54 protein-coding genes, 1 tRNA gene and 1 pseudogene (1 of these 56 only partly in view) are annotated in these 55,860 nt (G+C 68.7%); 33 read left to right on the top strand and 23 right to left on the bottom strand.

Annotated features, from left to right (window positions below):
• Window positions 1-75: 75 nt before the first annotated feature.
• Entirely contained in the window at window positions 76-258 is a 183-nt protein-coding gene (locus ACF07N_RS17265; RefSeq protein ID WP_078602692.1) for a hypothetical protein, read from the top strand.
• A gap of 62 nt (window positions 259-320) precedes the next feature.
• On the opposite strand, the gene ACF07N_RS17260 is transcribed toward ACF07N_RS17265, so the two are convergent.
• From ACF07N_RS17260 to nth, 3 genes are all read right to left on the bottom strand, one after another.
• Complete coding sequence (locus tag ACF07N_RS17260) at window positions 321-1,520, bottom strand: MarP family serine protease (protein WP_383334552.1); 1,200 nt, start codon at window positions 1,518-1,520, stop codon at window positions 321-323.
• A 13-nt stretch (window positions 1,521-1,533) separates the two neighbouring features.
• On the bottom strand, window positions 1,534-2,229 hold the full coding sequence (locus ACF07N_RS17255; RefSeq protein ID WP_392113408.1) for an NUDIX hydrolase: 696 nt from the start codon (window positions 2,227-2,229) through the stop codon (window positions 1,534-1,536).
• Between the two features lie 262 nt (window positions 2,230-2,491).
• Entirely contained in the window at window positions 2,492-3,481 is a 990-nt protein-coding gene (gene nth / locus ACF07N_RS17250; protein WP_392113405.1) for an endonuclease III, read from the bottom strand.
• Between the two features lie 374 nt (window positions 3,482-3,855).
• Here nth and ACF07N_RS17245 point away from each other — a divergent pair, with 374 nt between their 5' ends.
• Complete coding sequence (locus ACF07N_RS17245) at window positions 3,856-4,530, top strand: Crp/Fnr family transcriptional regulator (RefSeq protein ID WP_031115987.1); 675 nt, start codon at window positions 3,856-3,858, stop codon at window positions 4,528-4,530.
• 104 nt (window positions 4,531-4,634) lie between these two features.
• Here the strand turns inward: ACF07N_RS17245 and ACF07N_RS17240 are convergent, their stop codons facing one another.
• The 4 genes from ACF07N_RS17240 to ACF07N_RS17225 form a co-directional block, all read right to left on the bottom strand.
• Window positions 4,635-5,465, bottom strand: coding sequence for an MBL fold metallo-hydrolase (locus ACF07N_RS17240; RefSeq protein ID WP_383341062.1), 831 nt, complete (start codon window positions 5,463-5,465; stop codon window positions 4,635-4,637).
• Complete coding sequence (locus tag ACF07N_RS17235; RefSeq protein WP_392113401.1) at window positions 5,462-6,349, bottom strand: NUDIX hydrolase; 888 nt, start codon at window positions 6,347-6,349, stop codon at window positions 5,462-5,464. Before ACF07N_RS17235 ends, ACF07N_RS17240 begins: the two co-directional genes overlap by 4 nt.
• Before the next feature lie 81 nt (window positions 6,350-6,430).
• Entirely contained in the window at window positions 6,431-6,892 is a 462-nt protein-coding gene (locus ACF07N_RS17230) for a RidA family protein (protein WP_383334562.1), read from the bottom strand.
• On the bottom strand, window positions 6,892-7,050 hold the full coding sequence (locus ACF07N_RS17225) for a DUF4177 domain-containing protein (RefSeq protein WP_003991873.1): 159 nt from the start codon (window positions 7,048-7,050) through the stop codon (window positions 6,892-6,894). The genes ACF07N_RS17230 and ACF07N_RS17225 overlap by 1 nt, the downstream gene beginning before the upstream one ends.
• 117 nt (window positions 7,051-7,167) lie before the next feature.
• On the opposite strand from ACF07N_RS17225, the gene ACF07N_RS17220 reads away from it, so the two are divergent.
• Together ACF07N_RS17220 and ACF07N_RS17215 are read left to right on the top strand one after the other, a co-directional pair.
• Window positions 7,168-8,145, top strand: coding sequence for an ArsA family ATPase (locus tag ACF07N_RS17220; protein ID WP_383334564.1), 978 nt, complete (start codon window positions 7,168-7,170; stop codon window positions 8,143-8,145).
• Between the two features lie 49 nt (window positions 8,146-8,194).
• The gene (locus ACF07N_RS17215) at window positions 8,195-9,613 is read left to right on the top strand and encodes an ArsA family ATPase (RefSeq protein WP_392113396.1); all 1,419 of its coding nucleotides are present in this window, start codon (window positions 8,195-8,197) and stop codon (window positions 9,611-9,613) included.
• A 167-nt stretch (window positions 9,614-9,780) separates the two neighbouring features.
• Here the strand turns inward: ACF07N_RS17215 and wblA are convergent, their stop codons facing one another.
• Window positions 9,781-10,119: a transcriptional regulator WblA gene (gene wblA / locus ACF07N_RS17210; RefSeq protein ID WP_179272479.1), complete on the bottom strand. Its 339-nt coding sequence runs from the start codon at window positions 10,117-10,119 to the stop codon at window positions 9,781-9,783.
• Between the two features lie 409 nt (window positions 10,120-10,528).
• On the opposite strand from wblA, the gene ACF07N_RS17205 reads away from it, so the two are divergent.
• Window positions 10,529-12,844, top strand: a complete 2,316-nt coding sequence (locus ACF07N_RS17205) for a transglycosylase domain-containing protein (RefSeq protein ID WP_392113393.1) — start codon at window positions 10,529-10,531, stop codon at window positions 12,842-12,844.
• A 150-nt stretch (window positions 12,845-12,994) separates the two neighbouring features.
• On the opposite strand, the gene ACF07N_RS17200 is transcribed toward ACF07N_RS17205, so the two are convergent.
• Complete coding sequence (locus ACF07N_RS17200) at window positions 12,995-13,459, bottom strand: GatB/YqeY domain-containing protein (RefSeq protein ID WP_383335548.1); 465 nt, start codon at window positions 13,457-13,459, stop codon at window positions 12,995-12,997.
• A 197-nt stretch (window positions 13,460-13,656) separates the two neighbouring features.
• Here ACF07N_RS17200 and ACF07N_RS17195 point away from each other — a divergent pair, with 197 nt between their 5' ends.
• The 5 genes from ACF07N_RS17195 (at window position 13,657) to ACF07N_RS17175 (ending at window position 17,444) form a co-directional block, all read left to right on the top strand.
• Entirely contained in the window at window positions 13,657-14,583 is a 927-nt protein-coding gene (locus ACF07N_RS17195; protein WP_383335549.1) for a metallophosphoesterase, read from the top strand.
• 134 nt (window positions 14,584-14,717) lie between these two features.
• A complete protein-coding gene (locus ACF07N_RS17190; protein ID WP_383341071.1) occupies window positions 14,718-15,488 on the top strand; it encodes a Pr6Pr family membrane protein in 771 nt (256 codons plus the stop codon).
• Between the two features lie 47 nt (window positions 15,489-15,535).
• Window positions 15,536-15,609 (top strand) — tRNA-Pro (locus tag ACF07N_RS17185).
• Between the two features lie 243 nt (window positions 15,610-15,852).
• Window positions 15,853-16,533, top strand: a complete 681-nt coding sequence (locus ACF07N_RS17180) for a DUF488 family protein (protein ID WP_392113389.1) — start codon at window positions 15,853-15,855, stop codon at window positions 16,531-16,533.
• 119 nt (window positions 16,534-16,652) lie between these two features.
• Entirely contained in the window at window positions 16,653-17,444 is a 792-nt protein-coding gene (locus ACF07N_RS17175) for a hypothetical protein (protein WP_392113662.1), read from the top strand.
• Window positions 17,445-17,590: 146 nt separating this feature from the next.
• On the opposite strand, the pseudogene ACF07N_RS17170 reads toward ACF07N_RS17175, so the two are convergent.
• A pseudogene (locus tag ACF07N_RS17170) lies at window positions 17,591-17,962 on the bottom strand (transposase); the annotation flags it as partial.
• A gap of 233 nt (window positions 17,963-18,195) precedes the next feature.
• Here ACF07N_RS17170 and ACF07N_RS17165 point away from each other — a divergent pair.
• The 4 genes from ACF07N_RS17165 (at window position 18,196) to ACF07N_RS17150 (ending at window position 22,694) form a co-directional block, all read left to right on the top strand.
• Window positions 18,196-19,125, top strand: coding sequence for a PIN domain-containing protein (locus ACF07N_RS17165; protein ID WP_392113386.1), 930 nt, complete (start codon window positions 18,196-18,198; stop codon window positions 19,123-19,125).
• Window positions 19,126-19,404: 279 nt separating this feature from the next.
• On the top strand, window positions 19,405-20,601 hold the full coding sequence (locus ACF07N_RS17160; protein WP_392113383.1) for a HEPN-associated N-terminal domain-containing protein: 1,197 nt from the start codon (window positions 19,405-19,407) through the stop codon (window positions 20,599-20,601).
• Between the two features lie 6 nt (window positions 20,602-20,607).
• The gene (locus ACF07N_RS17155; RefSeq protein WP_392113380.1) at window positions 20,608-21,219 is read left to right on the top strand and encodes a hypothetical protein; all 612 of its coding nucleotides are present in this window, start codon (window positions 20,608-20,610) and stop codon (window positions 21,217-21,219) included.
• Window positions 21,220-21,575: 356 nt separating this feature from the next.
• Window positions 21,576-22,694, top strand: a complete 1,119-nt coding sequence (locus ACF07N_RS17150; protein ID WP_392113377.1) for a DUF4062 domain-containing protein — start codon at window positions 21,576-21,578, stop codon at window positions 22,692-22,694.
• A 399-nt stretch (window positions 22,695-23,093) separates the two neighbouring features.
• Here the strand turns inward: ACF07N_RS17150 and ACF07N_RS17145 are convergent, their stop codons facing one another.
• The 3 genes from ACF07N_RS17145 to ACF07N_RS17135 form a co-directional block, all read right to left on the bottom strand.
• Window positions 23,094-24,611, bottom strand: coding sequence for a LacI family DNA-binding transcriptional regulator (locus ACF07N_RS17145; protein WP_392113374.1), 1,518 nt, complete (start codon window positions 24,609-24,611; stop codon window positions 23,094-23,096).
• Between the two features lie 32 nt (window positions 24,612-24,643).
• Window positions 24,644-25,018 (bottom strand): DNA-binding protein, encoded by a 375-nt coding sequence (locus tag ACF07N_RS17140; protein WP_392113371.1) that lies wholly within the window; start codon window positions 25,016-25,018, stop codon window positions 24,644-24,646.
• 126 nt (window positions 25,019-25,144) lie between these two features.
• Window positions 25,145-25,660 (bottom strand): helix-turn-helix domain-containing protein, encoded by a 516-nt coding sequence (locus ACF07N_RS17135; RefSeq protein WP_392113368.1) that lies wholly within the window; start codon window positions 25,658-25,660, stop codon window positions 25,145-25,147.
• A gap of 294 nt (window positions 25,661-25,954) precedes the next feature.
• Here ACF07N_RS17135 and ACF07N_RS17130 point away from each other — a divergent pair, with 294 nt between their 5' ends.
• The 4 genes from ACF07N_RS17130 (at window position 25,955) to ACF07N_RS17115 (ending at window position 31,321) form a co-directional block, all read left to right on the top strand.
• Window positions 25,955-27,478 (top strand): DnaB-like helicase N-terminal domain-containing protein, encoded by a 1,524-nt coding sequence (locus tag ACF07N_RS17130; protein WP_392113365.1) that lies wholly within the window; start codon window positions 25,955-25,957, stop codon window positions 27,476-27,478.
• Window positions 27,479-27,864: 386 nt separating this feature from the next.
• Window positions 27,865-28,845 (top strand): DUF2637 domain-containing protein, encoded by a 981-nt coding sequence (locus ACF07N_RS17125; protein WP_392113362.1) that lies wholly within the window; start codon window positions 27,865-27,867, stop codon window positions 28,843-28,845.
• A 128-nt stretch (window positions 28,846-28,973) separates the two neighbouring features.
• A complete protein-coding gene (locus ACF07N_RS17120) occupies window positions 28,974-29,630 on the top strand; it encodes a MobC family plasmid mobilization relaxosome protein (RefSeq protein ID WP_392113359.1) in 657 nt (218 codons plus the stop codon).
• Window positions 29,627-31,321, top strand: coding sequence for a relaxase/mobilization nuclease domain-containing protein (locus tag ACF07N_RS17115; protein WP_392113356.1), 1,695 nt, complete (start codon window positions 29,627-29,629; stop codon window positions 31,319-31,321). The genes ACF07N_RS17120 and ACF07N_RS17115 overlap by 4 nt, the downstream gene beginning before the upstream one ends.
• On the opposite strand, the gene ACF07N_RS17110 is transcribed toward ACF07N_RS17115, so the two are convergent.
• Together ACF07N_RS17110 and ACF07N_RS17105 are read right to left on the bottom strand one after the other, a co-directional pair.
• On the bottom strand, window positions 31,322-31,867 hold the full coding sequence (locus tag ACF07N_RS17110) for a flavoprotein (RefSeq protein ID WP_392113353.1): 546 nt from the start codon (window positions 31,865-31,867) through the stop codon (window positions 31,322-31,324).
• Window positions 31,864-33,135, bottom strand: coding sequence for a helix-turn-helix domain-containing protein (locus ACF07N_RS17105; protein WP_392113659.1), 1,272 nt, complete (start codon window positions 33,133-33,135; stop codon window positions 31,864-31,866). The genes ACF07N_RS17110 and ACF07N_RS17105 overlap by 4 nt, the downstream gene beginning before the upstream one ends.
• Window positions 33,136-33,311: 176 nt before the next feature.
• On the opposite strand from ACF07N_RS17105, the gene ACF07N_RS17100 reads away from it, so the two are divergent.
• The 7 genes from ACF07N_RS17100 to ACF07N_RS17070 all read left to right on the top strand — a co-directional run bounded on the left by ACF07N_RS17100 (window position 33,312) and on the right by ACF07N_RS17070 (window position 39,633).
• Entirely contained in the window at window positions 33,312-33,752 is a 441-nt protein-coding gene (locus ACF07N_RS17100) for an ATP-binding protein (protein ID WP_392113351.1), read from the top strand.
• A 41-nt stretch (window positions 33,753-33,793) separates the two neighbouring features.
• The gene (locus ACF07N_RS17095; protein ID WP_392113656.1) at window positions 33,794-35,074 is read left to right on the top strand and encodes a UDP-N-acetylglucosamine 1-carboxyvinyltransferase; all 1,281 of its coding nucleotides are present in this window, start codon (window positions 33,794-33,796) and stop codon (window positions 35,072-35,074) included.
• Window positions 35,071-36,309: a metallophosphoesterase gene (locus ACF07N_RS17090; RefSeq protein WP_392113348.1), complete on the top strand. Its 1,239-nt coding sequence runs from the start codon at window positions 35,071-35,073 to the stop codon at window positions 36,307-36,309. The genes ACF07N_RS17095 and ACF07N_RS17090 overlap by 4 nt, the downstream gene beginning before the upstream one ends.
• Window positions 36,306-36,845, top strand: coding sequence for a dCTP deaminase (gene dcd, locus ACF07N_RS17085; protein WP_392113345.1), 540 nt, complete (start codon window positions 36,306-36,308; stop codon window positions 36,843-36,845). Before ACF07N_RS17090 ends, dcd begins: the two co-directional genes overlap by 4 nt.
• Window positions 36,842-37,378 (top strand): deoxycytidine triphosphate deaminase, encoded by a 537-nt coding sequence (locus ACF07N_RS17080; RefSeq protein ID WP_392113342.1) that lies wholly within the window; start codon window positions 36,842-36,844, stop codon window positions 37,376-37,378. Before dcd ends, ACF07N_RS17080 begins: the two co-directional genes overlap by 4 nt.
• Window positions 37,375-38,496: a glycosyltransferase family 4 protein gene (locus tag ACF07N_RS17075; protein WP_392113339.1), complete on the top strand. Its 1,122-nt coding sequence runs from the start codon at window positions 37,375-37,377 to the stop codon at window positions 38,494-38,496. Before ACF07N_RS17080 ends, ACF07N_RS17075 begins: the two co-directional genes overlap by 4 nt.
• Before the next feature lie 93 nt (window positions 38,497-38,589).
• A complete protein-coding gene (locus ACF07N_RS17070; protein ID WP_392113337.1) occupies window positions 38,590-39,633 on the top strand; it encodes a serine hydrolase domain-containing protein in 1,044 nt (347 codons plus the stop codon).
• Window positions 39,634-39,750: 117 nt separating this feature from the next.
• Here ACF07N_RS17070 and ACF07N_RS17065 read toward each other — a convergent pair whose 3' ends face one another.
• Together ACF07N_RS17065 and ACF07N_RS17060 are read right to left on the bottom strand one after the other, a co-directional pair.
• On the bottom strand, window positions 39,751-41,817 hold the full coding sequence (locus ACF07N_RS17065) for a protein kinase (protein WP_392113334.1): 2,067 nt from the start codon (window positions 41,815-41,817) through the stop codon (window positions 39,751-39,753).
• 213 nt (window positions 41,818-42,030) lie between these two features.
• On the bottom strand, window positions 42,031-42,267 hold the full coding sequence (locus tag ACF07N_RS17060; RefSeq protein WP_392113654.1) for a MerR family DNA-binding transcriptional regulator: 237 nt from the start codon (window positions 42,265-42,267) through the stop codon (window positions 42,031-42,033).
• A gap of 301 nt (window positions 42,268-42,568) precedes the next feature.
• Here ACF07N_RS17060 and ACF07N_RS17055 point away from each other — a divergent pair, with 301 nt between their 5' ends.
• The 3 genes from ACF07N_RS17055 (at window position 42,569) to ACF07N_RS17045 (ending at window position 44,416) form a co-directional block, all read left to right on the top strand.
• Window positions 42,569-43,072, top strand: a complete 504-nt coding sequence (locus ACF07N_RS17055; protein ID WP_392113331.1) for a hypothetical protein — start codon at window positions 42,569-42,571, stop codon at window positions 43,070-43,072.
• 289 nt (window positions 43,073-43,361) lie between these two features.
• A complete protein-coding gene (locus ACF07N_RS17050) occupies window positions 43,362-43,778 on the top strand; it encodes a hypothetical protein (RefSeq protein WP_392113328.1) in 417 nt (138 codons plus the stop codon).
• 20 nt (window positions 43,779-43,798) lie between these two features.
• Window positions 43,799-44,416, top strand: a complete 618-nt coding sequence (locus tag ACF07N_RS17045) for a hypothetical protein (RefSeq protein ID WP_392113325.1) — start codon at window positions 43,799-43,801, stop codon at window positions 44,414-44,416.
• Between the two features lie 318 nt (window positions 44,417-44,734).
• Here the strand turns inward: ACF07N_RS17045 and xerC are convergent, their stop codons facing one another.
• Window positions 44,735-45,760, bottom strand: coding sequence for a tyrosine recombinase XerC (gene xerC / locus ACF07N_RS17040; protein ID WP_392113322.1), 1,026 nt, complete (start codon window positions 45,758-45,760; stop codon window positions 44,735-44,737).
• Between the two features lie 42 nt (window positions 45,761-45,802).
• Between xerC and ACF07N_RS17035 the strand changes: the two genes are divergently transcribed.
• The 3 genes from ACF07N_RS17035 to ACF07N_RS17025 all read left to right on the top strand — a co-directional run bounded on the left by ACF07N_RS17035 (window position 45,803) and on the right by ACF07N_RS17025 (window position 48,241).
• Window positions 45,803-46,153, top strand: a complete 351-nt coding sequence (locus ACF07N_RS17035; protein ID WP_392113319.1) for a hypothetical protein — start codon at window positions 45,803-45,805, stop codon at window positions 46,151-46,153.
• Window positions 46,154-46,295: 142 nt separating this feature from the next.
• Complete coding sequence (locus tag ACF07N_RS17030) at window positions 46,296-47,129, top strand: type II restriction endonuclease (RefSeq protein WP_392113317.1); 834 nt, start codon at window positions 46,296-46,298, stop codon at window positions 47,127-47,129.
• Window positions 47,130-47,179: 50 nt separating this feature from the next.
• Entirely contained in the window at window positions 47,180-48,241 is a 1,062-nt protein-coding gene (locus tag ACF07N_RS17025) for a DNA cytosine methyltransferase (protein WP_392113314.1), read from the top strand.
• A gap of 481 nt (window positions 48,242-48,722) precedes the next feature.
• On the opposite strand, the gene ACF07N_RS17020 is transcribed toward ACF07N_RS17025, so the two are convergent.
• The gene (locus ACF07N_RS17020; RefSeq protein WP_392113311.1) at window positions 48,723-49,712 is read right to left on the bottom strand and encodes an HNH endonuclease; all 990 of its coding nucleotides are present in this window, start codon (window positions 49,710-49,712) and stop codon (window positions 48,723-48,725) included.
• A gap of 39 nt (window positions 49,713-49,751) precedes the next feature.
• Between ACF07N_RS17020 and ACF07N_RS17015 the strand changes: the two genes are divergently transcribed.
• Window positions 49,752-50,348 carry a hypothetical protein gene (locus ACF07N_RS17015; RefSeq protein WP_392113308.1) on the top strand — a complete coding sequence of 199 codons (597 nt, stop codon included), beginning with the start codon at window positions 49,752-49,754 and terminating at the stop codon, window positions 50,346-50,348.
• Entirely contained in the window at window positions 50,345-52,201 is a 1,857-nt protein-coding gene (locus ACF07N_RS17010) for a PQQ-binding-like beta-propeller repeat protein (protein ID WP_392113305.1), read from the top strand. The genes ACF07N_RS17015 and ACF07N_RS17010 overlap by 4 nt, the downstream gene beginning before the upstream one ends.
• A gap of 16 nt (window positions 52,202-52,217) precedes the next feature.
• Here ACF07N_RS17010 and ACF07N_RS17005 read toward each other — a convergent pair whose 3' ends face one another.
• The 4 genes from ACF07N_RS17005 to ACF07N_RS16990 form a co-directional block, all read right to left on the bottom strand.
• Window positions 52,218-54,578: an FdhF/YdeP family oxidoreductase gene (locus tag ACF07N_RS17005; protein WP_392113302.1), complete on the bottom strand. Its 2,361-nt coding sequence runs from the start codon at window positions 54,576-54,578 to the stop codon at window positions 52,218-52,220.
• Window positions 54,579-54,620: 42 nt separating this feature from the next.
• A complete protein-coding gene (locus tag ACF07N_RS17000; RefSeq protein ID WP_392113299.1) occupies window positions 54,621-55,139 on the bottom strand; it encodes an SRPBCC family protein in 519 nt (172 codons plus the stop codon).
• A gap of 153 nt (window positions 55,140-55,292) precedes the next feature.
• Window positions 55,293-55,700, bottom strand: a complete 408-nt coding sequence (locus ACF07N_RS16995) for a hypothetical protein (RefSeq protein WP_383335556.1) — start codon at window positions 55,698-55,700, stop codon at window positions 55,293-55,295.
• 61 nt (window positions 55,701-55,761) lie between these two features.
• Window positions 55,762-55,860, bottom strand: the end of a protein-coding gene (locus ACF07N_RS16990) for a TIGR03943 family putative permease subunit (protein WP_392113296.1). It continues 663 nt past the right edge of the window; 99 of the gene's 762 nt are visible here — the last part of the coding sequence; the start codon falls outside the window, past its right edge — the gene reads right to left on this strand; the stop codon is at window positions 55,762-55,764.

The following is a 55,860-nucleotide window of genomic DNA, read 5'->3' as shown; positions in this document are numbered from 1 at the left end:
ACTTGCCCGCCGCATAGGCCAATTGGACGCGCCGGAGGCGGTTATCGACCATGAGGCGGGGGCACACGTCGGGGTATGGGCTGGACGCACGACTACAGTGACGCAAGCCGCAATCGCCGCTCGGCGGGCGGAGCGAACCCCCACCAACGCAGCGGCGCACCGCAGATGGCGACCGCCGACCCCCGGGTCGGGATCCCGCGCATCCTCCGCCGCCGGGCCCGCTGGGTCTCCGTACGACTGCGCCACACACGCGACTGACGCGTCACCCCCACGAGTGACACGCGCGTGACGCGCCGGCCCGCCCGGCTCCAGGACCGCCCCTAGAGCGCGCAGCTGTCGCTGCCCACCTGCTGGTCGGCGGTGCGCCCCTTGGTGATGTCGTCCTGGATCTCGTCCACGGTGAGCGCGTACCCCGTCTCGGCGTCGTCGAGGGACTTGGCGAAGACCACGCCGTAGACCTTGCCGTCGGGCGTGAGGAGCGGGCCGCCGGAGTTGCCCTGGCGGACGGTCGCGTAGAGCGAGTAGACGTCGCGGCGGACCGTGCCGCGGTGGTAGATGTCCGGGCCGTTGGCCGTGATGCGTCCCCGCACGCGCGCGGCCCGCACGTCGTACGCCCCGTTCTCCGGGAAGCCCGCGACGATCGCGCTGTCACCGCTGCTCGCGTCCCCGGTGGTGAAGCGCAGCGCGGGCGCCTTGAGGTCCGGCACGTCCAGGACGGCGATGTCGCGCCGCCAATCGTAGAGCACGACCGTGGCGTCGTACTTCTTGCCCTCGCCGCCTATCTGCACGGTGGGCTCGTCGACGCCGCCCACCACGTGCGCGTTGGTCATGACCCGGCGGTCGGCGAAGACGAAACCGGTGCCCTCCAGGACCTTGCCGCAGCTCGGGGCCGTGCCCATCACCTTGACGATGGAACGCTGGGCGCGGGTCGCGACCGGGCTGTTCGCCAGGGCCGGGTCGGGCGGCCGGACGTCGGTGATCGGCTCGTTCGAGAACGGGCTGAAGACCTGCGGGAAGCCGTTCTGCGCGAGGACGGAGGAGAAGTCCGCGAACCAGGTGGCGGCCTGGTCCGGCAGCGCCTGGGAGACGCCGAGCAGCACCTTGGAGTTGCGGACCTCCTTGCCGAGCGTCGGCAGGGTCGTGCCCGCGAGGGCCGAGCCGATCAGCCAGGCGACCAGGAGCATCGCCACGACGTTGACCAGGGCGCCACCCGTGGCGTCCAGGGCCCGGGCCGGGGACCAGACGATGTGCCGGCGCAGCTTGTTGCCGAGGTGCGTGGTGAGGGCCTGCCCCACGGAGGCGCAGACGATGACGACGACGACCGCGACGACCGCCGCGGTCGTGCTCACCTCCGCGTTGTCCGTCAGCGCGTCCCAGATGACGGGCAGCAGGTAGACCGCGACGAGGCCACCGCCCAGGAAGCCGATCACCGACAGGATGCCGACGACGAACCCCTGGCGGTACCCGACGACCGCGAACCACACGGCGGCGACCAGCAACAAGATGTCCAGCACGTTCACGAAGGCCACCCTGTCATGCGCGCCAGTCGAGCGGGACCTGCTTCTCCCGGTCCCAGGGCCGCTCCCAGCCCGCGTAGTGCAGCAACCGGTCGATGATCCCGGCCGTGAAACCCCAGACAAGGGCTGATTCGACCAGAAATGCCGGACCTCGATGGCCGCTGGGGTGGACCGTGGTCGCCCTGTTCGCCGGATCCGTGAGATCCACCACGGGGACGGTGAAGACCCGGGCGGTCTCGTTCGGATCGACGACGCCGACCGGGCTCGGCTCGCGCCACCAGCCCAGCACCGGCGTCACGACGAAACCGCTGACCGGGATGTAGAGGCGGGGCAGGACGCCGAACAGCTGGACGCCGGCCGGGTCGAGGCCCGTCTCCTCCTCCGCCTCGCGCAGGGCGGCGCGCAGCGGACCGTCACCGTGCGGGTCGCCGTCCTCCGGGTCGAGGGCGCCGCCCGGGAACGACGGCTGCCCGGCGTGCGCGCGCAGGGAGCTGGCGCGCTCCATGAGCAGCAGCTCGGGACCGCGCTCGCCCTCCCCGAAGAGGATCAGCACGGCGGACTGCCGGCCGGCGCCGTCCTCCGGCGGCAGGAAGCGGCTGAGCTGCGTCGGCCGGACCGTGTCCACGACGCGCACCACCGGGTCCAGCCAGGCGGGCAGGCCCTGCTTGCTCACCGCCACCGCCCCGCCCTGTGTGTCGCTCGCCCGCGTCATCCCCACCCCCGTCGTCCTGCCGCATCCAACGCCCGGCACCCCCGCGATCGTTCCGGAACGGCCCGCGATCCACCGTCCGGGGGGCGCGTGGCCTGGCCCGGAGGGCGCGTGGCGGGGCCGGGAGGGCGGATGGCGCGGCCGGGAGGGGGCGGGGCGGCGCAGGCGCCGGCGTGCGCGGCCGTGGCGCTGACCCGGGCTGCCGGACCACTGACCCGGGCAGTCGTGCCGTCGGCGCGGGCGGTGCTGTCCTCGGTGGGGCGCCTCATCCGGCCCCCAGGGGCGGGGCCGGTTTGCCGCCCGCGTCCAGGTAGGCCTGCGGAGGCCGCAGGCGCTGGCCCGGGAAGCCGCCCTTCTCGTACTTGAGCAGTTTCTTCGCCTTCTCCGGATCCGTCTCGCCCTCCCCGTACGCGGGGCACAGCGGGGCGATCGGGCAGGCGCCGCACGCGGGCTTGCGGGCGTGGCAGATGCGGCGGCCGTGCCAGATGACATGGTGCGAGAGGTCCGTCCAGTCACTCTTCGGGAAGAGCGCGCCGACCGCGGCCTCGATCTTGTCCGGGTCGGTCTCGGCGGTCCACCGCCAGCGGCGCACCAGGCGCTGGAAGTGCGTGTCCACGGTGATGCCGGGGCGTCCGAAGGCGTTGCCGAGCACGACGAACGCGGTCTTGCGGCCGACGCCGGGCAGTTTGACCAGGTCCTCGAGCCGGCCGGGCACCTCCCCGCCGAAGTCCTCCACCAGTGCCTTCGACAGCCCTATGACCGACTTGGTCTTGGCCCGGAAGAAGCCGCACGGGCGGAGGATCTCCTCCACCTCCTCCGGGTCGGCGGCTGCGAGGTCCTCGGGGGTGGGGTACTTGGCGAAGAGCGAGGGGGTCGTCTGGTTGACGCGCAGGTCTGTGGTCTGCGCGGACAGCACCGTGGCGACGACGAGCTGGAACGGGTTGTCGAAGTCCAGCTCGGGGTGCGCGTAGGGGTAGACCTCGGCGAGCTCGCGGTTGATGCGGCGGGCCCGGCGCACCAGCGCCGTGGGGGACTCGTCGCCCGGCGGGTGGACGACGGCCTTGGCGGGGGCCGTGCCCTTGACCTTCGCGGCGGCCTTCTTGGGCGCGACGGTGACCTTCTTGGCGGCGGGGGCCTTCTTCACGGCGGAGGTCTTCTTCACGGCGGGGGTCTTCTTCACGGCGGAGGCCCCGGAGGCGGTCTTCTTCGCCGCAGCCTTCTTCGCCGCAGTCTTCTTCGCCGCAGTCTTCTTCACCGCCGCCTTCTCAGAGGCACGCGCCGGCCCGCTGGGAGCCGTCGCCTCCCCTGTCGCTTTCGCCGTTTTCCTACCGCCATCGGGGCTCTGTTCGCCCACAGCGGAATCGCGACGTACACCCACCCGCGCAGCCCCCTCGGCCTGTGCTCTCACCGGCGATTTGGACACCCGGCCAGCCTAAGGCCAGGCACGGACATCCGCCCCGGCCCCTGAAGATCGGCGCCCAATTGGACCCCTGCCGCGTACCCCGGGACACCTGTGCGGCATCCTTGTGACAGATCACACTGTTTGGACCGTCCGGCAAAATGGGCACCACGGTCCCCTGGTACGCGGGGGAACAAGATCCCCTGAGCAGGTCGAAAGGGAGAGAACTCGTGGACGACGTTCTGCGGCGCAATCCGCTCTTCGCGGCGCTCGATGACGAGCAGGCCGCGGAGCTCCGCGCCTCCATGAGTGAGGTGACCCTCGCCCGCGGTGACTCGCTGTTCCATGAGGGCGACCCCGGTGACCGGCTGTACGTGGTCACCGAGGGCAAGGTCAAGCTCCACCGGACGTCCCCCGACGGCCGCGAGAACATGCTGGCCGTGGTCGGCCCCGGCGAGCTCATCGGTGAGCTGTCGCTGTTCGACCCGGGTCCGCGCACGGCGACGGCCACCGCGCTGACCGAGGTCAAGCTGCTCGGCCTCGGCCACGGCGACCTCCAGCCCTGGCTGAACGCCCGCCCCGAGGTGGCCTCGGCGCTCCTGCGCGCCGTCGCACGCCGGCTGCGCAAGACCAACGACGCGATGTCCGACCTCGTCTTCTCGGACGTCCCGGGCCGTGTCGCCCGCGCCCTGCTCGACCTGTCGCGCCGGTTCGGCGTGCAGTCCGAGGAAGGCATCCACGTCGTCCACGACCTCACGCAGGAGGAGCTGGCCCAGCTGGTCGGCGCGTCCCGCGAGACGGTGAACAAGGCCCTGGCGGACTTCGCCCAGCGCGGCTGGCTCCGCCTGGAGGCCCGCGCGGTGATCCTGCTGGACGTGGAGCGCCTCGCCAAGCGCTCGCGCTGACGCGAGCACCGGCCGGCCGCCCGGCCGTACGTCATCGGGCCCTGTCTCCCCCGGAGACGGGGCCCGACGTCGTGCACGCTCCCGGGGAACCAGCGGCGCGGGCCCTAGATGAGCCCGTGCTCCTCCAGGTAGTCCAGCTGTGCCCGGACCGACAGCTCCGCCGCCGGCCACAGGGAGCGGTCCACGTCGGCGTAGACGTGGGCGACGACCTCGTCCGGGGTGCGGTGGCCGTCCTCGACGGCGGTCTCGACCTGGGCGAGGCGGGTGGCGCGGTGCGCGAGGTAGTACTCGACGGCGCCCTGGGCGTCCTCCAGGACCGGCCCGTGGCCCGGCAGGACCGTGTGGACGCCGTCGTCGACCGTGAGGGACCGCAGGCGGCGCAGGGAGTCCAGGTAGTCGCCGAGACGCCCGTCCGGGTGGGCCACGACCGTGGTGCCGCGGCCCAGGACCGTGTCGCCGGTCAGCACCGCCCGGTCGGCCGGGAGGTGGAAGCAGAGCGAGTCCGAGGTGTGGCCGGGGGTGGGCACGACCCGCAGTTCCAGGCCTCCGGTGGTGATCACGTCCCCGGCGGCCAGGCCCTCGTCGCCCAGCCGCAGTGCCGGATCGAGCGCACGCACGCGCGTGCCGGTCAGTTCGGCGAACAGCGCCGCGCCCTCGGCGTGGTCGGGGTGGCCGTGGGTCAGCAGGGTCAGGGCGACCCGCTTGCCGGCCTGCTCGGCCGTGGCGACGACCCGCCGCAGATGCCCCTCGTCCAGCGGGCCCGGGTCGACCACGACGGCGAGCGGTGAGTCCGGCTCGGACAGGATCCAGGTGTTCGTGCCGTCGAGGGTCATCGCCGACGGGTTGGGGGCCAGCACGTTGACCGCCCGCGCGGTGGCGGGGCCCGACAGGACCCCGCCGCGGGGCCGTCCGGGAAGGGCTGCTGCGTCCGTCATGCGGGGGCTCCACCGGTCGGGGCGGTCGGGGCGGTCGGGATGTGCTTGGTGAACTCGTCGTGGCCGGGCCAGGAGAGCAGGATCTCGCCGTCCACCAGCCGGGCGGTGGCCAGCACGGGCGTCAGGTCGCGGTCCGGGGCCGCCGCGAGGGCCTCGGCGGCCGTCCCGTACGGCGTCAGCTGGCGCAGCGTCGCGATGGTCGGCGGCATCATCAGCAGCTCGCCCCGGTCGTACCCGGCGGCCGCCTCGCGCGGGGCGATCCACACCGTGCGGTCGGCCTCCGTGGAGGCGTTGCGGGTGCGCTGCCCCGCGGGGAGGGCGGCCACGAAGAAGAAGGTGTCGTAGCGGCGGGCCTCGAACTCGGGGGTGATCCAGCGGGTCCACGCGCCGAGCAGGTCCGAGCGCAGCACGAGCCCGCGGCGGTCCAGGAACTCCGCGAAGGACAGGTCCCGCGCGACCAGGGCGGCACGGTCGGCCTCCCAGCCGGCGCCGGTGGTGTCCCCGACGACCGCGTCGGGTGCCGGGCCGGCGAGCAGCACACCCGCCTCCTCGTACGTCTCCCGCACGGCCGCGCAGACGATCGCCTGGGCGGCCGTCTCGTCGACGCCGAGCCGGTCCGCCCACCACGCGCGCGTGGGGCCCGCCCAGCGGACGTGGTGGTCGTCGTCGCGCGGGTCGACACCGCCGCCCGGATACGCGTACGCGCCTCCGGCGAAGGCCATGGAGGCGCGTCGGCGCAGCATGTGGACAGCCGGGCCGTCTGCGGTGTCCTTCAGGAGCATGACGGTGGCCGCGCGCCTGGGGGTCACCGGGGTGAGCTCGCCGGCCGCGAGAGCGCGGATCCGCTCCGGCCACTCCGGGGGGTACCACTGACCGTTCGCCATGGGCGCGAGGCTATCCCGTGACGGGCGGATGTTCGAGGGGCCTCCGGGGCGGATCGCGCAGCTGGGACCGCCGGAAAGGGGTTACGCGAGCTCCACCTGGATCTCGACCTCCACCGGCGCGTCCAGCGGCAGCACCGCCACGCCGACCGCGCTGCGCGCGTGTACGCCCTTGTCCCCGAGGACCTCGCCGAGCAGCTCGCTCGCGCCGTTCAGCACGCCGGGCTGGCCGGTGAAGTCAGAGGCGGAGGCGACGAAGCCGACGACCTTCACCACGCGCGCGATGCGGTCCAGGTCACCGGCGACGGACTTCACGGCGGCCAGGGCGTTCAGCGCGCAGGTGCGCGCCAGCTCCTTGGCCTCCTCCGGGGTGACCTCCGCGCCGACCTTGCCGGTGACCGGGAGCTTGCCCTCCACCATCGGGAGCTGCCCGGCGGTGTAGACGTACGGACCGGACTGCACGGCCGGCTGGTACGCGGCGAGCGGCGGCACCACGTCGGGCAGGGTCAGGCCGAGCTCGGCCAGCCTCGCCTCGACGGCGCCCACTACTGCTTCTCCCGCTTCAGGTAGGCGACGAGCTGCTCGGGGTTGTTCGGCCCGGGCACGACCTGGACGAGCTCCCAGCCGTCCTCGCCCCAGGTGTCCAGAATCTGCTTCGTGGCGTGGACGAGCAGCGGCACGGTTGCGTATTCCCACTTGGTCATGCGGCGACTTTAGCCCCTGTCCGAACGGGGTCGCGGACGCGGTCGGGGCCCGACCCCGGCACGGGTTGTCCACAGCCTCCCGCGTAGCCCGGGCACGGACTGGTTAGGCTCGAATACGTGAGCAGGCTCCAGGTCGTCAGCGGCAAGGGCGGTACCGGCAAGACCACGGTGGCCGCGGCCCTAGCGCTGGCCCTGGCCACGGAGGGGAAGCGGACGCTTCTCGTCGAGGTCGAGGGCCGTCAGGGCATCGCGCAGCTCTTCGAGACCGAAGCGCTGCCTTATGAGGAGCGGAAGATCGCCGTCGCTCCCGGGGGCGGGGAGGTGTACGCACTCGCCATCGACCCCGAACTAGCCCTTCTGGACTACCTCCAGATGTTCTACAAGCTGGGCAGCGCCGGGCGGGCCCTGAAGAAGCTCGGCGCGATCGACTTCGCCACCACCATCGCGCCCGGCCTGAGGGACGTCCTCCTGACCGGCAAGGCCTGCGAGGCGGTGCGGCGCAAGGAGCGCAGCGGCCGGTTCGTGTACGACTACGTCGTCATGGACGCCCCGCCCACCGGGCGCATCACCCGCTTCCTGAACGTCAACGACGAGGTGGCGGGGCTGGCCAAGATCGGCCCGATACACAATCAGGCGCAGGCCGTGATGCGGGTGCTGAAGTCGCCCGGGACGGCCGTGCACCTGGTCACGCTGCTGGAGGAGATGCCCGTCCAGGAGACCGCGGACGGCATCGCCGAGCTGCGGTCGGCGCGGCTGCCCGTCGGGCGGATCATCGTGAACATGGTGCGCCCGGAGGTGCTGGACGCGGCCGACCTGGAACTCGTACGGACGGTTCCGCGTTCCTCGGTGGCGCGGTCGCTGTCGTCCGCCGGGCTCGGCGGGGCGCGGCGCGGCGGGCACGCGGAGCGGCTGGTGGACCCGCTGCTCGCACAGGCCGAGGAGTACGCCGAGCGGTACACGCTGGAGCACGAGCAGCGTGCGGTCCTGACCGAGCTGGGCCTGCCGCTGCACGAACTGCCGCTGTTCGCCGAGGGCATGGACCTGGCGGGGCTGTACGAGCTGGCCCGTGAGCTGCGCGAGCAGGGCGTGTCATGAGCCGGGGTGCACAGGCAAGGCCCGTCACGAGTCGGAAGCAGGGGATGTCATGAGCCGTCCGGACCCGGCCCACCCGCACGAGGCGGCCCGGCCCCACCTCGCCCCCGCGCGCGTGCTCGCCCTCGATCCACTGCTGGAGGACCCGAAGACCCGGATCGTGGTGTGCTGCGGCTCGGGCGGCGTCGGCAAGACCACGACGGCCGCCGCCCTCGGCCTGCGCGCGGCCGAGCGGGGCCGCAAGGTCGTCGTGCTGACCATCGACCCGGCCCGCCGGCTCGCCCAGTCCATGGGCATCGACTCCCTGGACAACACCCCGCGCCGGGTGAAGGGCATCGACGACTCCGCGGGCGGCGAGCTGCACGCGATGATGCTCGACATGAAGCGCACCTTCGACGAGATCGTCGAGGCGCACGCGGACCGCGAGCGGGCGGCCGCGATCCTGGCCAACCCCTTCTACCAGTCGCTGTCGGCGGGCTTCGCGGGCACGCAGGAGTACATGGCGATGGAGAAGCTCGGGCAGCTGCGCGCCCGGGACGAGTGGGACCTGATCGTCGTCGACACCCCGCCCTCCCGCTCGGCGCTGGACTTCCTGGACGCGCCCAAGCGGCTCGGGTCGTTCCTGGACGGGCGGCTGATCCGGCTGCTGACGGCCCCGGCGAAGCTGGGCGGCCGTGCCGGGATGAAGTTCCTGAACGTCGGGATGTCGATGATGACCGGCACCCTCGGCAAGCTGCTGGGCGGTCAGCTCCTGAAGGACGTCCAGACGTTCGTCTCCGCGATGGACAGCACCTTCGGCGGCTTCCGCACGCGCGCGGACGCGACGTACAAGCTCCTCCAGGCGCCCGGGACGGCGTTCCTCGTGGTCGCGGCCCCGGAGCGGGACGCGCTGCGTGAGGCCGCCTACTTCGTGGAACGCCTGGCCGCGGAGCACATGCCGCTCGCGGGTCTGGTGCTCAACCGGGTGCACGGCAGCGGCGCCGACGGGCTGTCGGCCGAGCGGGCGCTCGCCGCCGCGGAAAATCTTGAAGAGCCCGGCATTGTGGATCAGGAGGACGGGAAAGCACTACTTCGTAACTCCCCCGACGCACAGGACAGTTCAGACTCTCCCACGCCCGGGACCCCAGCTCGGACCCCGGCATCGACTCCCGAGGGTGGCTCCCCCACCGAAGACGCCGGGCACGCCGAGGACACTGAGGTCACCGAGGCCTCCGAGGACACCGAGCGGTCCGTGGAGCAGCTCACGGCCGGACTGCTGAGGCTGCACGCCGACCGGATGCAGCTGCTCGCCCGTGAGCAGCGCACGCGTGACCGCTTCACCGCGCTCCACCCCGAGGTGGCCGTGACGGAAGTGGCCGCGCTGCCCGGCGATGTGCACGACCTCGCGGGACTGCGCGCCATCGGCGACCGTCTGGCGGCTGGCGAGCGCGAGCTGCCCGACCCGGCCGAGCCGCCCGAGGCGAGCGCCTGAACACCGTCCGGTGGCATCGAGCGCCCGAACCCCGTCCCCTGCAAGGGACGGTGACAGGATCTCTGACAGGTCCGGTGCCGGTGCTGGCGACGTGATGGCGACGTGATGGCGACTGATGGCGAAGGGCCCGTGACGGGCCCTCGGACCTGCGGGGCTCCCGGAGGAGCTCAGCTCACCGCCGCGTAGTTCTCGTAGATCTCGTCGTCGTCGAGGGGCACGACACCCGTGCCGCGCTCGTACTCCGTGCGCGCCGTCTCCAGCAGCCGGCGCCAGGAGGTCACTGTGGGCCGCCTGCGCAGCAACGCGCGGCGTTCCCGCTCCGTCATGCCTCCCCACACGCCGAACTCGACGCGGTTGTCCAGCGCGTCGGCCAGGCACTCCGTGCGCACCGGGCATCCGGTGCACACCGCCTTGGCCCTGTTCTGCGCTGCTCCTTGAACGAACAGTTCATCCGGATCGGTAGTGCGGCAGGCCGCCTGCGCACTCCAGTCGGTTACCCAGCCCATACCGGCGCCGTCCTCTCCCGAATCGAGGCTCCCCCACGGCGGCAGCGGCATATTCACCGCCGCCAGTTGAGGACGTTACGGAAGGCGGGCACAGCGCAACACCCCCAGCGGGCCCAATCTTGAATGGCCCGAACGGACTATGGGTAAGCGGCAGATCACCCGGGGGAGTGAGCTGGTGACATACATGACTATCCCGTCGAAACCGGGACAGTTCAGTTGCGTCACAACGGACGCGGTATGACACACGAGGCGGATTCGGACACGACCCCACCAAAAAAGTCGGGGAACATCCGGAACGATTCGGGGTCGCCGGACGTATTGATACGTGGCCTCACTGCTGTGACAGTTGGGAGCAGCTTAGGCCAAGGCATTCATGCCTGTCCGGCGAATGAGAACGTAGGCTGCCCTCATGCCAAAGAAGCGCTCGGGCGGTGGTCTGTCTCCCACGCAGCAGGCCGCCAAGTTCCTCGGTGTCAGTGTCCTCGCGGGAGCCGTGCTGGCCGGCATCGCGCTGCCCGCGGTGGGTGCGCTGGGGCTGGCGGCGAAGGGATCGGTCGAGAGCTTCGACGAGCTCCCGGCGAACCTCAAGACGCCGCCGCTGAGTCAGCGCACCACCATCCTCGACGCCGACGGCGGCCCCATCGCCACCGTCTACTCGCGCGACCGCACGGTGGTCCCGCTCAAGAACGTGTCGCCGTACATGCAGAAGGCGATCGTCGCGATCGAGGACTCGCGCTTCTACCAGCACGGCGCGGTCGACCTGAAGGGCGTGCTGCGCGCCCTCAACAAGAACGCGCGCAGCGGTGAGGTCGCCCAAGGCGCCTCGACGCTGACCCAGCAATACGTGAAGAACGTCTTCGTCGAGGAGGCGGGCGACGACCCGACGAAGGTCGCGCAGGCCACCCAGCAGACCATCGGCCGCAAGATCCGCGAGCTCAAGTACGCGATCCAGGTCGAGGAGGAGCTGGGCAAGAAGACGATCCTCGAGAACTACCTGAACATCACGTTCTTCGGTCAGCAGGCCTACGGCGTCGAGGCCGCGGCCCGCCGCTACTTCTCCAAGTCGGCCAAGGACCTGAACGTGCAGGAGGCGGCCCTCCTCGCCGGAATCGTCCAGTCGCCCAGCCGCTACGACCCGGTCAACGACGAGGCGGAGGCCACCAAGCGCCGCAACATCGTGCTGCGCCGCATGGCCGAGGTCGGCGACATCTCCCGGGCGCAGGCCGCCGAGGCGATGAAGGCCCCGCTGGGCCTGAAGGTCAGCAAGCCCAGGAACGGCTGCATCACGGCGGTCAAGGGCGCGGGCTTCTTCTGCGACTACGTGCGCGAGGTCTTCCTGACCGACCCGGTCTTCGGCAAGTCCCGCGAGGCCCGGGCGAAGATCTGGAACCAGGGCGGGCTCACCATCCGCACGACGATGGACCCGCAGGCCCAGGACGCGGCCCAGCGGTCCATCAAGGAGCACGTCTACAAGAGCGACGACGTGGCCACCGCCGCCACCGTCGTCCAGCCCGGCACCGGCAAGATCCTCGCCATGGGCCAGTCGCGTCCGTACGGCTTCAAGAAGAACGAGACGCAGATCAACCTCTCCGTCGACCAGGGCATGGGCGGCGGCATGGGCTACCAGCCCGGTTCGACGTTCAAGCCGATCGTGGCGGCGGCCGCCATCGAGGACGGCATGCCCGCGAACAAGGTGTACTCGTCGCCGTACCAGATGGCCTACCCCTCGCCGGTGCAGGCCTGCGACGGCAAGACCTGGCAGAACGACCGGGACAACCCGGCCCGGCTGGAGAACGAGAACGAGTCCGAGGTCGGCCCGTACGACATGAAGGAAGCGACCGCCAAGTCGGTCAACACCTACTACGTGCAGATGATCAGCGACATCGGCATCTGCCCGGTGACGACCATGGCGAAGAAGATGGGCGTCGTGCGGGCCGACGGCGACAAGATGCCGCAGGTGCCCTCCATCGCCCTCGGCACGCAGGAGATGTCCCCGCTGACCATGGCGAACGCGTACGCGACCTTCGCCTCGCGCGGCATGTACTGCACGCCGGTCGCCATCGAGTCCGTCAGCCAGCGGGTCGGCGACACCTCCAGGAAGCTGGAGGTCCCGAAGTCGACGTGCTCGCGTGCCATGTCGGAGAACACCGCCGACACGATCAACGAGCTGCTGAAGGGCGTCGTCGAGGACGGCACGGGTTCGAAGGCGGGCCTGAGCGGCCGCCCCAGTGCGGGCAAGACGGGTACCACGGACGAGCGCTACGCGGCCTGGTTCGTGGGCTACACGCCGAACATGGCCGGCGCGGTCTGGGTCGGCGACCCCGCGCACAAGCGGAAGATGGTCAACATCACCATCGGCGGCCGCTCGCACGCGAAGGTCTTCGGTGGTGAGGTGCCCGGCCCGATCTGGCAGGACATGATGACGGGCGCGCTGGAGGGCAAGCCCGTGGAGCAGTTCAACGAGGTCCACATCCCCGACGGCATCGACCGCGACCGCGGTGACGGCGACGGGGGCGACGACGGCGGCGGTGACGACGGGAACAACGGCGACAACGGGGGGAACGGCGGCGGCGACGGGTTCGTCGGCGGCCTGGTCGGCGGCAACAACAACGGCGGCGGAGGCGGCGGCGAGACCTTCCCGGCCCCGTCGTTCTCCATCCCGGAGGGCTTCTTCCGGGGCGGGGACAACGGTGGCGGCAACGGCAACGGAGGGCGCTTCGGCTGACCTCGCCGGATGACGAAACGGGAGCGGCCTCCTCCGACCGTACGGTCGGAGGAGGCCGCTCCCGTTCTCCCGCTGTACCGGGGTACCGGGAGGCCGGGGTACCGGGAGGCCGGGGTTCCGGGAGGCCGGGGTTCCGGGAGGCCGGGGGGGTCAGCCCGCCAGCAGCTTCTTCACCGCGGCGGCGACACGGCCGCCCTCGGCCTGCCCCGCCACCTTCGGGTTCACGATCTTCATGACCGCGCCCATGGCCCGCGGCCCCTCCGCACCGGCGGCCTTCGCCTCCTCGACGGCCTGGGCCACGATCTGCTGGAGTTCCTCGTCCGACAGCTGCTTGGGCAGGTAGCCGGCGAGCACCTCGCCCTCGGCCTTCTCCCGCTCGGCCTGCTCGGCACGACCGCCCTGCGCGAAGGCCTCAGCCGCCTCGCGCCGCTTCTTCGCCTCGCGGGTGATCACCTTCTGCACCTCGTCGTCGGAGAGCTCGCGCTTCTCCTTGCCCGCGACCTCCTCCTTGGTGATCGCGGCGAGCGTCAGCCGGAGCGTCGAGGAGCGGAGCTCGTCGCGCTCCTTGATCGCGGCGTTGAGGTCAGCCTGCAGCTTCGACTTGAGCGTGGTCATGGGGTCGATTGTCGCAGGTGCGGCGGAAAGCACGCCCCTGGATTTACGGGACGCCGGCGCAAGGGCGGCTGCGCCGGCGGCCCACGCCCGCACCCGTGCCGCCGGACCGGCCCCGGGGCACGCAAACCCCCGCACCCCCGGGCCATTTCACGCCCCGCCCGGCACGGGTGACCGGCGCGGTCTGACACGATGGTCGTATGCGTGCGCGATACGGAGTGCCCCTGGGAATCGCGGCGGCTGGTGCCGCCGGTGTGTTGTACGCGGCGGGCTTCGAGGCCCGCTCCTTCCGCCTGCGCCGGGTCACGGTGCCGGTGCTGCCCTCGGGGATGCGCCCCCTGCGCGTGCTCCAGGTCTCGGACATCCACATGGTCGGGGGCCAGCGCAAGAAGCAGCGCTGGCTGCGGTCCCTGGCCGGCCTGCGCCCGGACTTCGTGATCAACACGGGCGACAACCTCTCCGACCCGGAGGGCGTCCCGGAGGTCCTCGACGCGCTCGGCCCGCTGATGGAGTTCCCGGGCGCGTACGTCTTCGGCTCGAACGACTACTACGGGCCCAAGCTGCGCAACCCCGCCCGCTACCTGCTGGAGAAGGCCCAGGGCCGGCACGGCCTGAACGGCAACCCGCCGGCCGTCGGCGCGGTGCACAACCCGTGGGAGGACCTGCGGGACGGCTTCGACGCGGCGGGCTGGCTCAACCTCACGAACACGCGCGGCACGCTCAAGATCGACGGCCTGTCGCTGGAGCTGACGGGCCTGGACGACCCGCACATCAAGAAGGACCGCTACGACCAGGTGGCCGGCGGCCCGTCGGAGTCCGCCGACTTCTCGATGGGCGTCGTCCACGCCCCGTACCTGCGCACCCTGGACGCCTTCACGGCCGACGCCTACCCCCTGATCCTGGCCGGCCACACCCACGGCGGCCAGCTCTGCATCCCCTTCTACGGCGCCCTGGTCACCAACTGCGACCTGGACACGGACCGGGTGAAGGGCCTGTCCACGCACACGGCCGAGGGCCGCACCTCGTACCTCCACGTCTCGGCGGGCTGCGGCACGAACCGCTACACGCCGGTACGGTTCGCGTGCCCGCCGGAGGCGACGCTGCTGACGCTGGTGGGACGGGAGTAACGGGGGCACGTGAGGCGCGGGAGTAACGGGGGTACGTGAAGCGATGGGGTAACGAGGGCACGTGAGGCGAGGGCGATAACCCACACAGCGGCGCCCGAATAGCCCCCTTTGCCCGGCTCTGTCAGCTTGAGAGCATGACAGCCCCGATACCCAGGGAGATCCCGGACCTCCCCGCGATACCGCGCAAGCCGGCGCTCCTGCCCTCCCCCGTCCCGGCCACGGCCGTCGTCACGCCGGTCCGCCGCCCCGCGGCGGCGGCCTACCGCCTGCTGATCGCCCTCGCGGCTGCGGCCGGCGTGACCCTCGAACTGCTCCTCGGCGACCCGTCCCGGGTCGCGGGCTACTTCGCGGTCCAGGCGAACGCCCTGCTGGCCGTGGTCATGGTCTTCTCGGCCCGCCGGGCCTGGACGGCAGCCCGCCCGCTGCCCGCCTCCCTCCTCGGCGCGACCCTGCTCTACGTCGTCGTCGCGGCCCTGGTGCACCACCTGCTGCTGGCGAACCAGGACAGCCCGTTCTCCCTCACGGGCGAGGCCGCCGCCCCGACCGGCTGGCAGGCCCTGGCCCACCACACGCTCCACACGGTGACGCCCATCGCGGCCGTACTGGACTGGCTCCTGCTCACCAGCCCGGGCCGCCTCCGCCTGCGCCACGCCCCGGCCTGGCTGCTCTATCCCCTGGCCTACCTGGCCTTCTCCCTCATCCGGGGCGAGCTGCTCCTGCCGGGCACCACCGACCGCTACCTCTACCCGTTCCTGGACGTCGGCCAGGACGGCTACAAGCACGTCCTCGGCAACGCCCTCCTCCTGGGCCTGTCCATCTACGCCCTGGCACTCCTGCTCGTGGCCCTGGACCACGCCCGCCCGGCCCTGATGCGCCACCGCGGCAAAACCGGATTTCGTCTCTAGCCACCGGTGGGCTAAAGTAAACGACGTCGCCGCGACAGCAGCGACATCGGGGTGTAGCGCAGCTTGGCAGCGCGCTTCGTTCGGGACGAAGAGGTCGTGGGTTCAAATCCCGCCACCCCGACAGTGAAGTACCAGGTCAGGGGCCTGATCCAGTGAGTGGATCAGGCCCCTGAGTGGTTCCTGGAGATCGTTTGGGAGAAATCTGGGAGAAGATCTTGGTCGGGTTCTCCCAGGGAGTGACTGGTGAGGCCGTCCGAAGTGCGGCAGCTGAGGACAGTCGGACCTGCACTTTCGCGAATCCAGTCCCGTGGTCGGCCGGGAACACCATGCCCGCCCGCCTCAACCGCCCTTAGGATCACGACACATGGCAAGCCATCACTCAGCGCGTCTCCACGACCACGCCCGAGCACTCGCCCAGCGCGTGCGAGCGATGCGGGAGGGTCGAGGGTGGTCGCGGGAGCGGCTCGCCAAGGAAGCCGGCATCGCCGTAGGAACGCTGGCCCGTCTGGAGAGCGAGGGAGCGATCCAGCCAGGTTTCTTCACCGTCGGAGCAGTCGCCGAGGCACTTGAGATCTCCCTCGATGAGCTCTTCCGGGAGACCAAGGTCGCTCCCGGCCTCTGGTCCGCTGGGTACGAAGGCCGGGACATCGACTCCTTCGTCGCCTCGCTCCTCGACAGCCGCATCGATGTCGTGGCGGACGTACGGCTCACGCCGATCAGTCGCAAGAAGGGCTTCAGCAAGACCCGCCTCGGGGAGGCACTTGCCGAGGCCGGCATCGAGTACACCCACCTGCGTGGCCTGGGCAATCCCAAGGACAACCGGGCACCGTTCTGGGACGGCCGCCTCGACGTGGGTCGGGCCCGGTTCCGTGGGGTGCTGCGGTCCGAGGAGGCGCAGACCGATCTTGAGCGCCTCGCGGAGCATGCCCGGCAGTCTCGGGTCGCGGTCCTGTGCTTCGAGAAAGACGAGAGCCGCTGCCACCGGCAGGTCGTCCTGGAGACGGTCCGTAAACGGGCCGCCGTGCCCGTAATTCCCTTGGCCTGACTTCATCCCTCGCCCTGGCAGGCGCTCTTGTCGGTGGCGCATACCTCTCCTCCAATCGGATCGGGAGATCAGTGGAGGGGGCAACCATGGGATCGCGAAATCGGCAGCGCGCAACGATCATGATCACCGTCAAGACGTATCCGGAGCTGTCCAACAAGTACCGCGAAACCAGTTGTGTGGCCGGCATACGCCTGGACCAGGGCGCGCCACAGCACGTACGGCTCTTCCCGGTCCCCTTCCGGCTCCTGAGCGAGGAAGCCCAGTTCTCCAAGTACTCGATCATCAAGGTCGACGTCGAACCTCACCGTCCGGAGCGAGACTCACGCCCGGAGAGTCTCCGGCCCGACCTCGACACCTTGGAGATCGCAGGTGAGGTGCCGTCCGACGGCGGCTGGAAGAAGCGATACCGGTATGTCGAACCGCTGATCGCCCCGTCGCTCTGCGCCATCAAGCGGGATCAGGAGAAGCGGGGAACTTCTCTGGGGGTCTTCCGGCCCGCGGAGATCACCCGCTTCCGGCTCGAGCCCGCCGAGCCCTGGTCCGTGTCCAAGGCCGCGCTGGCCGACCAACTCGACCTGTTCGAGCAGGAGCTGAACCCGCTGGAGTGGGTGCCGCTCGACCTCCGCTACAGCTTCCGCTGTGCCGACGACGGCTGCCCGACCCACGACATGGGGCTGAAGGACTGGGAGGCCGGCCAGTCGTACCGCAAGTTCCTGCGTAAGTACGGCGAGCGCGGGGTCCGTGATGCGCTGCGCGAGCGCTGGTACGACCGGATGTGCGCTCCGAACCGGGCCGTCCACTTCTTTGTCGGGAACATCGCGGCCCATCCCAAGACGTTTATGCTGCTGGCCGTCTTCTACCCGGAGCGGAAGGTCGTCGAGTACGTGCAGGACAGTCTGTTCGGTGAGTGACGCGCCCCAGCCGGAGATTCAGGCGGACTTGCCGTGCTGCTGCGCGTCGTCCGCTTCCGGTGCTCCCGGCTGCTTCGGAAAGGGGATCACCCTCTTCATCCGGGGCTCCCTGCCGAAGAACACGCGGTACTTCTCGACGGTGCCGATCTCCAGGTCGCGGCCGCATCCTGTTCTCGGAGTGCGCGATGACCAGCACCCCGTCCAGGTCCACGACCACCTCCCTGGCCGCTGCCGGCGCCGCGTCGCCAGCCGTCCGTATACCTGCGTGGACTTGAGCGCGTGCCTGCCGCAGTTCGGTCAGGCGCCCAACGCGACCGCGAGCGCCACATCCAGCAGGATCTTGCCCGGATCATGCACCGCCGCAGCTTGCGCCACGGCGCCAACGCCGCCGATATCGCCTGGTCCAGGCAGGTCTTGCGGACCGTCTCCACCAGCAGCAACCCGCCGGCCTGGGAAACCACCCCACGACCACTGCCTTCGGTACGAACACGCGGGTAAGACCCGATACGCTTCTTCACCTGGAGAGTGCTTCTGTCTTGCGACGACCTGGACCCTAGACAAGTCCCATCGTTGCAGGTCGGGAGCACTCTTGCGTTTCTGATCACCCACCGGACCCTCATGCAAGATCGAGAGGCTAGTGGTCGGCTGAATCGACGTGCGACGGCCGTCGTCGAGGTGCCACAGTATGGATATGCTCCTAAGCCCACTGCCCGGCGTCGACCGAAAACACCTACACCAGACCCTCGTCGCCGTGCGGGAGAACGTCTCAAACCTCTTCACCAGCGGCCCGCATGAGTACTACGAGCGGCTCTTGGCGTACCTCGACTGGGCGGCCGACGCCGTTGGTCGGCTGGACACGCTCATCAGCAGCGCCGACCTTGACCGGCTCGTCCTTACGAAACGGCACGACCAGTTGCTTGCCGGGTTGGACAACTTCACAATCGGGACGACCCAGCGGCTCGTGAACCAACTGGTGTACACCGAACTACGGCAGCGGACAGAAGCGTTCGGGGCCGCCGTCGAAACGCTCGCGCAGGAGTTGCAGCTCTGGCAACTGCGCGGGGAGCCGGTAGTGGCCGACAGCAGTTTCTACATCAAGCACCCCGAGAAGTTGGAACAGGTCGACTTCGGCACGCTGCTGGATGTCACACAGCACCCCGTTCATCTTGTGGTGCCGATGGTCGTGGTGGACGAACTCGACCAGCTCAAGGAGAGCAAGGACAGGCACGTGCGTTGGCGGGCGGGTTACACGCTGGCCGTGCTCGACCGGTTGTTCCAGAAGAACACCGAGCACGCAGTACTGCGCGAGGCGAACGCCCTGGTGCAGCGACACACCGGCGTACGACGCGGTGAAGTAACCGTTCAGCTCATGTTCGACCCACCCAGGCACGTGCGGCTGCCGATCAACGATGACGAGATCGTCGACAGGGCGCTTGCGCTCAAGCCACTGTCGGGGCGCGAGGTTACCGTACTCACCTACGACACCGGCCAGGCGACGCGTGCGCGCGTCGCGGGCCTGCGTGATGTCAAGCTGAGCATCCCGGTGGGCGACGAGCCGGAGGAGCAGACGACCACCACGAAGAAGCCCCCGGCGAAAGACCGAGGAGTTCAGGTGCCAGCCGGCCGTAAGGATGGGCAGGCGGATTCAAGCGCGAACGGTTCGGGGCGCAGAACGCGCTAACCTCGCCCGATAGTCTTCTTCTCCTGGAAAGTGCCTCTGGAGCGGGCGGGAACAGGAACCTAGACAACCCTCATTCTCGCTGGTCAGAAGCAGTTTCTGCTGTCTGACCGCCTGTCGGACAAGCCGCTTCATGAAAAGCGCGAAGTTAGCAGTGCTGACAGCAAGGTGCCAAGCACTCCAACCACGGCGGTCCCGAGCGCCACCATCGTTCCTGCGCTCAACTGCTGTACGTACCCTTCCGGTGTGTGGTCTGCCCGAGCATCACACGACAATGGCTTGGTGACCGATACCGAGGAGAAGCCGATGCCACCGCCCACCGGGGACAGTGTGTGCAGCCGTTGCGTGAGTGATGAAGCGCTGCAGGCCCAACTGGACGATGCCGCAGAGCAAGATCTCGTATGCAGCTTCTGTGGTAGCGGCCGAGCAGCAGACTTCGACGTCCTGCTCGATGCCTTCATGCGGGGACTTCGGCACGAGTTCAACAACGTCGATGACGAAGGAGTCCCCTATGACTCCCGCGAAGGTGGATATCAATGGGGTGACATATGGGACACCTGGGACCTGATCAGCTATGAGTTCAGTGATGTCCTAACCGGTGAGGGTCTACTCGAAGCGATGCAGGGGGCAGTAGAACCCGGCCTTTGGGCCCGGGCCAGATTCATTGAACCACGCAGCGACGAAGCATTGATGGACAGCTGGCAGGACTTCTGCGAGGCGATCCAGCACAGAACGCGATATGTCTTCTGGCAGCGCCCGCGGTCACGCGATGACGATCTTCGAGGAGCAGGCGAGATTCCGCCGCAACAGATCCTGGAGAGGATTGGCGACCTGATCACCGAGCTCGGTCTCGTTCGTCGCCTCGATACCAGCGAACAGTTGTGGCGCGCTCGTGTGCACGCGGCAGGAGAAGAGGTCAGTTCCGCTGTCGACCTCGGCACTATCCCTCAGGCTCTTTGCCGACAGTCGAACCGCATGAGCCCCGCTGGCATCCCGATGTTCTACGGCGCGTCAACAGCGGAGACGGCGCTTAAGGAAGCGCTTGTCCGGCCGGCAACCGAAGTGGAGGTCGCCTCTGTCGGCGCGTTCACCTGCTCTCGTGAAGTTACCGTCGTCGACTTCACGAAGCTCCCCGCCGTCCCTTCACTCTTCGACCCGGAACTTGGGGGCATGCGGCGGCAAGTCCGGTTCCTGCACGCCTTCGTGGAGGAACTCGCCAAGGAGGTGCGTCCAACCTACGAAGAGATCGACTATGTACCGACCCAAGTCGTCACCGAGTACTTGCTCCACGCCTGGGATGCCGACACCACCATCGCAGGACTCACGTACCGATCTGCCCGCACCAACGCGCCCTGCACGGTGCTGAACGTACGGTCTGAGAGATGCTTCGATCACGGCTCAGCCATCCCCGATGAGGGCGAACTCCATCTCATGCTTCACCGCGACACGGTTCGGACAGGCTCCGCACCACAACAGTGAACACCCATGACGGCAACGACCCACCTGGACGCCCCCGACGAAGTCCTCCACGAGGCCCTGTACCGTCTACCCGGCGAGGCCGTCGAGCGCATCGACCGAGCCGCGATCGTCCTCGACTACCTCGCCGAGCGCCTCTCCCGCCGACGCATCGACGCGCTCGACGGCGCGGACCTGGCAGCCACCAGGCATGAGCGCCACCCGCTTCGTACGGCTGCTACCCATCAAGATCGTGGAACAGTGCGCACCGCCCGAAACTCAACCAGCGAGGTTAATCGCAGTCAGCACTTAGACGTCATCTCATTTGGTGAGTCTGCGGTGTCAGATGACGGTGCAGGCGATGCTGGTGAAGGCGACAAAATGCCCGGCTTTTCACTCTGGCGGCGGTGCGGTCGGCGGCATCATGGGCAGGCGGGGCTCAGCCGACTGCCCTCCAGACGAACATCAGGCCACGGCCACACACACGCTGAAGAGGCACAGTCCGTACAGAGCGATGGCAAGGTGCAGAATTACCCACAGGCGATGAAGGCGAATACGATGCAGCCGAGGAAAACGACGGTAATGGTCGGTTCTCGCACGTACCAGTCCTTCGTCGGAGCCCAGCACACCCAGCTCCACTAGGTCCTTGGTCAAGGCCCGCGCCTGAGAGAGGTGGTAGGAAGCCCGTTCGAAGTACTTGGAGACTGCCACCGCCCCATACCCTCCGGTCATCGCCACGAAAAGACACAGAGGCATGACGTACGTCGAGAATCTCTGCTGGACAATGAGAGCACTCAAGGCAGCCGTGATCACGAGTAGGAGGTTGGTCAGTGCCGAGCGTTGGGTCTCACACTGTCGTAGCTGCTCCCGGTGCTCCTTCCAGTAGGCGCGTATCGCCTCTTCCGAGACTTCAGCCATGAAGCAACCCCCGCATCCCAGGCACTCGCCGGTCATCCGGTTCGCTTCGACGAACCCCTCAGTAGTGGAGACACCGTAGCGTGAGAATCTTCATCAGCAGCGTCCGCAAGGGACTGGAAGAGGAGCGCGACGCGCTGCCTGGCCTCATTCGCGCGCTGGGGCACACCCCGGTCCTGTTCGAGGACTTCTCCGCGCAGACCACGCCGAGCCGGCAGGCGTGTCTGGCAGCTCTCGACTCTGCGGATGTCTGCGTCTTCCTACTCGGACCGTCCTACGGTCACGTATTCCGCGAGACCGGGCAGTCGGCAACACACGATGAGTGGGTCGCGGCCAAAACAGCGGGCAAGCCGCGCTGGGTCTATCGCAAGCTGGGCGTCACGTTCGAGGACACCCAGCAGGATTTCGCCCGAACCGTGGAGGCTTACGCCACGGGCGTGTTCCGTGACTCGTTCCACGACACAGCCGAGCTGATGACCAAAGTGGTGCGCAAGGTCAAGGAACTGGAGTCAGGCCCGTCCCCGCTGTCCTTCGCGCCCCTGGCACAGCCGGTTCCACTGCGTTGGAGCCTGGACGAGGCTGGCGTCGAAGGCGGCGTCGGCCTCCCTCTGCTGGAACTACATGTCTTTCCGGTGGGGTTCGCCGGCTACTCGGCAAGGGAACTGGAGGAGGTCGGCACATCGCTGGCGGACCGAATCCGCCGGACCGGGACAGTCGAGAACGACGTCGCCCTGATGTCGTCCGGTTCCCAGGAGCATGCAGTCGTCAGCATCCCCGCCAGCCGGCGCCGTACGTGGGATGCCCCTCGGCCTGGGGAACTGGTGGAAGTTCGCTTGCACAAGTCGGGCCAGGTCTCCCTGCGGGCCACACTCCCCCGAGACAGCATGGGCTCCATCCTCGATCACGATGCGCTGCCCCAGCAGGTCACCTCCCTGCTGAGGTTCAACGGCGCACTGGGTCTGATCCGGACTGAACGCATCGTCGTGGCGATCGGTGTGTCTGACCCCAAGCTGACCCAAGTCGACAGATTCAACCCCCATCAGTCACGTACGCGTGCCGAACTCAGCGCTTACATGCACTCATTCACGCTGCGAACCGAGCCGGATGAGTCCACCAGCCTGGCCGCGCTGGACACGGGTGCCGAGGAAGTCGCTGGCATCCTGTCACGCGCCCTGATCAAACAGCACCCCTCAGCCTCCTAAGAATCGATCTCATTTAGATCGGTAGGCTTTCGGTCGTGGTCTCGATCGTTGAGCGGCTGGTGCCGGATGAGTGGCGTCCAGAGGACCGTCAACCTCATCTTCGGCTGACCGACCGGCCGTGGGTATAACTGAACGAGGCTTGCTGGTGATCACTGGGACGGATCCGAAGGCCCACGGTTAGGGGTAGACGTCGGCGCACTCTGCAGGACGGCGCACGCGCCTCATCACGGCCACCACCTCTTCGAGCTGTTTCCTCAAACAACTGGCCCGACCGTGACTCGCGTAAAGTCCCTCGGCTCCGGCACTGGACGCTGTAGGCCGGAAACATAAGCATTCGATTACCGTCCTCGTACGGGAAAACGGCGGTGCCCCACAACAGTGTTGGGGGGCACTTTGGGGCTACCGGAGAGCGACCGCGCGTGCTCGCAGGAGGTCGTTGAGCACGCGCACCGGTGACCTCGGGCACAGGGCCAGGCGGGCGTCGAGTGCTGCCTCCCACTGCTGGGTCAGGCCGAGCTTGAGGCGCTCTCGCATGCCGGGGGTGACGTGGGCGTAGCGCGCGGAGACCGAACCGTCGAGGTGGCCCATGCGTTGGTCCATGAGGACCTTCTCGGTGCCCAGGTCCTCCATCATCGTCCGGTGGGTGTGACGGAGGCCGTGCGGGGTGAGGCCCTTGGCGATCGGGAGCCAGCAGGCATCGGCGCGATCGGTGGCGCCCCGCCCTCGTGCAGGAACGCCGGGCCACGGCTCGCCGAGGATGGGCACGGGGCGGGCCTCCTGTGGTGCCTTCTTCGGGTACCAGCCGGAGGCCGCCGGAGTGAACAGCCAGGTGGCGAAGCCGTTCCTGCGCCAGTGGGCTGCGTGCTCCGACACCGTGCCGCCCCGCACGAACCCGAGATCGGCTATGGCCTTCTCGACCCGCACTCGGGTGGCCTCGGCAACACGGTCGGGCCGGTTGAGGACGTTGGAGACCGTCCCCGAGGAGACGCCCGCCAGCCGCGCGACGTCGACGAGCTTCGCGCCCTGGTGCCCACCAGTACGCGCTGCCCCCTGGCCCCGGAAGACGTACGTCCTCCCGTGGCAGGGGCAGGGCGTCGGCTTCGTACGGGCGATGTGGTCGAAGACCAGGGACGACAGCCAGCCCATCGCGTCGATGGTCCGGTAACTGTCGTCCTTCGGCGGACAGCGCACCAGCTCACCGGTGTCCAGCTCGTACAGCTGCCACTCGACACGGAACGCACCGGGCCGGACGAACTCCGTTTCGAAGCCGACGATTTCGCCCCAGCGCTTGCCGGTGTAGCCCTTGAGGACAACGGCGACGAACTCGTCGTCACGGCCGGACAGCAGGGCCGCTCGCTCGGCGGTCAACAGGATGCCGAGCGCGTCGGTGACCACCTTCTCCGGACCACGGTCCCGCGAGCGGCCGGCGCGCTTGCCACGCCCCCGGCGCCGGGCGGCCGGGTTGGACGCGATCAGGCCCTCGTCGATCGCGTCCTCGAAGATCAGGTGGAGGGTCGAGCGCCAGGTCTTGACGCTGGAGGCCGCGTACACGGCCTTCTCCTTCTTCTCCCAGGCGTCGACGTCCGTTCGCAGGATGCCGGCGAGCGCCTTGTCCTCGAACTCGGGGAGCAGGTGCTCCTCGATGTGGCGCCGGTAGTTCTGCATGGTCGAGGCGGCCAGGTCCTGGGCCTCGTACCAGCGGTTCGCGTACTCGCCGAAGGTCTCCTGGCCAAGGCCCGGGTCGCGCCACTGGCCACGCCGGACAGCCACCTCTTCGGCGTCCGCGGCCTGCTTGGCCTCGCGCTTGGTGGCGAACTTGACCACGGCACCTGTGGCATCGGCGACCGTGCCGTACTTACCGTCCTCGATCTTGTATCGGCCGCGCCAGTAGTCGCCGCGCTTCTCCGCGTACCCCACGGAGTTCCCTCCCTTCTGTCGTGTGGGGTGCCTTAAGCGGCGGTGCCGTACTGGGACTTGAGCATGCGGCTCGGTGGCCGGGCCTTGAGGCGGCGCGCGGGCACAGGACCCTCGATCTGCCGGCGCGCCCGAGGCTGCGGAGCGGACGCAGCCACGCTGCTGGGGCGCTGCGGATTCCGGGCCGGGCGCTCTTCGTGCATGCGGATGATCTCGGTGAGGTGATCATCCGAGAAGCGGTAGGCGCGGCCGACGCGAGTGAACGGGATGAGCCGTCGGCGGGCGCGGTCCTTCACCCACCAGGCGGAGCAGCCGAGGACGGCGGCGACTTCCTCGGGGAGGTAGAGGCGCGGGAAGGCGGCCTCGGCGTGCGTCGGTGCGGAGGCAGGGGGTATTGCGGGTTGGGGCAAGGGGTGAGTCCTCTTCTGGCAGGCGCGGGTGCGGCAACACTGGCCTGCCGGTCGATCGCTAGGGATGAGGGTGAGATGCCCGCACTGGGGGTTTGCGGGTCCAGGACGGGGAATAGGAGCCGGCGGCTACACCTCGTCGTCGGCATCGGGATCGCGATGCTCGCCGGGCGGCGGTCCGTACGTCTTCAGCAGATGCTTGGTGGACGCCTCGGCCATGGCGTTGGAGACCATCACGTCTGCCTCCTCGCGGATGTCGGGATGCTCGGCGAGGTATGCGTCCAGGGCATCGCGCGCCTTGGTGTAGGCGGCGTTAGCCCGCTGGGTCTCGCGGAACGAGTCCACGACAGCGTCGATGAGTTCCATGGCACGGGCCTGAGCGGCGAGCTGCGGAGGTCCTACTAGGTTGCGCAGGTCGATGCCGAAGACCTCGGCGAAGCCGATGGCCTCGTCGAGGTTGATGCGGCGTTTGCCGTTCTCGATGCGCCAGACCGCGGATGGGTTCATCTCGAAGCCGGCCTCGTTCAGGCGGTCAGACAGGGCGTTGGTGCTCCAGCCGCGCGCCTCGCGCTCCAGCTTGATGCGCACCGCGACGTTGCCCTCGCCGCTGAGCAGGACGCCCTTCTGCTGGTTTTCATCGGCCATGAACACCTCCTTCCGTTCGTAGCAGTCTCCTGCCAATCGCAGTGACCCCATAACTGTAGCATGCGTTCTGCGAGACGCAGAATACTTCTGCGATCTGCAATTTATGTGGCATACTGGTGGTACCCACACCCGCCAACCCGAGGAGTCCGCGCGACCGCACGGCACATGAACGAAGCCCCCGGCGATGCCGGGGGCTCAAGCGCAAACCTCTCAACCGCCATCCCTAGCGATCGACCCGCGGAGTCCGGGATTGCCGTCCCATATGGCCCGCGAGCAGAGGAGCTGATGCCTAGTATGACCGATCCCCAACCGAATACGCCATCCCGCTTCCGGGAAGGCCCCGAGCCGAGTCTGGGCGTCGCGGAGCCTCCGTACAACGTGGACGCCGAGCGCGCGGTGCTCGGCGCCTGCATGCACAACGGCGACGTCATCGACGCGGTCCGGCCGATTCTGGGCGAGGGCGCCTTCTACCGGCCCGCGCACGAGACGATCTGGCGTGCGCTGCTTGCCCAGCGTCGTGAGGATAAGCCGACCGACCCGATCGTCCTGACCGAGCTGCTCCAGCAGCAGGGGGACCTTGAGCGCGTCGGTGGCCGTCCCTACCTGCACCAGCTCGCCGACGTGCACTACGGCACCGGCAGCGCGGAGTACCACGCGGAGATCATCCGTGAGAAGGCCAACCTCCGCCGCCTGCTCGCCTCCGCGGTACGCACCGTCCAGCGCGCCCAGGAGCCGGGCGCCGACCCCGAGGCGATACGCAGCGAGGTCGAAGCGGAGATGCGGGCCGAGCGCGAGCGTGCCCTCGCCTCGGGCCAGGGCAGGCTGAACCGCTTCGCCACCGACGGGTGGTCCTTCGTCAAGGAGACCGGCGCGGACGCCGAGCCTTTGTGGGGCACCCGGGAGAAGACCGTCTGGGCGCCGGGCGAGAGCCTGATGATCGTCGGCGCACCGGGGGTCGGCAAGACCACGCTGGCCCACCAGGTGGTCTTCGCCCGCCTCGGGCTCCAGGAGACGGTTCTGGAGATGCCGGTCGCCCCCAGCAGGCGGGTGCTCTACCTGGCCATGGACCGGCCCCGGCAGATCGCCAGGGCCATGGCCCGCCGCGTCTTCCGCACCGACGAGAAGATCCTGCGCGAGCGGCTCGTGGTGTGGGAGGGCCCGCTGCCCGCCACCCTCGACAAGGAGCCCGACCTCCTCGCCGACCTCGCCGCAGCCCACCGGGCCGACACCATCGTGATCGACAGTCTGAAGGACGCGGTGAGCACGATGGTCGACGACAGCCTCGCGGTCGCCTTCCACAACGCCCGCATGCGCGCCCTCAGGGGCGGCGTGGAGATCATGGAGCTGCACCACCAGCGCAAGGCCACCGCCGACGCCCCGCGCGGCCAGCGCCCCGCGCTGGACCAGGTCTACGGCTCCACCTGGATCACCGCTGGCGCGGGAAGCGTCCTGTTCGTCACCGGCAGGCCGGGTGATCCCACCGTGACCCTGCATCACCTCAAGACCCCCACGGGTGAGATCGGCCCGCTGGATGTCACCCACGACCACGTGCGCGGCACCACCACGGTCGACCCCAGCAAGGACCCCGCCGTCCTGCTGCGCAACACCCCCAGCGGGCTGACCGCCCGCGACCTGGCGGCCATCCTGATCGGCGGCGGCGACCCCGAACGCGCCGACGTGGAGAAGGCACGACGCCACCTCGCCCGCCTCGTCGACAGCGGCCTGGCCACCAAGGCCGACGGGATCGCCGGAGGAGCCGGAGGCGGACAGCAGACCCGCTACTACGCCTCCGCACGCCACCTCACCGCCGTCGGCTGACCCCCACCGCTACCTGCGGAAAGCGATCACGCGACCGTACACGCGGCCCTCACGCGAACACCCCGCCGTGAACCGCTCACGGCGTCCACGCTCACCGCAAAACCGCAGGTCAAGCGATCACGCGAGCGTCCACGCCGTACACGCGGCCAAGCGATCACGCGCGGGGCCCCCTTTAGAAGGGGGCCCCGCGTGAACGCCCCCTCCGTGAACGCCGCTCACCCCCGCACCATCAGCCCCACCGCACCGCCCTGGAGCCTTCCGCCTTGCACTCCCCCACCCCCGATGACCCCGGCAGCCGTACGCGGCGGCCGCAGCCTTCGCTCCGGCAGCGCCCTGCTCCCGGTACCCCGGGCCGTCGAGCACTCACACCCGCTCGGGGTCGTCGCATGCACCGCAACGGACGCATCACCCTCGTCATCGGCCTGGTGGCCGTCGTCCTCATGGCCTTCCGGGTCTCGTGGAACGCGCTGTCCGACGTGGCCCGCGCCATCGGCGCCGACCTCACCGCCGCCCTGCTCTACCCGATCGTTGTCGACGGGCTGATGGCCCTCGCGCTCGTCGCCACGCTCGCGCTAACCGGTAACGACCGGAAGTTCGCGCTTCGGGTCCTGGCGACCTACACGATCGCCAGCCTCCTGCTGAACTACGTGCACGGCCTCATTCCGGCCCTGCACACCACCTCGCAGTGGGGCCGACTGGCCGACTGGGCCCCCGCGAACTGGGCCCTCGTACTGCTGGCGACCTCGCTCCCGGTCGGGTCGATCTACTTCGGGTCGGAACTCGTAGCGAAGGTGCTGCACCACAACCCCGAGTCGGCTGACTCTGCCGAAGCAGCATCAGCCCAGTCGGGGGGTCAGCAAGCTGACGAGCAGGCCGCACGGTCGAGGTCTGACCAGGCCGAATCGGCCCCCCAGCAGCCGACCGAGTCGACCCCCGTGAAGACCGCCGAGGCACCCGTGACGCGGCCGACCGAGGCCGCCGAGTCGGCCCCCGCTACCCGACCGCCCCGGCCGGCCGCCCCGGTGGAGTCGACCAGAGCCGCCCCGCGTCGGGCGACCGGTCGGGTCCACGCCACCGCCAAGTCGACCGCCAACCGCACCCGCACCGACGCCGAAGTCCTCGACGAAGCCCGACGCCTGACCGCCGACTGGAGCGACGAGCGGCTGAGTGCCGAGCGTCTGCGCAACGCACTACGGATCGGCCAGAAACGCGCCCGCGCCCTGCGCGACCAGCTGCAAGCAGAGCGCACCGGCCAGGCCGAGCCCGTCGCGTACGACGGCTTCGAGGCCGAGCCTCTCGACGACCTCGACGAAGCCGCCTCCCAGCGGCAAAGGGAACTCGGCACAGCCCCCGTCGGCACCGCCTGACCCGCGCAAACGCACCGATCGCCCCACGTTTCCGGCTCACCCCCGAGCCTCCGTGCCGACAAGCGCAGGGGCACGGGGGTCGCGCACAGCGACGCACCCGGCACCAGCACCCAACGGAGAACCGATCCATGCACGACCCGCACCGTGAACTCCCCGCTGCTCAGCAGGCGATACCCACCGCGTCAGCCCCAGACAGCGCAGCAAGGTATGCCGCTGGACCGTCCAAGGACGGCGCCAATGCGGAAGCCTCCGCCCCGGGGGTGGCGGAGGCTATCGGGCACCAGGGGGTGCCCGAAGGGGAACAGCCCGCCGACACCGCCGCGCGCCCGCCGCTGCCTCGTGCTGCCGAAGCCGCCGCGCTGCACCGTGTCGCCCGACGCCGCAGGCCCGACCCGAACGGCCAGCGCAAGGAGCGAGTCGACGCCCGCTACAGCGTGGACGAGAAGAAGGACATCCTGCGCATGGCGCGGTCGCTGAACATCGCCGGCGCACACTACGTCGGCGCCGTCGTCATGGCCCACGTCCACGGCGACCTTGCCCTGCCCGGCCAGCGCACACCGCTCGACGACTACATCGACGAGCTGACCGCCCTGCGTCAGCAGGTCGCCAAGATCGGCCACAACATCAACCAGATCGCCAAGAAGCTCAACTCCGGCGGTCATGCGCACCCTGGGGATACCGCCGTTCTGGCCCAGGCCGAGCAGACGCTGACCGCAGTCGGCGCCACCGTCCGTCACATCGCCACGGCCGCGAACGAGGCCGTTACCAAGAAGGTGGCCCGGTGATCGCGAAGATCAGCAGCGGCAAGGACACCGCCGGCCTGATCCGCTACGTCTTCGACACGAAGAAGGCCAAGGACCACACCGACCCGCACCTGGTCGCCTCCTGGGACGACTTCGCCCCCGACCCCGGCCGCAGCGACGACTTCCACGCCGCCAGGAAGCTCCTCGTCGCCGACCTCGACCTGCACGTCAAGCAGGCCCGGCGGCTCGGCCGCGCACCCGAAAAACACGTGTGGCACTGCTCGATCCGCGTCGCCCCCGAAGACCGCATCCTCAGCGACGAGGAATGGGCCGACATCGCCCGCCGCGTCGTCGCCGCCACCGGCATCGCGCCCGACGGCGACCCGGACGGCTGCCGCTGGGTCGCCGTCCGCCACGCCCCCGAACACATCCACATCGCCGCCACCAAGGTCCGCGCGGACCTGCGCACCGCCCGCCACTGGAACGACTACCTCACCGCCGACCGCGAACTCGCCGCCATCGAGAAGGAATACGGCCTGCTCCAAGTCGTACGCGGGGACCGCACCGCCGCCAAGCGGCCCACCCGCGCCGAGCAGGAGAAGGCCCGCCGCGCCGGCCAGGACAAGACCCCTCGCGAACGCCTGCGCACCACTGTGCGCACCGCTGTGGCCGCCGCCTCCAGCATCGAGGAGTTCGTCCACCTGCTCAGCCACATCGATGGTGTGGTTTTCGAGGTCGTGTACTTCCCCTCCGGCGACGTACGTGGCTACAAGGTCGCTCTCGAAGACGAGGTGAACGGCCCTGTCTGGTACTCGGGCTCCAAACTCGCTCCTGACCTGTCCTTCCACAAGATCCAGGAACGCCTGAAGGCCGTCGACCCGCAGCCCACCGGCAAACCGGGCCTGCGCCGGCCCAACCCCTGGCACCAGGCCACCGCTGCCACCGATCGCATCCCCCACCGCCTCGACCAGGGCGACGACGAAGCCTCCCAGGCCCACCTCGCCGCCTTCGGCGAAGCCCTCAACGCCCTGCCCCTCCTCGCGCCAGCCCCCATCCACTCCCAGCTCCGCGAGGCAGCGACCGCGTTCGAGCGCGCCACCCGTTCCCGCATCCAGGCCGAACACCACCACGCCCGCGCCCTGCGCAACGCCGTTCGGGCCATGGTCCGCGAGCCCGCCCCCAAGGACAGCGCCGTCCTGGCGATGTTCCTCGACGCCGCGATCTTCGTCGTCATGGCCGCGGCCCGCTGGCACCAGCTCCGCCACCACGACCAGCAGGTCGCCGCCGCCCACCAGACCCTGGTACACCTTCAAGCCGCATATGAGCAGGCAGCAGCCGCGCCGCTGGCCGCCCTGACCCAGCGCCGACCGCCCCAGCAGACAGTGGACCGGCACATCCGCCGCATACGTGAGGTAGTACGCGACCATGCGCAGCAGGTCCTGGACGACCCGTCCTTCGACGCACTCGCCACCGTGCTCACCGACGCCGAGGCCGCCGGCCACGACCCCGAGCGGCTCCTCGAACAGGCCGCCCACCAGCGCCCCCTGGACGATGCCCGCCGCCCCGCACGGGTGCTGACCTGGCGCATCCAGCGCCTGAGCGCGAGGGCGGCGGTCAGCGAAGATGCCCGTGCAGCGCAGACTCGGAGCGCGGCGCAACGGCCCAACGCGCCGGTGCCTGCGGAAACGGCTGCCCCAGCGGCCCCGCAACCACCGCAAGCACGGCGGCGTTGATCACGGCCGCGCAGTGAGCCTGGGCGCAAGCAGCTCCAGCGCTTCTTCCCAGCGGTAGCGGTCGGCGCCGCCGCCGGCCTTCGGCCGGTGAGGTTCGTACGAGCCGACCAGGACGCCCATCTCGCGCAACCGGTCCAGGCTCTGGCGGTATGCGGGGTGGGCGGCCTGGGCGGAGTTAAGGTACGGCAGCACGGCGACCGGGATGCCCATGGCGGGTGCCTCGCACAGGATGCCCAGGGCGAGGTTGTCGGAGATGCCGGCGGCCCACTTGTTGACGGTGTTGAAGCTGGCCGGGGCGACCGCGATCGCATCCGCAGGCCGGGTCGGGCGCGGCTCACCCGGTGATCGCCAGGCCGAGCGGATGGGGCGGCCGGTCTGGGCCTCGACCGCGTCCACGTCAAGGAAGCCGAGGCCCTGTGGGGTCGCGATGACGCCGACCTCCCAGTGCCGCTCCTGTGCTGCGGTGATCAGCCGACCGACGTCGGCGGCGACCCCGGCCGCACAGACCACGATCTGGAGGAACGGCTTGTCGGGCTGATCACTCACGCGGGAACTCCCAGTTGGCGGCTGAAATGGTGCAGCTCGGGCAGTGCCCGGCGGTGGTCGCGGGCTGCCATGTCGGCGACCAGTTCGCGTACGGCCGGGCGGCGGATGTCCTGTGCCGCGCAGCTCTCGGCGATGCGCAGGGCCTGGTAGCCGTCGGCGAGCCTGCCCTGCTGACTGTAGGCGCGGGCGGTATCCACCCAGAGCGCGGCCCGGCGCTCTGGGACGGGGATGTGTCGCCGCATGAGGGGCCGTGCGGTGTGCAGGGCGATGCCGGCATCGCCGAAGGAGACGGCCGCGCTGACCTCATGCAAGGCGACGTTGGTGGGGCTAAAGTTCGCCCATGCGTCCGGCCGGTCAAAGGCGACATGGCGAGCTACCTCCTTGGCCTCGGTGAGGAAGTCCTGGGTGGTGTCGCGGTCGCCGTTTCTGCTGGCTGCGGTCGCCCCGCGGAGCAACAACAGTCCGACTGCTGCCAGGTATCGGGGCGGGCGCTGGTCATAGGAGCCGGTGAGCTGGTCGGCGGTGTGGCGGATGATGTTCACAGCCTGGGCGGTGTGCTTCTCCCGTACGAGGACGTGGGCGTGCACGCGGACACTCGCGGCGAGGACGACAGGGTCCCCGGACCGTTCCGCCTCGGCCATGGCCCGACCGGCCGCAAGCCAGGCGTTGCCCTGATCGGCTCGCTTCAGCAGCAGGCTCACGGACGTCTGGTAGGCGGTCGCGAGCAGCCCGGATGCCTCCGCCGAGCCGGATGGGCCGCCGGCGGCCTGGCGCAGGTCGGCGATCAGGCCCGGCAGGGTCTGTTCCAGTTCCGCGTAGTTGCACATGTGGAACATCCGGCGTACAGCCCGTGTCCGGTCCCGTAGCTCGTCGATGCCCAGGGCTTGGCCGGTGGCCCCAGGACTCGTGCCGGGCAGCAGGACCCGGACCAGCTCGTGGTGTGCTGCGGTGGACGACGGCGGGACCGTGAGCGCGGCAGCGCTCACGGCGAGGAAAGTACGGCGGTGCATGTCCTCTGTTCCGGGCTCGGCTGGGCTGGCATCAGAAGGGGCGGCGAGGCCGAGACGTCGCAGCGGAATCTCCAGCACCTCCGCGATTTCGCGCAGCACGCGAACGTCCTCCGTGCCCCTGCCGCTCTCCAGGCGGCTCACTTTCGACTGGTGATACCCCAGTGCGGCGGCAACGTCCTTCTGCGAGCGCCGCTGTAACACGCGTGCCTGACGGATCACTTCGCCGATCCGTCTCGCTTCACTCTGTGCATCGGCCATCTGTGCCACGGCCCCTCCTGCCGTCGCCGATCCTGCCTGCCCAACCGAGCGTAACCGAGCAGTGATTGGCCGCGATGCAGCTCCTGCATAAGTGATGCAGCCCCAGCACACGGCGTGGCCCTGCTTGCCCCTGGAGCGGTTGCGTGGAGTAGCCGCACCGATCCAGGAGGCCGCTCATGGAAGCGCACCAGCTCACTCTCTCGCTGCCCGCCACACCTGCTGCGGTCTCCGCCGCCCGGCACGAGGCCGCAGACGCGATGGCGGGCTGGAAGGCGGAGGAGCTGAACAGCGATGTGCTGCACACCGCCGGACTGGTGATCAGCGAGCTGCTGGCCAACGCCGTCCAGCACGCAGACACCGACCACGTTTCGATGGCTGTGCGACTCATCGATGCCGCTCTGCGCATCGAGGTCTGGGACTCCAGCCCGGTGCTGCCGCGGCCCCGCCTCCCGGACGACCACAGCGAGGACGGCCGCGGCCTGTTCCTCGTCACCGCTCTGACCGACCGATACGGCGCCAAGCCGACACCCACGGGCAAACGGTGCTGGGCCGAGATCGACCTGACCATCCGCCCAGATCGGGAAACCGCAGTCTCCCTTCCCCTCCAGAGGAGTTGATCGTGGCAGACACCGTCTCCACCCCGCTCAGGGCCGCCGAGGTGATCGCCGTACGACCGGGACCACCACTCACCGGCATCGTCACTGTCGATGGGTCCAAGAACGCCGCCCTCCCGCTGCTGGCCGCCGCGGCGGCCTTTGGCCGCCCTGTGCGGCTGGGCAATGTGCCGGCCAACACGGACGTCCAGATCATGCTCGCGCTGCTGCAGCAGGCCGGCTGGCACGTCGCGCAGCCCGTCGGAGAGCCGAGCACTGCGGTGATCCTTCCGACGGAAAGCCGGTGCACGGTTCCCGTACTGGCCCAGGCCGCCCAGATCCGCGCCTCCTACTACCTGGTGCCGGCCCTGCTCGCACGGCACGGGGAAGCGCGGCTGCCGTGGCCGGGAGGTTGCCGGATCGGTGCGCGCGGGATGGAACTGCACTTCAAGGTGTACCAGGCATTCGGGGACCGGACCGCCGTGGACGATTCCGGGTACCGCGTCGAGGCAGTCGCTCCCGATACGGCCACCGTCTCCCTGATGCTGCCGTTCCGCTCGCGAGGGGCGACCGTGGCGGCCGTGCTCCGGGCCGTCACGGCCGGACGAACGCTACGGCTGGGCGAACCCAACCTCTCGCCGGAAGTTCTGTGCGTACTCGACGCCCTGAGCGCAGTGGGCTGGGAAGCCCGGACGAGCGAGCACCTCCTGAATCTGTCACCACCGTCCTCGGAGTCGGCCGACGCCGTCTGGGCGGTGCCTGGAGACAAGGTCGAAGCGGGGACACTGGCCTGCGCGGTTGCCGCCACCGGGGGTGACGCACGTATCGAGGGAGTCCGAAGCAAGGACATGGGGCCGCTGGTCGGGGCCCTGCGACGGCTGGGGATCCCCGTCAGCAGCGAGACCGAAGCCCTCGCCATCCGCGCCCAGGATGCGAGGATGACCGGTCGTCCTCTGCGGGCCATCGCCTCCCTCAGCCCCGGCGGCCTGGACGCCGACTTCGAACCTCCACTCATGGCACTCGCCCTCGGCCTGCCCGGCAACCACCTGTTCGCCGACGCGATCAACCCTGGCCGCCACGGCAATCTGCTGCCTCAACTGGCCCGTCTCGGAGCCGATATCGAGGAGATCTCCCCCACCGAGTGCCGTCTCTCCGGCCCCCAGCGGCTGACCGGGACAGGCGTGGAGGCCACCGACATCCGCACCGGCTCCGCACTCATGGTCGCCAGCCTCACCGCCCGCGGTGTCACCACCCTCGGTGGCCTCGACCAGCTCCGCCGCGGTCACGCCGACCTGCCCGGCAAGCTCCGCGCGCTGGGCGCCGACATCTGCGAGGTCACCCCATGACCACCCCCCGCGCCCTGCGCCAGGTCGTGGCCACCACGGATGTCCACTCCACCTTCGACAACGCCGTGCCCTTCCTGACCCACCTCAACGCCCTCCGCGAGACCTCGCTCATCGTGGACTGCGGTGACTTCTTCGAAGGCAGCGGCTACTACCGCCTCGCCCACGGTGCCATCGAGCGCGAGATCCTGCTCAAGCTCTACGACGTTCTGGCACCCGGGAACCATGGCTGGCACCACCACTTCGAACCCGGACTCCACCAGCTCACCGTCTGCGCCAATGCGGTCGACGCCGACACCGGTGACGCACTCTTCCGCCGTGTACACACCGCGCGCCTCGGTGGCCGGCGCGTCGGCATCACCGCGGTCATCGGGCAGCAGGCGTTCCACGGCATCCCCGCCGGGCAGCGAACCGGTCACAGCGTCACCGACCCCGTCCAGGCCCTGCGCGAGATCATGCTCGCCCACCACCACGAAGTGGACGACTGGGTCCTGCTCAGCCACTCCGGCTTCGACGAGGACCTCAAGCTGGCCACCGCCTGCCCCTTCCTCGACCTGATCTTCGCGGGCCACTGCCACAGCGACCACTACGGACCTGTCCATGTCGGAGACACCCTCGTCCTCAAAGGCCGAGAACTCGCCGCCGGATACGCCCTCGCCGAGCCGGTCGGCACCGGCTGGGCCGCGCGCATCACCGACTTCCCGGAGCACAGCTCGGGCACCACTCCGAAGAAACTCGTCAAGGTCACACGGCAGCTCGACCGCATGCACAGAGCGCTGGCCAAAGCCATCGGTCCCGTCAGCGAGGCGTACTGCCATCAAGTACCAGACCGGCACCGTTTGCTGACCGATGTTGCCTCGCGACTGCACACCGGACTCGGCGCCGACGCGGTCATCCTCAACGAGACCGCGCTCCGCCCCGTGCCCCTCGGCAGCACGCTCACACGGGGCGACCTGCTGGGCATCGAGCCCTTCGGCAACCAGTTGGTCCACGCCCAGATCCCAGACAGGTACCGCGCCCCACAGGACCTGCTCGCCCAGCTCGTGGAGCAGACCGGTCCTCTCGTCACCATGCCGGATCCCCTGCCCGACGGCATCACCACAGTCCTGACGACCGACTACGTCGCCGAGAACTACCTCGGCCGGCGCACCCACGAGGCGGGCCTGCGCCTCGACCAGGCAGTCCAGCACGTGCTCACAACCCCCCGTCCCGACACCGCCCCTGGAGACAAGCGATGATCCTCACCGGTCCCGAGATCACCGCAGCCGCACACGACGGCCGCCTCCGCATCACCCCTTTCTCCGCCGAGCAGGTCAACCCCAACAGCTACAACGTGCGCCTCGGATCAACCCTGATCGTCTACACCTCCGAGGTACTGGACGCCCACCGCCCCAACCCCACCCGCGACATCACCATCGCTCCGGAGGGCGAGGTCCTCCAGCCCGGCGAGCTGTACCTCGGCCACACCCTCGAAGAGGTCGGCTCCGACACGTTCGTCCCGTTGCTCTTCGGCCGTTCGTCCATCGGGCGGCTCGGCCTGTTCGTCGAGATCACCGCTCCGATCGGAGACATCGGCTTCCACGGCCAGTGGACGCTGATGCTCACCCCGATCCGCCCGTTGCGGGTGTACGCGGGCATGAGAATCGGGCAGATCATGTTCTTCGTCTCCACCGGCGACATCGACCCCTACCGCGGCAAGTACCAGGCCGCAGCCGGCCCGCAGCCGTCGAGGTACTGGCGGGACACGGCTCGCATCAAGGCGGTGGCCTCGTGATCCTCACCGGCCCCGCAATCAACGCTGCCATCCAGACCGGCGAGATCACGATTCATCCGTACGACCCGGCCCGCCTCTCCCCGAACGCCTACGACTGGCGACTCGGCGACACGATCCGCGTCTGCACCGGTGACCTGGACGCCGCCGCTCCCACCGAGTTCACCGAACAGACCATTCCCGCCACGGGCCTGGCGCTGAAGCCCGGAGTGCTCTACCTCGGCGTCACGCTGGAGCAGACAAGCTCGGAGACATACGCACAGCTCCTCAACGGCGACCGCACCCTCGGCGCGCTCGGCATCTGGGTCCACGTCTCCGCCCCGCTCGGCCACCAAGGCCATGCCATCCGCTGGACCCTGGAAATCCGTGCGGCCAAGCCCGTCCGCATCTACCCGGGCATGACCTTCGGCAAGCTCGTCTTCCTCACGGCCTCCGGCACCCCGGTCAGCTACCAGCAACAGTGCGCCAAGTACGCAGCCAGCAACGGCATCGACATCTCCCGGCTCTACGAGGAGATGCAGGGAGGCGCCTCGTGAACCCAGTCGCGCAGCACACCGCTGGGCCGCTGGCCGCCACCTGCCTGGACCTGCCGGCAGGAAGCCCCGGTGGAAGCGTCGAACTCTTCCTCGACCTCTACACCGGCGACCAGCCCCTCGTCCCAGCCCGCGCGTTCATGCTCGGTCCGTCCACTCCAAGACACCGCCTCCCCACCGGACTCGACCTACTGACCGTGGCCGGGAAGTGCCTGGAGGGCCCCGCCTTCGGCCGCTACGTCGCAGCCCTGCGCAAGGCCCTCGCGGTCGCGATCGACCCAGCCCAGATCGGCGTCCTGCACCTACAGCACCTCGCCTTCGGCGCCACTCCCGCCCTGATCCGGGCCCTGCCCTCGCATCCCCGCATCGCCCTGGTTCACGGCACGGACCTGATCTTCGCCGAGGCACACCGCGACCAACTACAAGTCCTGCGCGAGTCCGCCCGAGCCGCTGACGCCATCGTGGTGCCCACCGGTGCGATGGCCGACCACCTCCTCAAGCTCGCCCCACAGCTCGACCGCAGAAAGATCTCCCACATCCCCTGGGGCATCCCCGACCACCTGCTCACCGATCCGCCCACCCGGCCAGCCCGAGCAGCCTCCAGCCACTTGCGACTGCTCTACGCGGGACGGCTGACCGCCGAGAAGGGCGTCGAGGCCCTGGTCAAGAGCCTGTCCCGAGTCCCAAGCATCGAGCTCAGCATCGCCGCGCCCCGAGCCCAATTCCATGCCCTGGCTCCGCTCTTGCAACGGGCCGGCGTGAAGGCCCGCTACCTCGGCTGGCTCCGCCGTCCACAGCTGTGGAGAGCGTTCACCGAACACGACGCGCTGGTCATGCCGTCCACCACCTTGGAGGCCATGGGCCTGGTCGCGCTGGAGGCCCAAGCCTGCGGACTGCCCGTCCTGTACCAGCCCGTACCCGGCCTCAGCGAAACCCTCGCCGCCTCCGGCGTGGCCACCGACTTCAGGCACTCCGCGGCCCTGGCCCGTGACCTCGACCGGCTACGCACATCCTCCGGCCTGCTGTCCGCTCTACGGCAGGCAGGCTACGCAAACGCGGCACGCTATCCGCTCTCGGCAACCGCACGCTCCCTGACCGACCTCGGCCGCCAACTCGCCTGAACCTCATTCCGACGGCCCGACACGTCACTACCCGACCCACTGCACGAACGTCACTACGCTGACCAGCGGGATGCCCCGGCGAACAGGGAGACCATGACGTACGACAGCGACCGCATCGAAGCCCTACTGGAAGAGGGCGTCCGCGACAAGGTGTACCCCGGCGCCGTGTGGGCCGTCGGCGACTCCACTGGTATCGGCGCACAGGGCACCATCGGCGTCCTCGACCCCGACGAGCCAGACGTGCCGATGCGCACCGACAGCGTCTTCGACGCCGCCAGCCTCACCAAGATCCTTGCCGTGTGGTCGTCCATCGGCGCCCTGTGGGAGGACGGCACCCTCGACCTCGACCAGCCACTCGGAACCATCTGGCCCGAGGTCACCGGCCACCCGCTCGGCGTCGTAACCACCCGGCAGCTGCTGACGCACACGGCCGGCGTCCCACTGCGGGCCCAGCTGAAGAACCTCTACGGCACCAATGCGGAGGACATCCGCAGCGGCGTTCTCCACGAGCGACTCCACCGGCCCCCCGGCCAAGCGGTCGAGTACACCGACCGGGCCGCCCTCATCCTCGGCTACCTCGCCGAACACCTCTCCAGCCAGCCATTGGACCAGCTGGCCACCACCCGCACCTGGCACCCACTGGGCATGAACTCCACCCGTTTCGGCCCACTGCCCGCCGAAATTGCCGCCCGCTGCGCGCCGACCGAACTCGACCAGGACACCGACACCCACCTCAAGGGAATCGCCCACGACTTCTCCGCACGCCTCCTGGGCGGCGTCTGCGGCATCGCCGGTGCTTTCACCGTCCTCGACGACCTCATCGCCTTCCTCCGCTACATGCTCGACACCGCCACCGCACCAGAACGAGCCGGATTCGGCCCCACTTGGACCGCCGAGTCACTCACGATCCAAACCGGCGCCTTGCGACCTGCGCGCGGCCTGTTCTGGCACCCTGCTCCTGGCAGCGACCCTGCCGACGACATCTGGGTGCACTACGGCTTCACCGGCACGGGCATGTGGATCTCACCTCGCCGAGGACGATGGGCCGTACTGCTGACCAACAAGCTCTACTACACGCGCGAACGTCAGCCCCTGACCGATGTCCGAAACGTCTTCCGCGAGCTTGCCTTCATCTGAGGATGCTTGCACTTCGATCCGGACCCGGCACTGGACACGGTGATGCAACTTCTGAACCTCACCTCCGAGCCAACCGGACTCACGGGCTCCGGACGTGCTCGTCGAAAGCTCATCTGTTCAATGGGCGCACTCACCCGAGCCGATGAGTTCGGGTACACGGCTGTTTCCCTCATAGACGGCGACGGACCAGCGGGTGTAATTCCAGGTCAGGTTGCTGTTGTATTCGGCCGTCAGCTTCCGGCAGAGGGTCGTGGAGACGGCGTCTTGGAAGTTGGCCCGTTGGGCTCGGCCGATGAGTGCTCCGTCGGTATCCCGAGCCCACACGTATGCGGCCTTTTCGACCGGGTCAAAGCCGAGGTCGATGGCATCGCTCGCGGCAAAGGGCTCCAGGCCGTGGCCTTCGGCGATCCTGACATTCCAGGCGGTGGTGATGGCCTTGTCGGTGGCGTCGGCGACGCGGATCTCGGCCTTGTCGCTGCTCGGTATCCCGGCGGTCGCGATGCCGGACTCATCGCCCTGCCACTGCCCGGCGATCACGCTGTAGCACCCGTCGGTGGCCTCGCCGAAGCCGAGGATGCTCGGTTCGAGGTCGCCGTCGAAGTTCTTCCAGGAGATGGCGAAGCGCCCGTAGGACCAGGTGATGGGATAGTCCTTGAGCCGGTACGCGAGGGCGGAACAGGCGGCCATGTCCCCGGCCCGACGGAACACCTCCTGGTGATCTTCGGGTATCTGGGAGATCGGACCGCCTGTCACCATCACGGTTTGTGCCCGCCTGTTGAACGTGACTGTGGGCGTCATAAAGTCCATGTCCTTGGTGGCGAGCATGGCCGCCATCCGGTCCCTGATCGCCTTTGCGACGTCCTTCTCCTCCGAGGTGCTCGCGACGGTGCTCACCCTCCATTCCTCGGAGGTCGGTTCAGCTGCGTCGCCCGCGCGCGTGAAGGCCGGGTTGGACACCCCCGCCAACGGAGCTGATGGGACGACGGCACTGCGCGGATCGGCCGACGATTCATTCGCGTCATCCGACCCGCTGGTCTGGGTGGGTGAGGTGGGGCCGTTCTCGGGCGTGGCCGTGGATTTAGTGGGACCGCCTGTGGGGCTCTCCGCCACGCTGGCCTTGCCCGGGGCATCGCTGTCGCCATAGGTGGGGAAGGCGAGGGTGGCTCCGGCGATGCCTCCCATCACGGCTGCGGCGACGATGACAGCCGTGATGCCGCGCCTGCGTGAGAACGAGGACGGCGCATGCCAAGTCGGATCGTCCAGCGTGGGCATGTCCCACTCGGCCGTAACCAGTTCTCCCACCCGGGTGGGCTCCAGTCCTCCGTCGCCGCCGAGGACCTGAGTTGCCTGGGAGGCGAGGAGCCTTGAACACTCCTCCGCCGCGTCGACCGCGGTCATCCGGTCGGACGGGTCCTTGGCGAGAGCCCTTTCCAGAACCTCCCGCAGTTGCTCGGGGGCCCCGTCGAGGTCCGGATCGCCCGACATAACGCGGAAGGCGACGGCGTCCGGTGCACCGGTGCCGAACGGAAGGCGGGCGGTGGCGGCGTAGGCGACGAGCGCGCCCCAGGCGAACATGTCGCCCTCGGGTCCGGCCGTGCCGGCGCGGTAGTACTCGGGGCTGATCCAGCCCGGGGTGCCAGTGATGACGCCGGTCCGGGTGACGCTGGTGCCGTCGGCGGCGCGGGCGATGCCAAAGTCCAGCATGCGGGGCCCGGCGGGAGTGAGGATGACGTTCTGCGGCTTCACGTCGCGGTGGACGACATCGGCCGCGTGGATCGCGGCCAGCGCTTGGGCGGTACCGGTCGCGAAGGCGTACAAGGTGCCGCCAGCAAGAGGCCCGTGCTCGGCCAGGTGCTGGTTGAGGGTCGGGCCGGGCGCGTAGGCAGTTGCCAGCCACGGCTCGGCGGCCTCGGCGTCTGCGGCGAGGAGCGGCACGAGGCACGGACCCTGTACGCGGGCGGAGAGTTGAACTTCCCGACGAAACCGCGCCCGGAACTCCAGGTCCTCCGCCTGCGCGGGATGGATCACCTTGACCGCGACCCGAAGCCCGTCGGTCGTGAGGCCGGCGTGGACGATGCCCATCCCGCCGGAACCGAGACGGCCGATGATCCGGTACGGGCCGACGCGGGAAGGATCACCAGGTCGGGCAGGCTGAACCCGTCCGCCGGAGCCAGCAACACTCACAGACAGTCCGTTCCTTGATGTGCCATATGTGGTCGGGCAGTTGAGCCGAGGATCTCCCCAACGCCGACCTTCTTCGGTAGTGAATGTGCCTGTGTGACAGGTGAAGGAACTGTGAGGTTGCCTCGATCCAGTGAAAAGTCACCTGATCGTCTAAGGCTCACCAACGGTGAGGGCCTATCGGCCGCCTACGAATGCACTAGCGCCAGCACACGCCTAGCTGATCGCCCCGCCTATTCCCGGTCGTCCACCCCCCGAGCAGCTCAACGATCTCCTACAACGGCAGGCCGAGGTGTCTGGCGGCACCGATGAACGCCAGTCGCTCGATCGCGTCCTCGGCGTACACCGGTAGCCGACCGGAGACCGGTCGGCCGGCAGTAGTCCGGCGCCGTCGTAGAAGCGCAGGGCAGTGGCAGGGGCTCCGGAGCGTGCGGCGAGCTGGGAGATTCGCATCGTCTTCATGCCATCGGCCGTAACCCTCGCCCCGGGTCGAAGGTCAAGCCGGAATCCGTGCGCCGCCCCGGAGCCAGCAGAGACCCACCGTCCGGTTCGAGCTGCCCAACCTCTGGGCATTGCACACGCCAGCCAACAATGGGCGATCGGCCACGGCAAGGGCCGCGCCGTCGTCCACGGCTACAACTCACCTGAACCGCAACAGGGGTGGGGGCCCTGAGAAACATCGAAGGCGGCAGCCGCGCTCCGGTCCCTGTCGTAACGTGGCCTCACGCTCACCGCGGGAGTTGAAGGGGGACCCATGGGACCGAGAAGCGCTGCCGCAGTCGGCAAGGACTTCCCGTACACGCTGGCGACCACCTGCTACATCGAGGTCCACAAGGACGGCCGAGTCACCCAGGGCGCGGGAACCGACGCCTATCAACGGGCACTTGCCGGAGAATCCCGCCTTTTCGCCGTCTGGCCCGGGCAGTGGCGAAGCGACCTCTTCGCCATCGACGACCTGGACGAGTACGCCCGGGCGCACGGCATTGTCCATGACGAAGAGAGAACCGGTCTCGCCGAGCACATCCACGACGTCAAGTGGGCCTTGGCGGACCGCGAGCCGAATCCCCGCAGCCAGTACGTCAGCATTGACCTACGCCTCGTCTGCGGATGTTCGATCAACGACCGCCGCACCTTCGCATCGCAGATGCGAGAGCAGCAGGGCTGGGATATGGCAGTCACCGGCGGCTGGGGCCGTCAGACGAACGCGAACGGCACCACGTACACGTTCCGTGTCCGCCGCCGGAGCCTCAGCTCTTAAGTGAAAATCTAGTACCGAACAGTGAGTCGGCTGAGGGGCCTCAGACCTGCGCGTTCAGCTCGTTCCAGCGATGTCACGTCCGCAGCGACGGTATGGGGTCCAGCGGGCAGCAACCCCGATCACAGGCTCTGCCCAGGTGGGCGTCGTGGGCAGTCGCCTGAGACATGCCGAGATCAGTACCCCGGACGTGCCATGTCCCTCTATTGAAGCCGAAAGACCTGGATCCTCCTTGGGTAGAACCCGACCGGCCGCACACCCCGGGCCTTTGAACCGAGGAGGATGAGCTTGCATGACTAGGAGCGACATGAATCTTGATGAGCTCCCACCGCACGCCCTCGTGGTTGAGAAGGGCCAAATCACCCCGGTTGGGAAAGCGATCCTCGCCAAGACGGCCGAAGACCTGATCGCCGTCTGCCGGCAGGTGAGGGACCCGCAGGCGGCACTCCAGGCGCTTCCGGGACTCATCACCAAGCACATGGCGGAGATCGGCAGTCGGCACACCCACGTCGCGCCCGGTTCACGGGACTCGGTCCACACCAGCCAGGTCGGGGCCGCGAGTCTGGAGCGACGCCCAGGCCGACCCCCGCTGACGGGGAGTGGGACCGAGGGACAGCCGGACACCAACACCAATCCTTCCGCCCACCCGCGTTGCCTCCAGCAGCACGGCCGCAACCGCGACCACCTTGACGCCCTCGGGCGGACCTGACAGGGGATGGGGGCTCTGGCATGACGGTCGTGTCCCGTGAGCGCCTCTTCGCCATGTCGCTCCACTTGCACCGGGGTGACGCCCGACAGCCGCTGGCCATCATGCTGCGCCGCGACGGGGGCCACTGCATCGCCACCTACGACCCTGAGCGAGCCTCCCCCGACGCTGCGGCCATGCTGGCCCGCGTGCGCCTCTCCTCCGAAGGCATCGCAGTCTCCGAGGTGATCCTCGTAGATCACGACCGGGACTTGACGGCCTTGTACCGCGCGGCTTCGAAGCTGCTACTGGACGTAGAAGTCACCAGCGGGCCACGGATCACCGAACCCGTTGTGAGAGTGATCAGTCAGGATCCCACGCAGGCGGTGTACTTCATCCCAGAGGACTGGGACCTGTCCGACGCCCTCGACAGACTGCCCATCGCCTTCGCCACCGCTCGGCCGAAGATCGCTCGCTATCTGGACCGGATCGAGCAGGCAAAGAAGGACGCGGAAGGGAAGATCGACCAAGCCCTGGACATGGTGGCCGCACTCATCCTGGAGACGGATGATCCTGACGGCGTCTTCGACGAAGTACTGCGTATCGGCCACCAAGTCCGGGCCGAGCGGTCGGCGGGCAGCGCCCCAACCGAGGCGGCCTGAACACAGGCGCAAATTCGCCCGCGCAACGCGATATGTCAGGTGCTACCGTCACGGCACCGCACTGCCCGTGGGAGAAATCTGGGAGAAGATCTTCGCCCAGAACCCCTCCGAGACCACCTCAGACCTACGAAGACCAACGCTCTGACCTGCACAATCACCGATGACGGCAGCTAGGGTGCGTGCGTGCCCTTCGTTCGGGACGAAGAGGTCGTGGGTTCAAATCCCGCCACCCCGACGCTGGTCAGAGGCCACATACGGATTTCCGTATGTGGCCTCTGTCGTGCTCGGGGGGCCAAACAGGGGGCCAAACGAATTTGATCAGGCCACCGCGTCGCCCTCTTCGTCGTCTACCGCAGCCTCCCCTTCCTGATCTTCGGCGAAGATGTCGTCCATCGCTTCGGCACCCTGCGTGATCACGGGCCGGAGCTGCTTCCGGTAGACCGCCTCTGTGGTCGCCTGACTGCTGTGACCGACCAAGAGCGCGATCCGTTCCAGCGGTATGCCGTGGTCGGAGAGCAGGGACACGAAGCTGTGCCGGAGCTCCCGCGGGGTCCACTCAGGCTTCAGTCCGGCCTTCTTCACGATGGCCTTGAAGTCGCGCCGAACGTTGGCCGCGTCGAGCGGCTCGCCGTTCCGGGTGGTGAAGACGCGGCCGGTCGGGCTCCACTCCATCCCTCTTGATGCCCGCTCCTGCTTCTGCCATCGCATGTGCTCTTCGAGGACGTCGACCACCTGCTTCGGCAGGGCGATAGTCCGGCGGCTCTTCCTGGTCTTGGTCTCACCGTGCTTGCGCACCGAACGCCACACCGCGACATGGGGCGGGATGCCATCCGTCGTCTCCAGGAAGACGTGATCCCAGGTGAGGGGGCGCGCCTCTTCCGTACGCACACCGCTGAGGAGTGAGAGCACGAGGTAGGCGTACAGCCGTGACGGGCGCGCGGCTGTGAGCACGGCTTTCGCCTCCTCCAAGTTCAGCGCCTTGCTCGGCCGGCCGGGGCGTCCCTCCGGTGCGGTGACGAGTAGGGCGACGTTCCGCGCAGCCTTGTCCCTGCGCTGAGCGTGCGCGATGGAGCGACGCAGAATGGCGAGCAGGTCGCGCAGGCTTCGCGTCGCGAGGAATTCAGCCCTGTCGTCCCACCAGTCGTCGACATCGTCCGCGCTGAGTTCCTTCAGCTTGGCCTTGCCGATGAACGGAATCAGGTGCTTGTTCGCCATCGAGCGGTTCTTTCCGATGGTGCCTTTCTCGTCGCGTCCCTTCAGCCCCCGCTCCAACCAGTCGTTCACTGCGTCGGCCACGGTGTAGTTGGCGGGCGCCTTGACGCCGGTCTGCAGCTCCTTCTTCAAGTCTCGGATTTTCTGGACCCAGCCAAGTTCGATTTCTATGCGATGGACTGCTACCGCCTGGTCGGAGAGGACAAGCTCGCGCGCACGCTCGCCGAAGAGGTGCTGAGGGCGGGAACGGACTTCGACGGAACCGAGCGCTCACCGATGCGCAACGCCGAAGCGCGCGTCACCCTCGGAGTTACGGCGGCACGTGAAGGCGATCTGGAACAGGCACTCATCATGGGGGAACGGGCCCTCGAAGGGGATCGTCAGTCGGTGCCATCACTCATCATGACAAGCCGCGAGCTTGCCGCCGAGATGAAGCGCCGATACGCAGCAGAACCCGGGGCCCGGGACTACCTGGCACGCCTGCAAGCACTCGGGCAGGAGAAACCCGGGTTTCTTCCACTGTGACACGCAGCCCCCCAAACAGGCTTTTGGCAATGCCTACAGCCACACCTACGGCCATACTGGGCAAAATCTCACCAATCGGATAATTGCCTACAAATCAAACTCCCCCCAACCTCAAAGCCAGCTTGCATGACAAGATCAGTCCGTGACAGGTGCGGACACGATTGAAGAATGGCTGCGCAATGTCTGCAGCCAGTACAAGTTCGACGTAAGGGGAGCGCTTCAAACTGATAGCCCGGATGCAGAATGGCCAATCACAATTACCGATCCGCAAGACCTAGAAGAGAAACTCGCGGCTCGGGGGCATCTACTTCCGCTACCGAAAGAGCCAGCCTCGCTAGCAAACATTATCGAAGTCTCTATCATTGACTTCATCCTTGCCGCAATCACCGGAACAAGCGGGATCGAATTTCAGCGAGGGTCAGAGCGCGGCTACCCGGACCTCGAAGTTAGTGGACCTCGATTCGGCGGCGGACACCACGCGATCGACATCAAGGCAGCGCGCAGGGCGGTCACCAAGGGCGGAGTTCCAAACGGGCGGACACAAAGTAGAATCACCCTTTATACCGGAAACACCTATTTCAAATGGCCAGCCCTCCACTGGCCAGGGACATTCCGTCCCTTCGGAGACTACGAGACACATCTAGACGTTCTCGTAATCTACACATTGAATGAAGCTTCGGCTTGGCGTGTAGACGACCTTGAAGTTATCGTGCAGGAGCCTTGGCGCATCGCCAGCAAGAAGCGTTCGTCGACGACGCGCGAGTACATCGGGGCCGTAGACTCCATCGCCGCCCTGCGGGAGGGACGTGGCGAGTTCAACACGCCGGAGGAGTTCTACCGCTTCTGGCGTGCCTTCCAGTTCAAGATCAGCGCGCAGGTTAGCAACCAGTTGAACAAGCTCATGACCGCGCAACAGGCAGAGATTGACAGGTTGCGCGGAGCCTCACAGGGCGGCTCCGGTACCTCACAGGGTTGACTTCGCGCCTCCCTCCCGCACCTGCGGACGCTTGTGGCACACTACAGCTCATGAACAATCAAGGGGTGGCGATCTCTCTATTCTCCGGGGCTGGCGGCCTGGACCTTGGCGTCGAGGCCGCCGGTTTCGAGGTCCGCGCAGCGGTGGAACGCAACAAAGACGCGGCTCTCACCATGGAGAAAAACTTTCCCCACCTCGACTCGGTCATTGTTAACGACATCCTCAAAACGACCACAGATGAAATTCTGGAACACGCCGGCCTGAAGAATGGCGAACGGCCGGATCTACTGGTCGGCGGCCCCCCTTGCACGCCATTCTCTAAGTCTGGCTTCTGGCTGGACTGGAAACGAGACGGACTGGATCCCGACGCCAGTCTCTTGCAGGAATACACGCGAGTTCTCCGCGAGGCCAAGCCGCGAGCCTTTGTGCTCGAAAACGTCTACGCATTGACGTACAACAACAAGGCCAGCCGCCCTGCCTTCGATCGACTCTTGAAAGAGATCAAGGAGGCGGGGTACGCATTCGATTGGAAGGTGCTCAACGCAGCCGACTACGGGGTACCGCAAGCCAGGCCGCGCCTCTTCATCGTCGGCGCGCCCGAAGGGGAAAAAATCCCCTCCTTGCCTACGGCGACCCACACGGGCAAGTGGGAGCGTAGGCATTCAGGTACAGAGGGTGCTGCCCCTTACGTCACAGCCGGCGAGGCCCTGAAGGGACTCGTCAGCGATCCGGAGCCTGAAGAGCGCGTCGGCGGGCAGTTCGGTCACCTCCTGCCTGACGTTCCGCCAGGAGACAACTACCTCTTCTACACGGAGAAACGGGGCCACCCCGATCCGCTGTTCGAGTGGCGGAGCAGGTACTGGTCCTTCCTGCTGAAGTTGGACCCTGGCAAGCCTTCCCCGACGATTCAGGCCCAACCCGGCCCGTATGTAGGCCCGTTCCATTGGGAAAACAGGCGTCTGCGCATCCCCGAGTTGAAGCGCCTCTTCACTTTTCCCGACAGCTTCGAGTTCGTCGGATCGCGTTCGTCGGTCCAAGCCCAGGTTGGCAACAGCGTTCCACCGCGTCTCGCTGAGGCGGTTGTCCGGTCGGTCGCGGACGTGCTGAGTTGACCAGAGACAACGGGTCTCGGCGCGGGTAGCTCATGCGTCGTTGAGGGGGCCAAACAGGGGGCCAAACGATGCAGCCACACCCGTACTCTCTCGGACGGTAATGGACGGGAGCAAGAGTCGAAGGCTCAGGTCGGTGCCCCGAAGCGCAGGCACACTGGGGCCTGATCGCGTTCGGGACGAAGAGGTCGTGGGTTCAAATCCCGCCACCCCGACAGTGAAGTAGCAGGTGAGGCGCCCACCGTGTGCGGTGGGCGCCTCACCTTTTCTGTGTGCGTGTCCATGCTCCCGACTACGGCTTCGCACATGTCTCCGACCGCCGCAACCCCGGCCGTCTCCGCGTCGCCGATAGGCCGGGAGATCACTCCCAGGTCGCACTCCACGGTCGGACCGCGGGAGCACGAAGCTGTGCCGGAGCTCGCGGGGTGTTCACTTGCGGCGGCGGCGCCGCCGTCGAAGCAGACGAGTCGTTTCTCGACCTGCGTCACGGTGCGTCACGTACGACCCGGCGGATGTCTCCCTTGACCCTTCTCAGGGCGATGTCATAGGCCCAGGCGTAGGTGGAGGCTTTCTTGTCGATGGAGAAGTGGCGTCCGGTTGCCGCGTCCAGGACACGATGGAACTCATCCATCAGCTCCGGCCAAGCTACCGACGCGAGATCACCGTCCGTCCAGCCGTACAGCGACTTCAGCTCCTCCTTCACCGCCGAGAAGAAGGACAGAGGTTCGCGGGGCTCCTTTCCCATCCGGACATCATGTCGCCGCAGAAGTTCCTTCACTTCCTCGGGGGCGTCCACCCACTTGTCCGGACTGTCCCTGAGCTCCGCATAGTCGATCCAGGCCCAGAAGCTTTCCGCATCGGCCACATCCGGAGCCTCAGCGTGATGGTCTCGGCAGAGCAGCGCAAAGTTCCTGACGTCCATGGAGCCCCCGAGCGCGGCCGGAACAACGTGCGCCCGCTCAACCGGCCTGCGCCAACACACCAAGCAGGCAGCCTCGTCCATGCCCAAGTAGTCGGCGATCGCCCGTACAGTCGGCGCGGTCTTCCTCTTGACCGGCTTCTTCTCGCGGGGCTGGACGCCCAGGGCGCCGGCGTCGTATCCGTACTTACTGCCATCGTCTGGATGATTGATTCGCAACACGTCCGGAATATCGTTGCGCTGCTTACGCGGATTCCGTGCACCGTAGAGAGGAGTATGTATTTCCGTCAGGTAGTCCACCAGGAAGCCGAGCGCGAAGTCCTGTATCAGCTCGAAGGCATCACGATCGTAGCCTCCGGCTTCATTTCTGTGGCCCTGGATGTCGACGTACAAAAAGCGGGGAGCGCCGGGAGAGCTTTTCTCGGCCTGCTTGATGCACTCGAAGATGCGCAGAGCGCTGCGCTCGAAGTTCTCGTACACCTTCATGTCATGGTAGATCGCAATTGCCTTTCGGGGCTTCCTTTTCCGATTCTGCTGTCGCGTCTTCTTCGCCATATCTCCCCCTGGGCCGTGTATCACGACGGCACTGGGAGGATGCCAGACGGCACTGACAGCCGGCAGTCGAAGCACCCGAAGGTGCCGGTCCTGAGCAAGTGGCTCTTGACCGGCATCCGTCTCCATGAGGCACCCCGTGATCCGCAAGTGGGCCACGGCCTCGTGGTCACTGCCAGTAAAGTGCTCGTACACGAAGCGGAGATCGCGGGGGCGTGGACGATGAGCGGAACTCTTCGGCTGGAGCTGTTGGGGCTGCCCGACACGGACGAGGACGAACTCTTCCGGTTGAGCACTCGGTTGCGCCGCTCTCTCCTCGATCTTGATGTGGCAGACGTCCGGCTGGCGCGCTTCTCCGGTGATGTCGCACCCGGAGCGAAGAGCACTGAGTTGATCGCCGCCGGGACCGTCGTCGTCACCGCCACGTCCTTCGTCCTGCGCCAAGTACTCCAGCTTGCCGACACCTGGCTGAAGAACCGTCCGGTTCGCGGTATCAAGGTGGAGCTGGACGGCCGCACCCTGGAGTTGAGTGATGCCTCGGCCGTCGAGCGGGAGCGGCTGATCGACGCGTTCCTGGCCCATGAGCCACCCGGCGAGGACGGAACGGACACGGAGCGGCCTCGGTCTCCGACCTCGTGACCGTCCAGGCGTTCGGCGATGGCCACCGCAGGGCCCTACTCATCGGCACGGGTAGCTACGAGCATGCGGAACTCCCCACGCTGCTCTCCCCGGAGGCGGACTGCGCCAGGCTGACCGAGGTCCTGCACGATCCGGAGGTGGGCCAGTTCGAGGTGCAGCACCTGGTCGACGCCGACCGCTCCACGGTGGAACGGGCGATCGAGGAGTTCTTCCTCACCGCGCAGCGCGATGACGTCTGTCTGTTGTACTTCTCGTGTCACGGGGTCGTGAGCCGCAGCGACAAGCTCTACTTCGCTGTCCGGAACACCAACCCAGATCGCCCCGCCCACTCGGCGATCTCCGCGGGATTCGTCCACGACGTGATGGACGAGTGCCGTGCCCGGAGCATCGTGGTGGTGCTGGACTGTTGTTACAGCGGGTTGTTCATCCCCGGCGCCAAGGGCGGCCCTTCGGCAGACTTCGAAGAGGCACTGGCCGGCCACGGCCGTGTCATCATCACCGCCGGTACCCGGGTGCAGCGTGCCTGGGAGGGTGACCACTCCGACGCGGGGACGCCTGCTCTCTCACCCTTCACCGCAGCACTCGTCGATGGTCTGCGCAGTGGGGACGCCGATTTCGACGGCGATGGTCTCATCACGGTGCAAGAGCTGTTCAGGTACGCCTCCGAGCGGCTCCACCAGGCCGGGGTCGACCAGACACCCCGGCTGGGCGGCGAGCTGCAGTACGACATCGCGGTAGCCAGGGTGAAGAAGAAGCGCCGACCGCGGTCATCTCGCACGCAGGGCACGAAGGGCAGGCAGGGCACGGGGGAGTCGGGCCGCCGGGGCGCCGGCCCGCGCACGCGCCGTCCACGCGAAGCGCCCTGGCGGATGCCGGCTGCCTCCGGCCCGGCTCACCAGCCCGTCCTGTCCGACGGCACCTTGATCGTGCAGGAGAAGTACAGCCTGCACGTGGTCGACGCCGAGTCCCGCCGCCGGCACCCCCTGATCCGGATGAACTACGCCGGCAGCCCCGCCTTCCACCGGGGCGCCGCCTACTTTCCGGGGACGGGGCGCTGGCTGCGGAGCGTGGATCTGCGGACAGGAAGACCTCGCAGAACCACCCGGCTGCAGGTTTGCGACGGCCTCCTGGGGGTCTGCGCGGACGTCCTGTACGCGCCCGGCCCGGACGGTGTCCTGCACTCGATCGACCTGTTGTCCGGCGACGTTCTCTGGTCACGGCCCCTGGACGGCACTGCCGTGGGCTGCGCCCCTGAAGCGGCCGCAGGCAACGTGATCGTCATGGCCGGTGAGCCCCGGCTGCCGAGCGCCGCCGCGGCCCACGGTGGAGGACGCGTCGTGGCATTCCTGGAAGCAACCGGCCGCCCGAACTGGTCCTACGAGCCCGACGGGCCGCTTCGCCAGGAGTGGGTCGTCACCGACCTGGGCGTCTACCTGGTCCAGCAGGTCGAGTCCGCGCACCAGAGGATCGTCGCTGTCGACCCGACCCGTGGGGACCCGTTGTGGACGTTCGACACCGCCGCCGACCTCGCTGCCGCTCCGGCCGGGGTGGGCGGGACGGTGGTCTTCGGCGATGTGGACAACCGGCTCGTCGCTCTCGACGCGAAGAGCGGCGCCCAGCTGTGGGAGAGGAAGACCCAAGGGCGTATTCTGACGCGGCCGTTCTCGGTGGGCGACACGCTCTACACCGCTGATCGCACAGCGACGGTGACAGCCTGGAACCTCCCGGTCGGCGGGAAGCTGCGCTCCTGCGACATCCTCCTGAGCCCGGATCCCCGGGGGCATCCGGCGGTCACCCCGGATTGGCTGTACCTCACCGACTCCCGCGGCGACCTCCACGCGATACGTCCTTGAGAGGGCCCGTCAACCGTCACACCCCCCTCGTCACCCCTGTCGACCCCGTCAACCCGTCATCCCCGTGCTCCCCGCCGGCCCCCGTCGCCGTCGTCGCCGGCTCCAGGCGTACCACCACCGCCTTGTACGTCGGCTGGTTGCTGCCCTCGGCCACGCTGTCCAGGGGGACCAGCACGTTGGTCTCCGGGTAGTACGCGGCGGCGCAGCCGCGGGCCGTGGGGTAGGGGATCACGCGGAAGTCCTCCGCGCGGCGCTCGACGGCGTCGGGCCAGACGCTGATCAGGTCGACGTTCTGTTCCGCGGTCAGGCCGAGGGTGGTCATGTCGTCGGGGTGGACGAGGACGACCCGGCGGCTGCCGTGGATGCCGCGGTAGCGGTCGTTGGACGTGTACGGGACGGTGTTCCACTGGTCGTGCGAGCGCAGGGTCTGCAAGAGCAGGTGGCCCTCGGGGGCGCGCGGTGCCTCGAAGGCGTTGCGGGTGAACAGGGCCTTGCCGGCGTCGTTGGCGTAGACGCCCTCGTTGACCGGGTTCGTCAGCGGGATGCCGCCGGGGCGGGTCACGCGTCGGTTGTAGTCGTGCAGGCCCGGGACGACGCGGGAGATGCGGTCGCGGATCACGCCGTAGTCGGCCTCGAAGCGTTCCCAGGGGATGTCGGGGGTGTCGCCGAGGGTCCGGCGGGCGAGCCGGCTGAGGATGGCGATCTCGCTGAGGAGCAGCGGGGAGGCGGGACGCAGGCGGCCGCGCGAGGTGTGGACCTCGCTCATGGAGTTCTCCACGGTCACGAACTGCTCGCCGCTCGCCTGCACGTCCCGTTCGGTGCGGCCCAGCGTGGGCAGGATGAGCGCGGTCTCGCCGCACACGGTGTGGGAGCGGTTGAGCTTGGTGGAGATGTGGGCGGTGAGACGGCAGGTGCGCATCGCCTTCTCGGTGACCGCGCTGTCGGGGGTGGCGCGGACGAAGTTGCCGGCGAGGCCGAGGAAGAACCGGACGCGGCCCTCGCGCATGGCCCTGATCGCGTTGACGGAGTCCAGCCCGTGGGCGCGCGGCGGTTCGAAGCCGAACTCGTCGCGCAGGGCGTCGAGGAACGTGTCCGGCATCCGCTCCCAGATGCCCATGGTGCGGTCGCCCTGGACGTTGCTGTGCCCGCGCACCGGGCAGGCGCCGGTGCCGGCCCGGCCGACGTTGCCGCGCAGCAGCAGGAAGTTCACGAACTCCCGGATCGTGGAGACGGCGTGCTTGTGCTGGGTGATGCCCATGGCCCAGCAGACGACGACCCGCTCGCTGCGCAGCACCTCGTCGCGGACCTGCTCGATCTCCTCGCGCCGCAGGCCGGTCGCGGCGAGGACGTCGTCCCAGTCGACGCCGCGGACGTGCGCGGCGAACTCCTCGAAGCCGCTGGTGTCGGCGCGGATGAAGTCGTGGTCGAGGACCTCGCCCGGCCGGGCGTCCTCGGCCTCCAGAAGCAGCCGGTTGAGCCCCTGGAACAGGGCCAGGTCGCCGCCGCCGCGGATGTGCAGGAAGCGGTCGGCGATCCGGGTGCCGCGGCCGACGACCCCGCTGGGCTTCTGGGGGTTCTTGAACCGCCGCAGCCCGGCCTCCGGCAGCGGGTTGACCGCGATGACGCGGGCGCCGTTGCGCTTGGCCTGCTCCAGCGCGGACAGCTGCCGGGGGTGGTTGGAACCGGGGTTCTGCCCCACCAGGAAGATCAGGTCGGCGTGGTGCAGGTCGTGCAGGCTGACCGTGCCCTTGCCGGTGCCCAGCGTCTCGTGCAGGGCGTAGCCGCTGGACTCGTGGCACATGTTGCTGCAGTCGGGCAGGTTGTTGGTGCCCAGCGCCCGGGCGAACAACTGCAGGGTGAACGCGGCCTCGTTGCCGGCCCGGCCCGAGGTGTAGAAGACGGCCTCGTCGGGGGAGCCGAGCGAGGTCAGTTCGCCGGCCATCAGGGCGAAGGCGTCGTTCCAGCTGATCGGCTCGTAGTGGTCCGAGCCGGGCCGCTTGACCATCGGCTCGGTCAGCCGGCCCTGCTGGTTGAGCCACGCGTCGGAGCGGCGGGCCAGGTCCGAGACCGGGTGCTCGCGGAAGAACGCGGCGGTGACGCGCCGGGTCGTCGCCTCGTCGTTGATGTGCTTGGCGCCGTTCTCGCAGTACTCGTTGCGGTGCCGGTGGCCCGGCGCGGGGTCGGCCCACGCGCAGCCGGGGCAGTCGATGCCGTCCACCTGGTTCATGGTCAGCAGGGTCTGGCCGGCACGTGCGGCGGACGTCTCCTCCAGGGAGTACTCCAGCGCGTGCGCCACGGCGGGCACGCCCGCGGCCCACTTCTTGGGCGGGGTCACGGTCAGGGTCTCGTCCGGCTCCTCGCCGGGCGCCTTCTTCATCGGATCGCCTCTCGCTCAGGCTGGTCGGGCTGGTCCCGGGCGTCAGCCGACGGGCCAGCAGGGCACGCCGCTCTCCTGCCGCTCCGGCTCCCCGCGCCGCAGCCGGCCGCCCCGGATGGTGCCCCGCCAGGCGCCGGTCTCCTCCCCCAGTCCCTCGAGGTACTCCTTGAAGCGCCGCAGCTCTCCGCGCACGACACGGCCGGCCAGGCCGGGGACGCCGGCCAGCAGGCCGGTGGTGCCGCGCGGGGCGATCTCCATCCGCACGGTGACCGCCGTGCCGCCGCCGGCGGTGGGCGCGAAGCGCACCTCACCCCGGTGCGCGGGGTGCCGGTCGAGGCCACGCCAGACCAGGTGGGAGTCGGGTTCCTGCTCCACGATCTCGGCCCGGAACCCGCCGCGCAGCGGTCCCGCCCCGAGGGTCCACGAGGTGAGGGCCGGTTTGATCTGGTCGACCTTCCTCACCGTCCTCATGAACCGGGGGAAGCTCCCGAACTGCGTCCACTGGTTGTACGCGGTGCGCACCGGGACCGCGACCTGGATCGTTTCCTGAACGCTGTGCATGTGCCCACCCATCGTCGGCTGCCGCTCGTCCAGTCTCGCCGTACGTCCGGCGACGCGCACATCGCGAGCCCCCGCACGGCCGGTCCCCGGCGGAGACCGCCGAGTGCCCCCGACCGGCCGGGCCCTAACCCGGCCCGGGACCGCGACGGCGGCTCAGGACAGCAGGCCGGTCAGCGTTCCCGCGAGGGTCAGGGCCAGGAACGCCCCGCCCCACGTCATCGCCAGGCGTATGCGGCGGTACGTGAGCGACGTCGCGCGGCGCAGGGACTCCGCGTGGGTCTCGGCGGCGGAGCCGCGGCGGGGCCGGGACGCCGGCCCGAGCAGCACCAGCGCCGGGGCGCAGGCCGCGCAGCCGGACCAGACGAGGAGCTGGGGAATCACCCCGTACTGGGCGGGCGCGATGGCGCCGACGGTGATCGCGCCGAGCAGGGCGGTCAGGGCCGCGCCCAGCGTCGCCAGGGTCAGTCCCGCTCTGCTGTCGGCCTTGGCGAGTCGCTCCCGGGCCCGGGCCAGGGGCTCGGGGCCGGGTTCCGTGGTGCGCCGGTCGTCGAGTGTGGTCATACGTCCCCCTCGCTGATGCCTTCACGGGTACCCGGGAGGGGCACTTCCAGTACGGCCGGTGTCAGCTGTTCCACGTCTCGTCGTAGGGGTCGTGGGGGGTCGGGACCGGGCGGGCGGCGGTGACCTGGACGTACGGGACGGGGCGGCCGTTGACCGGGTC

The organism is Streptomyces sp. NPDC015242 (assembly GCF_043079125.1).
Taxonomy (GTDB): domain Bacteria; phylum Actinomycetota; class Actinomycetes; order Streptomycetales; family Streptomycetaceae; genus Streptomyces.
The sequence above is the reverse complement of the archived record's forward strand: the minus strand, read 5'-3'. Positions and strand labels throughout refer to the sequence as shown.

What these genes read in the sequence shown, in the direction of transcription:
- ACF07N_RS17265 (WP_078602692.1), top strand. Translation starts at nt 76, where the DNA reads ATGGGCTGGACGCACGACTACAGTGACGCAAGCCGCAATCGCCGCTCG.
- ACF07N_RS17255 (WP_392113408.1), bottom strand. Translation starts at nt 2,229, where the DNA reads ATGACGCGGGCGAGCGACACACAGGGCGGGGCGGTGGCGGTGAGCAAG.
- ACF07N_RS17240 (WP_383341062.1), bottom strand. Translation starts at nt 5,465, where the DNA reads ATGACGGACGCAGCAGCCCTTCCCGGACGGCCCCGCGGCGGGGTCCTG.
- ACF07N_RS17235 (WP_392113401.1), bottom strand. Translation starts at nt 6,349, where the DNA reads ATGGCGAACGGTCAGTGGTACCCCCCGGAGTGGCCGGAGCGGATCCGC.
- ACF07N_RS17225 (WP_003991873.1), bottom strand. Translation starts at nt 7,050, where the DNA reads ATGACCAAGTGGGAATACGCAACCGTGCCGCTGCTCGTCCACGCCACG.
- ACF07N_RS17215 (WP_392113396.1), top strand. Translation starts at nt 8,195, where the DNA reads ATGAGCCGTCCGGACCCGGCCCACCCGCACGAGGCGGCCCGGCCCCAC.
- wblA (WP_179272479.1), bottom strand. Translation starts at nt 10,119, where the DNA reads ATGGGCTGGGTAACCGACTGGAGTGCGCAGGCGGCCTGCCGCACTACC.
- ACF07N_RS17205 (WP_392113393.1), top strand. Translation starts at nt 10,529, where the DNA reads ATGCCAAAGAAGCGCTCGGGCGGTGGTCTGTCTCCCACGCAGCAGGCC.
- ACF07N_RS17200 (WP_383335548.1), bottom strand. Translation starts at nt 13,459, where the DNA reads ATGACCACGCTCAAGTCGAAGCTGCAGGCTGACCTCAACGCCGCGATC.
- ACF07N_RS17195 (WP_383335549.1), top strand. Translation starts at nt 13,657, where the DNA reads ATGCGTGCGCGATACGGAGTGCCCCTGGGAATCGCGGCGGCTGGTGCC.
- ACF07N_RS17190 (WP_383341071.1), top strand. Translation starts at nt 14,718, where the DNA reads ATGACAGCCCCGATACCCAGGGAGATCCCGGACCTCCCCGCGATACCG.
- ACF07N_RS17180 (WP_392113389.1), top strand. Translation starts at nt 15,853, where the DNA reads ATGGCAAGCCATCACTCAGCGCGTCTCCACGACCACGCCCGAGCACTC.
- ACF07N_RS17175 (WP_392113662.1), top strand. Translation starts at nt 16,653, where the DNA reads ATGATCACCGTCAAGACGTATCCGGAGCTGTCCAACAAGTACCGCGAA.
- ACF07N_RS17155 (WP_392113380.1), top strand. Translation starts at nt 20,608, where the DNA reads ATGACGGCAACGACCCACCTGGACGCCCCCGACGAAGTCCTCCACGAG.
- ACF07N_RS17135 (WP_392113368.1), bottom strand. Translation starts at nt 25,660, where the DNA reads ATGGCCGATGAAAACCAGCAGAAGGGCGTCCTGCTCAGCGGCGAGGGC.
- ACF07N_RS17130 (WP_392113365.1), top strand. Translation starts at nt 25,955, where the DNA reads ATGACCGATCCCCAACCGAATACGCCATCCCGCTTCCGGGAAGGCCCC.
- ACF07N_RS17125 (WP_392113362.1), top strand. Translation starts at nt 27,865, where the DNA reads ATGCACCGCAACGGACGCATCACCCTCGTCATCGGCCTGGTGGCCGTC.
- ACF07N_RS17120 (WP_392113359.1), top strand. Translation starts at nt 28,974, where the DNA reads ATGCACGACCCGCACCGTGAACTCCCCGCTGCTCAGCAGGCGATACCC.
- ACF07N_RS17105 (WP_392113659.1), bottom strand. Translation starts at nt 33,135, where the DNA reads ATGGCCGATGCACAGAGTGAAGCGAGACGGATCGGCGAAGTGATCCGT.
- ACF07N_RS17100 (WP_392113351.1), top strand. Translation starts at nt 33,312, where the DNA reads ATGGAAGCGCACCAGCTCACTCTCTCGCTGCCCGCCACACCTGCTGCG.
- ACF07N_RS17090 (WP_392113348.1), top strand. Translation starts at nt 35,071, where the DNA reads ATGACCACCCCCCGCGCCCTGCGCCAGGTCGTGGCCACCACGGATGTC.
- dcd (WP_392113345.1), top strand. Translation starts at nt 36,306, where the DNA reads ATGATCCTCACCGGTCCCGAGATCACCGCAGCCGCACACGACGGCCGC.
- ACF07N_RS17070 (WP_392113337.1), top strand. Translation starts at nt 38,590, where the DNA reads ATGACGTACGACAGCGACCGCATCGAAGCCCTACTGGAAGAGGGCGTC.
- ACF07N_RS17060 (WP_392113654.1), bottom strand. Translation starts at nt 42,267, where the DNA reads ATGCGAATCTCCCAGCTCGCCGCACGCTCCGGAGCCCCTGCCACTGCC.
- ACF07N_RS17055 (WP_392113331.1), top strand. Translation starts at nt 42,569, where the DNA reads ATGGGACCGAGAAGCGCTGCCGCAGTCGGCAAGGACTTCCCGTACACG.
- ACF07N_RS17050 (WP_392113328.1), top strand. Translation starts at nt 43,362, where the DNA reads ATGACTAGGAGCGACATGAATCTTGATGAGCTCCCACCGCACGCCCTC.
- ACF07N_RS17045 (WP_392113325.1), top strand. Translation starts at nt 43,799, where the DNA reads ATGACGGTCGTGTCCCGTGAGCGCCTCTTCGCCATGTCGCTCCACTTG.
- ACF07N_RS17035 (WP_392113319.1), top strand. Translation starts at nt 45,803, where the DNA reads ATGGACTGCTACCGCCTGGTCGGAGAGGACAAGCTCGCGCGCACGCTC.
- ACF07N_RS17025 (WP_392113314.1), top strand. Translation starts at nt 47,180, where the DNA reads ATGAACAATCAAGGGGTGGCGATCTCTCTATTCTCCGGGGCTGGCGGC.
- ACF07N_RS17020 (WP_392113311.1), bottom strand. Translation starts at nt 49,712, where the DNA reads ATGGCGAAGAAGACGCGACAGCAGAATCGGAAAAGGAAGCCCCGAAAG.
- ACF07N_RS17015 (WP_392113308.1), top strand. Translation starts at nt 49,752, where the DNA reads ATGCCAGACGGCACTGACAGCCGGCAGTCGAAGCACCCGAAGGTGCCG.
- ACF07N_RS17005 (WP_392113302.1), bottom strand. Translation starts at nt 54,578, where the DNA reads ATGAAGAAGGCGCCCGGCGAGGAGCCGGACGAGACCCTGACCGTGACC.
- ACF07N_RS17000 (WP_392113299.1), bottom strand. Translation starts at nt 55,139, where the DNA reads ATGCACAGCGTTCAGGAAACGATCCAGGTCGCGGTCCCGGTGCGCACC.
- ACF07N_RS16995 (WP_383335556.1), bottom strand. Translation starts at nt 55,700, where the DNA reads ATGACCACACTCGACGACCGGCGCACCACGGAACCCGGCCCCGAGCCC.